Here is a 55715-nt window from a genome sequence, read left to right on the forward strand (position 1 = left end):
CACAAGTCGTCATCAATGGCTGGCTCAGACAATACAACCACACACGCCCGCACCAGGCGCTCAACATGCGACCGCCAATGCCCGAGACTCTACAAAGAAGTGGCCCAGTCCGTGGGGGCTAGACATCCGGGTGTTCGTTGCAGATCACGAAAAGCCGCGCGCCCGCCGCCTCGATTTCCGGCCATTCTTCCGCATGCAACAGCCCATCAACCGTCACATCGACGATCACTTCCGCCTCTTTGAGTGCCTCGATGACGGGGCGCATTCCGGCGATGGCATTGGAGGCTCCGGTCGATTTCACGGGCACGGGCGCTGTCTGGGGCGGGGTCGGCAGCAGGATCGTCGCGTGTTCCGCCTCAAGCTCGAAGAGGGCAAGGGAGGCGAGTTCCTGCAAGACCGGCCTGCTTTGCGTCTCGGCCACGATGAGGGCGCGGGTGCCGCTTGCAATGCCATTCAGTGCCAGGGCGCGGCGGAAACTGGCAACCCATTTCGGCTCAATCCGCTCTCGGAGCATTTTTGAAAACCCTTTACTGCTCAGTTTAGTATTTTCGCAAAAAATTCCGTGTCAAGTCGCTGATCAATCCAGGGAGCCATTTACTGATGCCAACCTCTCTTCCTTCCCAGACGAATGGGCTCCCAAAATGTCGGGAGCTGGACTAGGCTTCGATGCAAAAGTCTCACCCCAATACAGATCAAAGGTGTGCCATGACGGAATTTCTCGACAAGGTTCGTGCCGAACTCTCGGAAATCGAGGCATCGGGCCTTTGGAAGGCGGAAGAGACGATCCTTTCCCCGCAAGCCGCGCACATCCGGGTGGGAAAGACGGAGCTGCTGAACCTATGCGCCAACAACTACCTTGGTCTCGCCAATCACCCGGCCCTGATCAAGGCCGCGCAGGAGGCGATGGAGAGCCACGGATACGGCATGGCCTCGGTGCGCTTCATCTGTGGTACGCAGGATCTGCACCGGCAACTGGAGGCGCGTATCGCGTCTTATCTGGGACAAGAGGACTCGATCCTGTTTGCGGCCTGTTTTGATGCCAATGGCGCCTTGTTCGAACCGCTGCTCGGTCCCGAGGATGCGGTGGTATCTGATGCGCTCAACCATGCTTCGATCATCGATGGAATCCGGCTGTGCAAGGCGCGGCGGTATCGGTTCGCCAATTCCGATATGGGTGAATTGGAAGACCGGTTGAAAGAGGCACGGGACGGCGGTGCGCGCGACGTGATGATCGCCACCGACGGCGTGTTCTCCATGGACGGATATCTGGCGAAGCTGCCTGAGATCCGGGCCCTTGCGGACAAATACGATGCGCTCTTGATGGTGGATGATTGCCACGCGACCGGTTTCATGGGGCCGAAGGGGGCAGGAACACCGGCACATGCCGGGGTGCGCGCGAACATCATGACGGGGACGCTGGGCAAGGCGCTGGGCGGCGCGATCGGTGGCTATATCGCCGGGCCCCAGCCAGTGGTCGACCTGCTGAGGCAGAGGGCGCGCCCCTATCTTTTCTCCAATTCCATTCCACCTGCCATCGCCGCGGCCTCCATCGTGGCCATCGACATGGCAGAGACGGGCGATGACCTGCGCCAAGCACTCTTCGACAATGCCGCCTACTGGCGCGCGGGGCTCGAGAAGCTCGGCTTCGATCTCTTGCCGGGGGAACACCCGATCATCCCGGTTATGACCCACGACGCCCGAAAGGCGCAGGACATGGCGAGGAGACTGCTTGAACTTGGCGTCTACGTGAAGGGTTTCGTCTATCCGGTAGTGCCGAAGGGCCAGGCCCGTATCCGGACCCAGATGAACGCGGCGCTAACCCGGCAGGATCTTGATGCCGCGCTCGCCGCCTTTGAAACCGCCGGACGCGATACGGGAGTGCTGCAATGACCAACATGATGACCGCGCTAGAGAAATCTAAGCCCGAGGAAGGTCTGTGGAGGGTCGAGGCCCCCGTTCCGGAAATCGGTCCCGACGACGTGCTGATCCGGATCAACAAGACCGGTATCTGCGGCACGGATATTCACATCTGGAAATGGGACAACTGGGCCGCGCATACCGTGCCCATTCCGCTGATCACGGGTCACGAGTTCGCGGGTGAGATCGTCGAGATCGGCCGTGACGTGACGGGGCTGAGCATCGGTCAGCGCTGTTCGGGCGAGGGGCATCTTATCGGGCATGAAAGCCGCCAGAGCCGCGCGGGCAAATTCCACCTCGATCCCGGCACACGGGGGATCGGAGTGAACGAACAGGGGGCCTTTGCGCAGTACCTGCGTCTCCCGGCCTTCAACGTCGTTCCCCTGTCAGACGCGATTGACGATGAGATCGGCGCGATCCTCGATCCGTTGGGCAATGCCGTCCACACCGCGCTCAGCTTCGATCTGATCGGGGAGGACGTGCTGATTACCGGGGCGGGGCCCATCGGGATCATGGCCGCCGCCGTCGCGCGGCACGTGGGCGCGCGTCACGTGGTGATCACAGATGTGAACCCGCATCGGCTCGCCCTTGCCGGAGAGGTTGCGGACTGTCGCCCCGTGAACGTTGCGGAGGAAGACCTAAGAGATGTCGTAAGCAGCCTGAAGATGAAACAGGGTTTCGACGTGGGGCTTGAGATGTCGGGCAACCAGCAGGCCCTCGACCAGATGGTCGAACGCCTCGTGATGGGCGGGCGGATAGCGCTTCTTGGTATTCCACCGGGTAAGAGCCCGGTCGACTGGTCCCGGATTGTCTTCAAGGCGATCACGATCAAGGGGGTCTACGGCCGCGAAATTTTCGAGACCTGGTACAAGATGATCGCGATGCTGGAGAACGGGCTCGACGTGCGCAAGGTCATCACCCACCGATTCAAGGTGGCGGACTTCGAGGAAGGATTCCAGGCGATGCTCTCTGGGAAATCGGGCAAGGTCGTGCTGGATTGGACCGGTCTCTGACGTGGGCCAGTTCTAGCTGTCAGAGGCGTCTCCGGCCCGCTCAGTTTGCTTTCGCAACCGTCCCGTCGGCGATCCAGCTGTCAAGGATGGCCAGAACCCGATCGGCGAAGGCTGCGTCGTTGATATGGGCGTCGATGGCCTCGAAAAGGTCCGCCTGCATATCTGCCTCGAGCGTTGCGGCAAAAGCCGCCAGCCCCTCGGGATCGTGGAAAGGTCCGCCGGGACGGTCCCATTCGTCGATGCCTTGCAGGGGCATCAGAACCCGCGTGGGCCCTTTCGCGGCGTTCGCCTTGGCGGCGATTGCCGTCGCTGCCGCGCGTTTTTCCTCTAAGTTCATCAGGGCACAGGCGATGAGGCGATTGTGGGCATGGATTTCGCGGTCGCCGAGACCGGGTGGCGGCGCGTCCCAGGCCCGCATGTCAATCAGGCTGACGCCACCCGGGGCGATCATCTGGGGAATACCGGCGACACCGGCTGCAGTCATGCGATCCTTGCCCGCATTCACCACCGAGCCGTGCAACTCGTTCGACAATTCCACGAGCGAGAAATCCATCACACAGGCGAAGGCGTCGCGTTTTGCCAGGGTCTCAAAGGCCTGACCGCCCATGCCGGTCGTATGAAAAACGGCGAGTTCGAACCCCCGCGCTTCAAGTGCGGGCTTGAGGTGTTTCATGTACCTGAGCGAGGAGCTGCCCAGCGACGTCATCCCGATCATCGGACGGTCGACCGTTGCGTCGACCGCTGCGCGAGCCGCACCGAGCACGGCCCCGGCGGCCTGCGCGAGCGACATCCGGCACACCGTGTTGAGCCCGTAAAGCCCTCCGGCCCAGAGCACCATCGTCACGTCGGGGCTGATGCGGTCCGGCGGGAGCAGTGGCGAGAAGGCGACCGTCGTGAGGATGACCTTGGGAAAACCCAGGGGCAGGGCCGCGCAAACGTCGAGGGCGAGATCGGTTCCCATCGTGCCGCCAAGCATCAGCACGCCGTGCACCTTGCCTTCCGCGGCAAGTTCGCTTGCCAGCTTGCTTGCGCCCTCTGAGGTCTTGGCCATCGCCTTGTTCTCGTCCCCGAGCGCGATGATCCCGGCATTGTCCGTGCCCGCGGCGGCGGCAACATCGTGGCGCGAAATATCGACGTGACAACTCGGGTCCCCCATGACGCCGACGTCCATCACCAGAACCGATCCGCCCTGTCCGGTGATGCAATCCGCGAGGCATTGCATTTCGTCCGACTTCGTATCCCCGGTGCCGAGAAGGAGTATGGTCTTGTCCATGGTCAGGTTCTCCGCGTCTCAGGCCGTGGCGGATGCCGCGGCGAAACCCGAATCGAGCGCGGCAAGGATCGTGTCGCAGTCTTCCGCCGATATCACGAGGGGCGGCGAGAGAATGATGTTCGGGCCGGAGACGCGTATCATCACACCGGCCTCGTAGACCGTTTCTGCCACAACCGCCATCTTGTCAGCGGCTGCCGGTGCCTTGGTCGCGCGGTCGGCAACCGACTCGATCCCGATCATCAGCCCATGGCCGCCGCGCACGTCGCCGATCAGGTCATGCTTGGCCATCAACGCCTGCGCTCCCTCGAAAAGCTGGGTGCCGCGCGCCGCCGCGTTTTCGACCACGTTCAGCCGCTTGGTTTCGGCTAGCGTCGCAAGGGCCGCCGCCGCGCCGACGGGGTGCCCGGAGTAGGTATAGCCCGTGCCGATATTGGCGGCCTTGCTGTCGGACTTTTCGAAGGTGTCGACGAGGCGTTCGGAAATCATCACGCCGCCAAACGGGAAATAGGAATTCGTGATTGCCTTGGCGAAGCAGAGAAGGTCCGGCTGAACCCCCCAGAGCCGCGATCCGGTCCAGGCGCCGGTGCGTCCGAAGGCGGTGATGATCTCGTCAGCGATCAGCAGAATGCCGTTCCGTGTGCAGATCTCGCGGATCTTTCCCATCAGCGATGGATGCGGTGGGATGACCCCCCCGGCACCAAGGATCGGCTCCATGATGAAAGCGGCAATCGTATCGGCACCGTTGAAGGCGATCTCGTCCTCAAGGATGGCGGCGATCAGCTCGGCCAGCCGCTCGGGGTCTGTTTCGCCAAAAGGATTGCGATAGGGGTAGGGGGCCGGGATGTGTATGCACCCCGGCAGGAGCGGTTCGTAATTGTGCCTGAAGTTCTGGTTGCCGTTGATCGAGGCGCCGCCCCAGTGGGTGCCGTGATACCCCTTCTTGAAGGAGATGAATTTCGCGCGGCCATGCTCGCCGCGTATCTTGTGGTACTGGCGGGCGAATTTCAGAGCGGTGTCGATGCTGTCGGACCCGCCGGAGGTGAAAAAAGCGCGCGTCAGCCCGTCGGGCGCGAACCATTCGCGCAGCTCAGCGGCCAATTCGATGGCCGGTCCGGGCACGGAGCCGCGGAAGGTGGAGTAATAGGGCAGCACCTGAAGCTGTTCCGCGATCGCGTCTTTTATGGGCTGGCAGGAATAGCCCAGGTTTGCGTTCCACAGCCCGCCAACGGCGTCGATCACGGTTGCCCCGTGAACGTCGGTGATGCGCACACCTTCCGCCCCGGTGATGATCTTGGGCGGGTTCGCCATAGCCTCCGCCGGATGCGCCATCGGTTGCCACATGTGCTTGGTGTTGTTCTCGATCAGGAAGTTATGATCACGCATCGGTCGGTTCCTCTTTCGGATGAGTTCTGTATTTGCCCGCGTCGCCAGTGGCGCGCTCTGGCTGGCCGCCGCGGGCCGTGGTCAGTTTGTGCGCCGCGCGAAGGAGTGAAGCGATAATGGCGGCCTCACGCTCTTCGGCCGCCCGAACCTTCGGGAGGGCCACGGCGATGGTGCCGACGATGGTTCCATCCGGGCCGAAGTAAGGCGCGGCGAAGCCCACAACGTCGTCCTCGTAGGTCCCGGAGGAGCGGCTGTAGCCCACTTCGCGGATGGCGCCGAATTTCTCGCGGATTTCGGCCGCATCGGTGGGCGTTTGATCGGTGTAGCGGACGAGGTTCGCTTGAAGGAAATCATCGACGAAACGCGCATCGGCATGGGCGAGAAAGACAAGCCCCGACGCTGTCGCGTGCAGCGGCAGCGCTTCACCCGCTTCGAGGATCACACGGTTCGACCGGGGGCTCTCGACCTGTCCAATGGTGGCGAGCGCATGACCGGCGAGGATCGCGGCATGCGAGGTTTCCTCGGTTTCATCGACCAACTGGCGCAATGTTGCTTCGACCGCGAGGGCCCAGGGGAACGATGTCTCTCGCAGTTGCGCAAAGCGCAGGAACGCGGGCCCGATGTGATAGACTTTGCTCTCTGGGTCCTGTTCGACGAAGCCGCGGGATTCGAGCGCGGTGAGGAACCGCAAGGCTGTCGCCTTGTTGTGGCCGCTCATCCGGGCCAGCTCGCTCAATCCGATGGATGGACGGCGCGCGTTGAAAAAGTCTAGCAACCCCAGAGCCTTATCCACAGTTGCCGAGCTTTGCGACATTACTGAACCCCATTTCACTTCGGAACCGAGGCCAGTTGGCCCACAGGAGAATGTTGTCGAATTACGACTGGCGGTGCAATGCATATATAAACCAATAGCTCAAATAATGAACCAATTGCAGGGGGCACTCATGAGAGATTTGCTTCAAACCGTCCTTGTCGCTTCGGCCCTTGACGTCATGGGAGGGCCGCAAGGGCGGAGTATTCCGAAAAGCCGGTTTGATTTGTCGTGCCTTGGCCTCCGAGTGATCTCGAAGATGTGCCGAGCCGTGTGATCGCCGAAGATTTCCGGGCCGAATAGGGCATGCCGACAGCGGTCATCAACAAGCCCGGTGGCGTCGGCGGACCCTTCCCGGGGGCCATCGAGGTGGCGCAGGCGCCGTCGGACGGAACAATGATCGGGTCCTTCGTCTCATGCGTGCTGATTGCCGGGCCGAACCTCGGCGTTCCGGAATTGTCGCCGTTCCCCCTTGAATCGTAGGGTTCTTCCTCACCTATCTCTTCGTCATTGCCACCAGTGGCAACGCGCCCTTTGACGATATCGACGGGATGGCCGCACACCCGCAGGACAACAAGCTGGTACCTGGCCACTTCGGTACGCCGCTGATCCAACGCGCGTGACGATGGCGCTGGCGGGTGAAAAGAGCTTCAGCTGGGGCTCCGTTGCGGCGTTCGATGCGCTTGACTGCAATATGCTCGCCTCTTGCGACGCTGACGTCATCAACCCGACCTTGCAACTCATCCTGCACTGCCTCGGTAAGGTCAAGATCCTCGCCTCGGTGACCGGTAAGCGCATTTCTCTGATCCTGGACGTCCCGACCGTCGGCAAAATCGCTCCGATCGTGGGCTATCTGCCGGGGACGGTTCTCTCCTCACTCCTGTTGGCCCTCCGCGTGGGCTACCGGTCGATCGGGGCGCTCGCGCTCGCCGTGTCAGTGACCTTGGCAACGGTGCTTCTGTTCAAGAGGTTTCTCCAGGTGATGAGCCCCGGTGGAGCGGTCCCGGCGATCCTGATCAACACGCCGGGCACGGCGGTCAATGCGCTGACCACCTACGACGGCTACAAGAGCAAACGCGCGCCGACACATGCCGGTTGGCTGCATGCCAAAGAACTTGGCATGGTTTTGTTGAGCGGCATCCTGTGTTTGTCCGGGGGAAGCCGACCAATGAATGGCAAGTACACCCCACCAATCCCGCAGGGCGGTGTCACAACCCGTTCTGGTCCCAGCCTATCCCGTTCATCGACCAGTGCAGATATCTCTCCGTGCAATCCATCCCCCGGCGCTGTTCTTAGTGTGGTACGAGGGGGCAGGCTTCCCCTCGGCAGGAGATGACGTTGCCCAAGGGGAGCGCATTGGCAAAGGCTATTGATGGGGAACCGGACTGACATGAAGCTTTATACCTATTGGCGCTCGACGACGTCCTACCGCGTGCGGATTGCGCTGGCTCTCAAGGGCCTCACCTTCGAGGCCGTCTCCGTCAATCTCGTTACAGGAGAGCAAACCGCATCCGATTACGCGCAGCTGAACCCGGGGCAGGGTGTTCCGACTTTGGTGCTTGAGGACGGCACCGTGCTCACGCAGTCCATGGCCATCCTAGAATGGCTGGAAGAGACACATCCCGACCCGGCTATTCTCCCCCGGGACCCGATCGCTCGCGCCCACGTACGTGCAGCGGCGCTGACGATTGCCACGGACGTGCACCCGGTGAACAATCTTCGGGTGGTCGCGCGTCTGAAATCGGCGGGCTTCGATCAGGCAGCGGCGACAGCGTGGATGAACCACTGGATGACAGAGGGCTTCACGGCCTTTCAGGCCCTGATCGATGATGAGACAGCGTTTGCCTTCGGCGATGCCCCGGGGCTTGCCGATATCTGCCTCGTTCCGCAGCTTTACAACGCGCGGCGCTGGGGGTGCGATCTGGCACCGTTCGGACGCCTGACCGCAATCGAGGCGCGCTGCCTTGCGCTTCAGGCTTTCGACGTGGCGCGGCCCGAGAAACAGCCGGATGCGAACTGAATGACTATTCGATGATGAAACGATCCGGGAAGAAAGGTGCCAACGCCCCCGCGCCCAAATGCCTTGGACCGTTGCAGCATATGCCGCTTGCCGAACGGAACCCGTGCCGGGTACGACGAGCGGATCGCCTTTGCGTGACCTGCACCCTCTGCTCATCTTTGCACAGATGCCCGGACCGGCCCGTTACCTGTAAATCTGAGATGCCACGAAGGGCGAGCCGTTCGCGGTCAGCGAGCCGGAGCCTGACGCTGCCAGACGGACTGGACCGTAGGTGCGCGTGCCCGTCCGGTTGCGCGTGAAGACGGACTGGTTGAGCGGCTGGCCGGCGCTTTGTCGCTGGGACACGCGGTAGCGGATTTGCGCATCGCTGAGCGACAACACCGTAATGCACCAGATAGGCCGGTCGGAGAGGTTGCGGCCGTTCAGAACCTGACCGCCCTTCGAGCGGCAATAGGAGCGCCCGACGAACCCCGCAAGGTTGCCTGAAGAGGCGGCGGGCTTGGTCTCGACGCGGGGCGCGGGGGCTGGTTTGGCGGCCGTTTGGGCTTTGGGTTTCGGGGCCGCTGCCGGTGCGGGCGTACTGGGAGTGGCGGGCCGCTTGGCATCGCGGTAGGCTGCCAGCCGGGTGCTCGGAACCTCCGCCGCGATCCACGCCATCAGGGCAGCGTCGATCTGGTCCTCCAATGGCATGGCACGTGTGGATTTGTATTCAGCCACCGCGCGCATCGTGCGCCGTCCGACGATGCCGTCCTCGACACCGGCGCTGTAACCCAGGATGTTGAGCCGCGCCTGAAGGTCGCGCGCCTCGCTGCGCGACAGGCGAAGCGGCTCGGGCAGGGGGTCCGGTTTCGGTGTAGCGGCGGGAACGGCAGAGGCGGGCGGTGAGGCCTCGGGCTCCCTTACGGCGGAGCGGGCGGGCTCTTGCGGTGCCTTCAGTGCGGCCAGTCGCCGTTGGGCAAGTGGTAGAAACTGACCGTTCGGGAAACGGCTCAGATAGTCTTCGAAATCGGAAGGCTGATCGCTGTCCTTTATGCTCTGCCAGAAGGCAAGGTCGATGGCGAGCAGCGTGTCGGCCGAGGCGTCCGTGCCCCGCTGCGCTGGTGCGGCAGCCTGTGGGGCAGGGGTGACGGACGCAGCATCGGGCTTGAAGAATACCGGCTCGGCGCTGAGCGAGCCGTAGAGAAACGGCTCCTGCTGGCCGTTTGTCTGGCGAATGACCGCGTCGCGCACCTGCCGGAAGAACTGGCCGATCTCCAGCCCGGGCCGCTCCAGCGCCGAGAGGAACGCCATGGCATAGGGGCTGTTCTGGCCCGTGCCATCCAGCGCCACCGTCCCCTCGCGCGCCGAATAGGCGACCAGCGAATTGCCGTCGGGCTCATAGATCGCAAGGCCCCGTCCGATGGAGCGGGTCGAGAGCGTGCGGGTCATCTGCGCCAGAAACGGGTTGTCACGGCAGGCATCGAGCACGACCAGTTGCAGATCGCGCGCGCCCGAAGTGGCGGCCACCAGCAGATCGAGCGGAACGGCCTCGTATTCCACGTCGATATCCGCCTTCAGTTCGGCATCGACGGGAATGACAAAGTTCTGGCGGTCGATTTCGACACCGTGGCCGGCGTAGTAGATGATCGCATGTTCAGCACCGATGCTGCGGGCGCGGAAGCCGCGCAGCGCATCCAGAAGATCGGCGCGGGTCGCGTCCTCGACCAGTTCGACCTGGTAGCCGAGACGGGTGAAAGCGGTGGCCAGATCGCGCGCGTCATTGGCCGGATTGGGCAGCGTGGTCGCGTGGGTGTAGTCGGAATTGCCGATCACCAGCGCCACCCTGCGCGCGTCGGCCGCAGAGGCGATGCAAATGAAAACCATCGCGGCGATCAGGAAATATGAGGCGAATTTGACCATGTCCAAAGCCCGTCTTCTGCGCCTCCATTCTGGAGCGGAATGACGCTCTGGACAAGAAAAGACACCGGGGCCGGTATTCAGCCCCGGCGAAAAACTACCTTATGCACGTTCGATCGGCGTCAGCCCAAGACCGATTTCACCGCCTGCGCCGTCTTCTCGGCAACTTCTTCCGCCTCGGCGCGGGACAGGCACAGCGGCGGGGCAAAGCCCAGAATATCGCTCTGCGGCATCGCGCGGGAGATCACGCCGCGTTTCATCAGCGCCTCGTTGATGCGCGGCACGGTTTTCTCGGAAAGATCGAAGAACTGCCGGGTTTCGCGGTCCGCGACGAACTCCACCGCGCAGAGCATACCTTCACCCCGCACCTCGCCGACGTGCGGATGATCGCCCACCGCGTGTTGCATCGCCTGACGGAAATACGCACCGACCTCCCGCGCGTTCTCAACGAGGTTCAGCTCGTCAATCAGCTTCAGGTTCGCGACGCCCGCGGCCGCACCGATGGGATGGGCGGAATAGGTCCAGCCGTGTCCGAAGGGGCCAAATTCGTCCGTCCCTTTCTCCAGCACCTGCCAGACCTTGTCACTGACGATGGAACCCGACAGCGGCGCATAGGCCGATGTCAGGCCCTTGGCAATGGTCATGATATCGGGACGGATCCCGTAATGCTCCGAGCCGAACATGGTGCCTAGGCGCCCGAACCCGGTTACCACCTCGTCGGCGATCAGCAGGATGTCGTGACGGCTAAGCACCTCCTGAATGGCCTGCCAATAGCCTGCGGGGGGCGGGACGATCCCGCCCGTCGCGATGGCAGGCTCGCCGATGAAGGCGGCGATGGTATCCGCGCCTTCTCGTTCGATCAGCGCTTCCAGCTCGGCCACGCAGTGAGCAGTGAACTGTTCTTCGGTCTGGGCCAGATCGGCGCGGCGGAAATAGTAGGGTGCCTCGGTATGAATGACCTGCGCCAGCGGCAGATCGAATTTCTTGTGAAAGAGATCGAGGCCGGTCAGCGAGCCGCTGATCAGGCCCGAGCCGTGATAGCCGCGCCAGCGTGCGATGATCTTCTTCTTCTCCGGACGACCCAGAACGTTGTTGTAATACCAGACGATCTTGACGTTGGTCTCATTCGCGTCGGAACCGCCCAGACCGAAGTAGACCTTCGACATGTGTTCGGGCGCGCGGTCCAGCACCATCTTGGCCAGCGTGATCGAGGCTTCCGTCCCGTGACCCATGTAGGCGTGGTAGTAGGCGAGCTTGTGCGCCTGTTCGGCGATGGCCTCGGCGATTTCGGTCCGCCCGTAGCCCACGTTTACGCAGTAAAGCCCAGCAAAGGCGTCGAGCAGGCGATTGCCGTCGCGGTCCTCGACATGGCAGCCAGAGCCGCCGGTCATGATCCGGTTCGGCATGTTGCCGCGGGCGAATTCGGCTAGATGGGTGGAGGGATGGAAGAAATTCTCGCGGTCCCAGGCGTCGAGTTGGTCGTTCTTGAGCATGGCTCACCTCATGTCACGGGCGGCGCGCCGCCGGTTATCTTTGACTGGGAGCCGAAATCGCGCATTGACGGAAATGATGGTTCATTTCGGTCGAACGGTCAGCTCCGCTCGGCCCTGGCAGCAGCGCGCAATGCCTTTATTGCCGGGCTGGTGGAACGATAGCGGTTTGCCGGGCGCTGCGCCAGATGGAGAGTTGGTCGTGACTGCAGGATTTGCTCAGTCATGGAGAGGCGATGCCACGCGGATGCATGGATTGAGGCGTCAGAAGCCGACCGGGGTGGAGAGACGGGCTACAGATCGGCCTTCTTCCTGCGGATCGCGAGCCACGCCAATTCCTTCAGTCTCCGAAAGAGGGCGGCAATCACGTTGCGGAAGGTGAGCGGGACCACCACGACCAGTCCGTGTCCCCGGGTATAACCGGGATTGCGTGCCTTGAAGAAGGCCACATCGGCCCGGTCCTGCCCCCGGTTCAGCCGCTCTTCCTGCCTGCTCTCGATGGTCACCCAGCCGACATCGCGTATGAGCGGATCGTCGGGGGTGACAGCGGGGTCGGGAAAGCTGTCGGCAAGCTCCTGCGCCAGTTCGCTGGATGCGGGGGCAGCGCTTCCGCTGGCCGGTGGAAAGACGACAGGGAAGTATTTGCAGAAGAGGTGGTAGCTCGACGTGTGCACCAATGTCCCGAGGTAGTAGATCGGGGTGAAGGGATGGCGGAATTTCTCCGCCATGGCGCAGCGTATTCCGAATCCGTAAGTTGCACCACGGCCACGGTATTCGGGCAGCAGTCCCGCCTCGGCCCTGAGCACAAGCGCCTCCCGTCCTTGCACCGTTCTCTTGAAGAGGTGCACCGCGCAATACCCCACGGTTTCACCGCGTTCCGACAGGAACAGCTGGATTACTGTCGATCGTGCGGGCGGGTCGATGACATGATCGCAAAACTGGGTGTGCGTCACACCGGAGAAAATCCGCTCATGCACCGCATAAAGGCTCTGCGCAAGCGCTGCCCGATCCGTTTCCGAAAGCTTGGCCGGGACCTCAAGGCGCGCGCCCGCGATCTTCAGGGGCGCGCCATGTTCTTTGGAGCCGGGTGTCATGGATCAGGCTGTGCGTTTTGCGTGGGGCCGAGAGGCAGGCGCAGACAAGGATTGGCGCGTCGATCCACTTGAGGAACACAAAGCCGGGCTCTTCCCTTCTCTGGTCACGACGCGTCCAGTGTCGCGGCGGGAGGTTGGCTTTCGCCCCGTATCGCCGCCAATTCACGTTCGAACCAGCTACGCAGAGCGGCTTCGTCCGGCGCAAGCTCTTCCGCGAAATCCTCGGCGAAGTCGAAGAACGCCTGCTGGTTCAAATGGCTCAGGCCGACAATCACCGGAACACCCAATTCAAGCGCGGCCCCGATCAACGGACGAAAGCCATGGCCGTCCGCTTCCTGCTTTCCGAACTTGTTGATGATCAGGAGGTCCGCTTCCCGTGTCAGCCGCGCCGCCACCTCGCCGACGGACTCCTCCAGCGCGCTGGGCAACAGCCGGCACCCCGTGGACCCGGGGCCGAGTGCCTGCGAAATGCGGATGACAGGACCATCGGGCAGCACCTTGACGTCCATGTCGCATCGACCGGTCTGCTTGCACATCTCGTTCATCTGAACAGTCCCGACGGGACGATAACCATCCGCGCAGAGCGACATAGCAAAGCGATAGAGCAGCAGATCCGTGTCACCGCGCCCGGAGGCATATGTGTAGCCGATCTTCATGTCCTGTGCCGTCTTTTGCTTTGTTGCTTTGCGTGCGGCCAGTCGGTTCGGACCGCACCGCTGCAATGAGGGTATGCGCTTGCCTGTCTGGCGGCAAGGCTGGGGCCCGGCTGGATCAGCGGTCATTTTGGTTTTGCATCTGGACCCTCCGGTCGAAATGAACAATCTTGCGCCCCGGAATTGGGATCAAGCGACTGGTCGGCAGCCGATGGGCACTTTGGGGGAAGGGTTTGCAGAGGCCCTGTGGATGTTGGTCAGCTTCGACGCTGAGCTGATGGAGATCACCCTGCGTTCGCTTCAGGTCACGCTGACCGCGCTTGTCATCGCTTCGCTGATTTCCTGGCCCCTTGGAACCCTGCTGGCCATCCGACGCTTTCGCTATCGCCGCGCGACGATTTCGGTGCTGAACGCGCTGATGGGACTTCCGCCAGTTGTTGTCGGATTGTTCATCTACGTGATCCTGTCGCGCTCCGGGCCGCTGGGCGTGCTGGGGCTGCTCTACACGCCCACCGCGATGATCATCGCTCAGGTCATCATCATGGTGCCCCTGATCTCCTCCATCGCGCATCAGACCATCCGTGACCTCTGGAGCGATTACCACGATCTGCTGATATCGATGAACACGACGCCCCGGCAGAAGGTTCTGACGCTTCTTTGGGATGGCAGGCGGTCGCTTTTGACCGCGTCGCTCGCAGGATTTGGCCGGGCCATCGGGGAAGTGGGCGCGATCATGATCGTGGGCGGCAACATCGAGCATTCGACGCGGGTTCTGACCACGGCCATCGCGCTGGAGACGGGCAAGGGCGAGTTCGGCCTCGCGCTGGGGCTCGGGTTTGTTCTGATCTTGCTGTCGGTGGTTGTGAGCTTCGGCGTGCATTCGATTGCGCGCACGGAAAGGGCGGACCGGTGGTGAAATCCCTGTTTCCGGTGAAGGTGAAAGAGGTCGAGGTCCAGCGCCGTGGCAAACGCCTGCTGGGACCGGTCGATCTGACGCTTGAGAGCAACGGGCTGACCATCGTGATCGGTCCGAACGGCGCGGGCAAGACCACGCTGCTGCGCATGCTGCACGGTCTCGAAAGGGTGCGGAGGGGCAGCCTGCACTGGGCCTGCGACGAAGAAACCGCGCGCCGCGAACAGGCCTTCGTTTTCCAGACCCCGGTGCTTTTGCGGCGCACGGTCCTGCAGAACATCGCCTACCCGCTGACGATCCGGGGCGTGCCGCGGGCCGAGGCGCTGGCGCATGCGCGGGATTGGGCCACGCGGGTCGGCCTTGGCGAGGTAGCCGGCGTACAGGCCCCCCGAATTTCCGGTGGCGAGAAACAGAAGCTCGCGCTGGCCCGCGCCTTAATTGTTTCACCGGCGGTCCTCTTTCTCGATGAGCCTTGCTCCTCACTCGACGGCGCGGCGACGAAAGACATCGAAGCGGTGCTGCGCGATGCGCGCAGCGCCGGGACCCGGATCATCATGTCGACACATGACCTGGGCCAGGCACAGAGGCTTGCGGACGAAGTGATCTTCATGGTCAAAGGACGCATCCGGGAGCACCGCGAAGCCAAACAGTTTTTCTCGGCCCCCGAGACGGCCGAGGCCAGGGCTTTTCTGAGAGGAGATATCGTCGAATGACGCGGCTGATCGCAGCTTTTGTCGCAGTGATCCTGTGGACCGGCATGGCGGGCGCCGATACGATGCGCATGGCTGTGACCACATCGTTCCAGAACTCGGGGCTATCAGATGTCCTGCTGCCCGCGTTCGAAGGCGACACAGGGATCGAGGTGCAACTTATCGTGGTTGGAACGGGACAGGCCATCCGGCTTGGACAGGCGGGGGATGTCGATGCGATCCTTGTGCATTCGCGGGCGGCAGAGGACGCCTTTATGGCGGAAGGTTTCGGCACCCACAGACGCGAGATCATGTACAACGATTTCGTCCTGATTGGCCCCGCTGCTGACCCCGCCGGGATCGCGGATGTTGCGACGGTTTCGGAGGCGCTCCGCGCGATCCTGGAAAGCGAAAGCGTCTTCGTCAGCCGGGGCGACGACAGCGGCACCCACAAGAAAGAGCTGTCGCTTTGGACAAAGATCGAGGCGGATCCGCAGGCGTTCGGCCCCTGGTACCGGGCGGTTGGCGCAGGCATGGGGGCGGCGCTCAACGTGGCGGCGGGTGTCGATGGCTACATCCTGGCAGACCGGGCGAGCTGGCTGAATTTCGGCAATAAGGCAGGTCTGGCGCTGCTTTTTGCAGGCGATCCCGTCCTGTTCAACCAATATGCCTTTCTACCGGTGAACCCGGAGCGCCATCCGCACGTGAAAAGTACCGCGGCGAAGGCGCTGGAAGACTGGCTGGTTTCGGAAAAAGCCGAGGCTCTGATCAACGGCTACACCATCGGCGGCGAGACGCTGTTTACCTTCAATGCCGCTCGCTAGCTGTCGAGCGATCCATGAATGGCGAATTGCTCGATGCCCGCGTCCTGCGGCTGGATTGAGCGGAACACTTCCCTGACCCCGGCAGGCGTCAACTCGCGCGAGACGGTGAGCAGGGTATTGGGGTCATGGTCGTCGCAGATGCTGACCATGTGATCCAGTTCTTCGCGGGCAACCGGTCGGGCGGCCTCGATGTCGGGCGCGCCGTAGTAGTCGACAAAATGCCGGGCCAGCGTGTCGACGAGCCCGTCGAATTCGGCCTCTTCGATCTTGGTCACCGCGACAAATGTCACCCGGCCCGATGTCTCGAGCCCGAACCACCCATTCGCGAAGGCCTGGCGTGCCTTGCCGGTCAAATCGCCCTCGGTCCAGTTGGAGAACTCAAAGCCGCCCGAGATGCACCATTCGCCCGTGCGCGCCGAAACGTGAAAGACGCGCGTGTCGCTTTCGTCAAAGTGGATTGCCCGGGCAAGGTTCATGTCATGTCTCCAACAGCAGGGTCAGGGGCAGGGAGCGGGTGGAAGTTTCATCCCGCAAGAGCATGCCGAAATCCTCGTCGATGCCAAGGAAGACGCCGGAATGTCCCTGCACCTCGATCACCTCTCCGATCCCGTGGGCCAGCCCTCGCCATTCGGCGTGAAGTGGCTTGTTGCCTCCCTCTTCCCAGCGGGCAATCCAGTTTAGCGTGTGACGCGCCCAGCTTTCAAGCAGACGTACCGGGTCGACATCAGCGCAACCTTCCTCGAAGAGCGCGGTCTCGTCCGGGCGGTCACCGCCTTCGCCCAATATCAGAAGAGGCAGGAAAAACCCGACGACCAGCCAGCGCGGCTCCACTTCCGGCGTGTTGTCGCTTGCCGCCATGCGAAAGCTGCCACAGCGGCCCCCGTTGAGCCGGATGCCGCCTTCCCACTCGAGGTGTACGGCAACCTCCGGCGGGGCGAGCGCACCAAGGGCGTTCTGCAGGCCGATCGCACAAAGCGGGAGCATCGCGACGGCCTTGGCCAGCGGCACGTCTGGCGTCAGGACGAGGGCTGCACTCAGCCGGTCGGCGGCGGTGTTGTAGACGACAAGTCCTGCATCGCAACCGACAATGGCCCTGTTGCAGGCGGTCTCGAAAGGATCGGCAGATCCGGTGACGGCCAGTCCCGACATCAGCGGCGGGAATGTGGGCTCTGTCATACGCCGAGCTTCTCGCGCAGTTTTGAGGCGACTTCGTGGAAGGCTGCCGCCTGGGCGCTATCCGGTGCCGTCACCACGATGGGCGCGCCGCCGTCGGCGGCCAGCCGGATATCGAGGCTGAGCGGGATCTCGGCCAGCAGCGGCACGCCCAGCTTTGCGGCCTCGGCCGCCACACCGCCGTGGCCGAAGATATGTTCCTCGTGACCGCAGTTGGAGCAGATATGCGTCGACATGTTCTCGATCATCCCAAGGATCGGCACCTTGAGCTGATTGAACATGTCCACCCCCTTGCGGGCATCGAGAAGGGCGACGTCCTGGGGGGTCGAGACGATCACCGCCCCGTCCACGATGGTCTTCTGGGCCAGCGTCATCTGCACGTCACCGGTGCCGGGGGGCAGGTCGACCAGCAGCACGTCGAGCGCGCCCCACTGGACCTGCGTCAACATCTGCTGCAGGGCACCCATCAGCATCGGACCGCGCCAGACGACCGCCTGATCCTCGTTCGTCATCAGCCCGATGGACATCATCGTCACACCGTGGTTGCGCATCGGAAGGATGGTCTTGCCATCGGGGCTGGAAGGGCGGCCCGAGACACCAAGCATCCGGGGCTGCGAGGGACCGTAGACATCGGCATCCAAGAGACCCACCTTGCAGCCCTGCGCGGCAAGCGCGCAGGCAAGATTGGCCGAGACGGTGGATTTGCCGACACCGCCCTTGCCCGAGGCGATGGCGATGATCCGCTTGATACCCGGCACAGGTTCCGGCCCCGCCTGGGTGCGCGGGCCGGGGGCCTTGAGGTCCGGTGGTTGCTTGGCCTGGTGGGCGGTCATCACGATTGAGATCGTGCCGACCTCGTCGAGCGCGCCAAGTTGCTTCTCGGCCTCGGCCTTGACGGTATCATAGGCCGCAGATTTCGCGGCATCAATTTCCAGCACGAAGCGGATGTTGCCGCCATCCACATTGAGCGCGCGCACCACACCCGACGACATGAGGTCCGCCCCCGAAGCCGGGTCGGTGATGGATTTCAGAATGTTCTGAACGGTTTCCCGGGTGACAGACACGTTGGTTCAGTCCTCGCCCCGGATGGTGCCGGTGACGGTATGGGTCATCCCCAGTTCCTCGATGGTGATCACCGCCTTGACCTCGTAGTCCTTGTCGGTACCGCTTTCGCGCATCGCTTTCTCGATGGCCTGTTGCGACGTGACGCCGACCTGCTTGAGAAATTTGCGCATCGACATGTTCATATCGTCGCTCATGTGCTCTCCCTCCAATTAGCACTTGTTGACAGGACAGCGCCTATATTTCTAGCATTTGGCATGCGGGCAACCCTGTCCTCGATAATTTTTGCGCTTGCCGTGCTGGCCGGAGCGGCGGCAACCGCAGACGACCGGACGGTCAGGCTGGCCGCGCCGGATGTGCTGGTCGAGAACGGTTTCCTGAAATACCTTCTTCCGCGTTTCTCGCTCAAGACCCAGGTGCGGGTCGAGGTGCTGCCGCCGGGATCGAAGGCGGACGCGGCACTCGGTGCGGAGGGCCATCCGCTTTTTGAAGGTGAGGGTATGGTTTGGTCGCTCAATGTGCTGAACGCCGATCACCCGGGCACGGCGAGATTCGTGGATTGGATCACTTCGGACATCGGAATGCGTACGGTCACGGGCTTCGAGGTGGACGGCAAGGCAATCTATGCGCGGGCAACGGCCAAGAAGCAGGTTGTGCAATCCATCACCTTCGAAGGGGATGCGGCCCTGGGCAAGGTGCTGTCGGTCACGCACTGTGGACGCTGTCACGTCAGCGTTGACGACCAGCCGATGATCGGGATCGGTTCCACCCCTTCGTTCTTCGTGCTTCGGGCACTTGCGGACTGGGACTACCGTTTCCAGGCTTTCTTTGCGCTGAACCCGCATCCATCCTTCACGCAGATCGTCGATGTAACGGAGCCTTTCCCCGAAGACCGCCCGTCGCCCATCGTGCCGATTGAACTGACCCTCGACGAGTTCGACGCGATCCTCGCCTATGTCTCGGCACTGGTGCCGGCAGACCTGGGGGCGCCGCTGCAGCTTCAGTGATCGCGACGCTTGCTGAGATAAACTTCTGTCGTGCGTGGGCGTGGGCGCTCGCCCGCTGCGAAGGGGTTCTTTTCCGAGTGGTACTGCGCCTGAATGCGGCAGTCGTCGCACATCTTGATCAGATCCAGCGCAGCACCGCCCTGGTACATCGGATGCTGCGCGAGCTTCTCCGTGATCCGCTCGACCGTCGAGCGTGAGCCGAAGAGGGTTCCGCAGGAGATGCAGGCGAAGGGTTCTTCCTCGTATAGCACCACTTGGCGGAGCGCATCCTCGGTCAGGTTCAGACGCGGCACATAGGTGATCGCGTCCTCTGGACAGACGCTTGCGCAGAGTCCGCATTGCAGGCAGGCGTCCTCCTGGAAGCGCAGTTGCGGCAGGTCGGGGTTGTCCCCCAGCGCACCCGAAGGACAGAGCGACACGCAAGAGAGGCAAAGCGTGCATGCATCCTGATTGACGACGACCGCGCCATAGGGGGCAGTGTCGGGCAGGTCGATGACCTTGGTATCTGGCCGCAGCGCGCGGGCCGCCTGACGGGTGATCTGGCGACGCGATCCCATCGGACGGACGGTGGATGCGGGGGCAGGGGACGTGCCGTCCTGCAGCAGCGCCTCACCAAGCGCGTCGGGGTCGGTCAGCTCGAGCACTTCGATAACCGCTCCGCCGGCGATAGCCCGTGCCAGATCGGCTTCGCGCAGCAACGCGTCGCGCTCCGTGCCGGGCCCCATCAGGATCGAGACACGGGCGAAACCGGCAGCGAGGGCCGCCAGCGCCTCGGTATGTCCGAAAGTGTTCAACGCGGGCACCTCGATCGGGACAACATCCACCGGCAGACCGCGACCGAAGCGGGCAAGCAGGCGGATCATCTCGCTGCCGTGCGGGTCCACGGCAAGAAGGCGCGGCGCGCCTTCAGCCGCCCGCAGGTAGGTTTGCGCCATGGTCTGGATGCGCCGGATCAGGTGATCGGTCGCCGGGGCGTCGTAGGTGATGGCGCCCGAGGGACAGAGGGAGGCGCAGGAGCCGCAGCCCGCGCAGATCATCGGGTCGATGGCGACATGCTCCCCTGCGGAGGTGATCGCGGCTGTGGGGCAATTGTCGATGCAATTGCTGCAGGCGATCTGCTCGGCCCGCGAATGGGCGCAGAGGGTCGTTTCAAGCCGCACGTAAAGCGGTTTCTCGAAAGTGCCGATGAGTTGCGCGGCCTCAAAGATCGCATCCGCCACAGCGCGTTCACTTTTTGGATCGGCGCGCAGATAGCCTTCACGCTTTTCGGGCGCGGGGAAAAGCGGCGTGCCGCCGCTGAGGTCGAGAATGATGTCGCATTCGCTCTCGGCCTGCGAACGGGGCGCGGAAAAGCCAAAGCTTCCCCGGCCCGCCGGGTTGACCTGCTGAAATTCCTTGAAGGTCAGCTCAAAACCGCCAATCGCCCCGGTTGCTCGGTGCAGCTTGCCCCGGATCACGTCAAAATCGCGGGTGGGCGGTGCGTCTTCGCTCTCCAGCAGGACGGTGACGCCAAGGACGTCCTTCAGCCGCTCGGCGGCCCGAAGGGCGACATCTTCGGGCCCGAGGATCAGGCACAGACCTTCGGAACTGACGTCCATCGTCTTGACGGGTGGCGCGGCAAGCGCCGCATCGGCAATGAGAGCGGCCATCTTCGCGGTCGCGGGGGCATCGCCCGCGTGCCAGCCGGCGCGGTCACGGATATCGACGAAACCTGGCGCATCGACGCCCAGCTCCGCCGCGACTTCTTCAAATGTAGCGGCCTCCTGTGCGCAGCAGATGACGGCATTGCCCGCTGCGATTGCTTCTGCCGCCTTCTCGATCTTGGGACCGCAGAGGTGGTTGAAAACACGGGAACACTTCAGTCCCGTCGCCTGTGCAAGCCCATCGGCGTCGATGGATTGTGTTGCGGTGCAGTCGCACAGGATCAGGGTCGCAGATGCGCCGTTCTTCTCTGACATTGCTGGCTCTCTCCTCCCGGTTCGCAGAAAGTTAGACACGGAAATGCGGTAGGGTAAAGACGCCCGTAGCAACGGGCTTGCCTCCCTTCGATTTCCTGCGCTAGCCTGATTTCAGGGAGGACGAGCGGTTGTATTACAACCCGGACAAATATGCTGAAATGCCGTTGGGCGTGATCGTGCGCCGCGCACCGGGCGTGACCCGCTGGGCCCCTTGGGTGTGGCGCGCGGTGGCCGTTGTGCCAGGGGCCGCGGAGGCGCATTGGAAGGTTTTGCGCGAAGAGAACGACATCACCGAATATCACGCCGCCACGGTGCCGCTGAAGCTCCACGGCTCGGATGCCGAGGCCTATCTGAACGGGCTAGCCGCACGGGTGCCATCGGTCTACGTGGTGATGCGTGCCTCTGGCAAGGCGGAGCGACCCTACGAGGTTTTGCTGGTAACCGCGTCGCCCCACGAATCGCAGGACTATGGCGATTCCGGTGAGGAAATCGTCGAAAAAATTCCAATGCCAGAGGGTCTTTTGGCTTGGGTCCGCACCTTTGCGCTGGAGCACTTCGAGGAGGAGGAGTTCAAGAAGCGTCGGCGCGACAAGAAGCGCATCGACAGGGTCGAGGACGGCAAAGGCGACGCTCGCATCCCCCAGATGAGCGATGTCTACCGTTCCCCGGGGGCCAAGCGGAAGGAGAGGTTGCAGTGAGGGGCAACGATTTCTGGTCACGCCGCAGGGCCGGGGTTGAGGCTGAGACCCGTGCGGAACAGCGGCAGGCCGAGGCAACGACTCGCGAGATCCAGGAGCGATCGCTCGAGGAAATGTCCGACGAGGAATTGCTCGTGAAGTTCGATTTGCCAGACCCCGAGACCCTCGGGCAGGGCGACGATTTTTCGGTCTTCCTCAAGGCGGGAGTGCCGCAGCGCCTGAAGAAGATTGCGCTACGCAGGCTGTGGGGAACGAACCCGGTGCTCGCCAATCTCGACGGTCTTGTCGATTACGGTGAGGACTACACCGACGCGGCCACCGTTGCTGCCCAGCTTGCGACCTCATACCAGGTGGGCAAAGGGATGACGGCGCACATCGAAAAGATGATGCAGGAGGTGCATGCCGAGGGACCGGAAAACACCGTCGCAGATGAGGCTGCAAAGGCCGACGAAAGCGTGGCGGAGGAAAAATCCGTGGCATCCGGCGAAGAGGACGTGAAGATCGTTTCAGAGGATTGCCCCGAAGACGCGCCACAGGCTCTTGCACAGGCGGAGGGCGAGGACAGGCATGGGGGAGCAGATTTTTATCCCCGGCGGAAAAAAATGCGGTATAAAATTTATGACGATAAGGGAGGTGCAGCGTAAACGCTGCAACGTCGAATGACCGAGGCTTTGGCTTTGAACGTGGAAAACAAGGGGCATGTCAGCGCCGAGGATCGGTTGCGTGCGGACCTATACAATTTCCTCGGGCTGATTCTTGCCGCGCCCCCCGATCAACTGTTGATTGACCAGACGGCGGGTCTCACAGGGGATGAGAGCGAATTCGGCAACGCGATTAACACGCTTGCCCGTATCGCCAATCGCACCAAGCCGCAGTCGGTCGCATCGGAGTTCAACAAGCTCTTCATCGGGCTCGGGCGGGGGGAGCTTGTGCCCTACGCCAGTTACTACCTGACCGGTTTCCTGAATGAGAAGCCGCTCGCGCTCCTGCGTCAGGATATGGCGCGTCTCGGGCTGGCCCGCAGCGAGACGGTGTTCGAGCCCGAGGACAACATCGCGTCCCTCATGGAGATGATGGGGGCAATCATCGTCGGGCGCTTTGGCCCCCCTGCCAGCCTTGAGCGGCAGAAGGAATTCTTCAACAAGTTCATCGGCCCCTGGGCCAGACATTTTTTCAAGGATCTGGAGGGTGCCAAGAACTCCGTTTTCTATGTCGGTGTGGCCACGGTCGGCCGGATGTTCATGGAAATCGAGGCCGAGGCATTCAGAATGAGCACGGCCTGATGGCCGTTAACCGGCGGGAGACCGTCACGCAGAAGAGGGGAGGACTCTCATGAGCAGGAAAACCGAGGAGGCCACGAGCCGCCGCGATTTTCTCAAACTGACGGGCACTGCTGTCCCGTTGGCCGCAGCCGCGGTCGTGACAGGTTCGGGGGCCGAGGCGTCCGAGCCCGACCTGCAATCCGAGAAGATGCAGGATACCGCGCATACGCGCGCCTACTTCGACAGCGCCCGGTTCTGAGAACCGGACACCGTCATCGCCTACGGCAACCGGTTGCGTGACAGCCGAGAGCCAAGGGTCAATGAAAGCTTTCCCCGGGAATACCCGCGGTTAAGGGAGGGAAACACATGTTGAGGAAAAAGACCAACGGGGTTGCGCGACGCCCCCAGCGGACAAGTATCCTGTCCAAGGCAGCGGAGACACGTGTCGATCGCCGGACATTTCTGAGGGGTTCCGGCCTCGCTGTCGGTGGCCTCGCGGCCATCAGCGCAACGGGTGGTATGGTCACCCAGGCCTCGGCGCAGACAGCCGGGGGAGCCGTCGAGCTCAAGAAATCCGTCTGCACGCACTGCTCCGTCGGTTGTACCGTCGTGGCCGAGGTGCAGAACGGCGTCTGGACCGGGCAGGAGCCTGGCTGGGACAGCCCGTTCAACCTGGGTGCGCACTGCGCCAAGGGTGCTGCGGTGCGCGAGCACGCACATGGCGAGCGCCGTTTGAAATATCCGACCAAGCTGGTGAACGGCGAATGGGTTCGCGTCAGCTGGGAAGAGGCGATCAACGAGATCGGCGACGGCATGATGAAGATCCGCGAGGAAAGCGGCCCGGACAGCGTCTACTGGCTGGGCTCGGCCAAGCACAACAACGAACAGGCCTACCTCTTCCGCAAGTTCGCGGCCTACTGGGGCACGAACAACGTGGACCACCAGGCGCGTATCTGTCACTCCACCACGGTTGCGGGTGTTGCGAACACATGGGGCTACGGCGCCATGACCAACTCCTACAACGACATTCATAACTCCAAGGCGATCTTCATCATCGGCGGCAACCCCGCCGAGGCGCATCCGGTCTCTCTGCTGCACGTCCTGAGGGCGAAGGAGCAGAACAACGCGCCGCTCATCGTCTGCGACCCCCGCTTCACGCGGACCGCGGCTCATGCGGATGAATACGTCCGCTTCCGTCCGGGCACCGACGTGGCGCTGGTATGGGGTATCCTGTGGCACATCTTCGAGAACGGTTGGGAGGACAAGGAGTTCATCCGCACCCGTGTCTGGGGCATGGACCAAATCCGTGAAGAGGTCGCCCGCTGGACCCCCGAAGAAGTTGAGCGCGTGACCGGCACACCCGGTTCCCAGCTCAAGCGCGTTGCGCGCACCATGGCCAACAACCGTCCCGGCACGGTGATCTGGTGCATGGGCGGTACGCAGCACACCAACGGCAACAACAACACCCGTGCCTACTGCATTCTGCAGCTTGCGCTGGGCAACATGGGTACCTCCGGCGGCGGCACCAATATCTTCCGCGGCCACGACAACGTTCAGGGAGCGACGGACCTCGGCGTTCTGGCCGATACGCTGCCGGGCTACTACGGGCTGTCCGCAGGGAGCTGGGCGCACTGGGCGCGCGTATGGGAGGAAGACCTCGACTGGCTCAAGGGCCGGTTCTCGGATGCCAAGTTCGGCGACACTTCGATGATGAACCTCAACGGCATCCCCGTCAGCCGCTGGATTGACGGTGTGCTTGAGGACAAGGACAATATCGATCAGCCGGACAACACCCGGGCCATGGTGCTTTGGGGACATGCCCCCAACTCCCAGACCCGGATGAAGGAAATGAAGACGGCGATGGAGAAACTCGACCTGCTGGTCGTTGTGGACCCCTATCCGACGGTTTCGGCAATCCTTCACGACCGGACTGACGGCGTGTACCTTCTGCCTGCCTGCACACAGTTCGAGACGCGCGGCTCCGTTACCGCGTCGAACCGGTCGCTTCAGTGGCGCGAAAAGGTGGTCGATCCGCTGTTCGAGTCTCTGCCTGACCACATCATCATGGCAAAGTTCGCCGAGAAGTTTGGTTTCCATGACCGCATCTTCCGCAACATCGCCATCGACGAGGGCGGCGAGCCGAACATCGAGGACATCACCCGCGAGTTCAACCGCGGCATGTGGACCATCGGCTATACCGGCCAGTCGCCGGAGCGCCTCAAGTTGCACATGGCGAACCAGCATACCTTTGACCGCACCACACTGCGGGCGAAGGGAGGACCGGCAGACGGGGATTACTACGGTCTGCCCTGGCCAAGCTGGGGAACACCCGAGATGAACCATCCGGGCACGGCGAACCTTTACGACATGTCGCTGCCCGTCGCCGAAGGAGGCCTGACTTTCCGCGCGCGTTTCGGTGTTGAGCGGGACGGGGACAACCTGCTGGCTGAAGGCGTCTACAGCGTGGGCTCGGAAATCCAGGATGGATATCCCGAATTCACGATGCAGATGCTGATGGATCTCGGCTGGGACGGCGATCTTACCGCCGAAGAACGCGCGACGATCGAAAAGATCGGTGGCGACAATCCCGGCAGCGTGAACTGGAAGACCGACCTTTCCGGCGGTATCCAGCGCGTCGCGATCAAGCATGGCTGCGCACCTTTCGGCAATGCCAAGGCGCGGGCGGTCGTCTGGACCTTCCCGGACCCGGTACCGATCCACCGCGAACCGCTCTACACCAACCGCCGCGATCTTGTGGCCGACTACGGTACATACGAGGACCGCAAGTTCTGGCGTGTGCCGACCCTCTACAAGACGATCCAGGAAAAGGATTTCTCGGAGGATTATCCGATCATCCTGACCTCGGGCCGCCTTGTCGAATATGAAGGCGGTGGGGATGAGACCCGCTCGAACCCCTGGCTGGCCGAGCTTCAGCAGGACATGTTCGTCGAGATCAACACCCGCGACGCCAACAACCTTGGCGTACGTGATGGGTCTAAGGTCTGGGTCGAAGGCCCGGAAGGCGGCAAGGTCAAGGTCATGGCGATGGTCACCGAAAGGGTGGGTGAGGGCGTTGCCTTCATGCCGTTCCACTTCGGCGGTCATCTGGAGGGCGAGGACAGGCGTCACAAGTACCCCGACGGTGCCGACCCCTACGTCCTGGGCGAAAGCACCAACACCGCGCAGACCTATGGCTACGACTCAGTGACCCAGATGCAGGAGACCAAAGCGACTCTCTGCAAGATCTGGGCAGCTTAAGGAGGAAAGAAAATGGCTAGAGCAAAATTCCTCTGTGATGCTGAACGCTGCATCGAATGCAACGCCTGCGTGACAGCCTGCAAGAACGAGCATGAAGTGCCATGGGGCATCAACCGGCGCAGGGTCGTCACGATCAACGACGGTAACCCCGGCGAGCGGTCCATCTCGGTCGCCTGCATGCATTGTTCGGACGCGCCCTGTATGGCGGTCTGCCCGGTCGACTGCTTCTATCAGAACGAAGAAGGGGTCGTCCTGCACTCCAAGGACCTCTGCATTGGCTGCGGCTACTGCTTCTACGCATGCCCCTTCGGTGCGCCGCAGTTCCCCCAGGCGGGCAACTTCGGGTCGCGCGGCAAGATGGACAAATGCACCTTCTGCGCCGGTGGCCCGGAAGAGACGCATTCCACCGCCGAATTCGCCAAGTACGGTCGTAACCGGATCGCGGAAGGCAAGCTGCCCATCTGCGCCGAGATGTGCTCGACCAAGGCGCTTCTGGCGGGTGACGGCGATGTCGTCTCGGCAATCTACCGCGAGCGTGTCGTGGCGCGCGGCTTCGGTTCCGGTGCATGGGGCTGGGGCACGGCCTATGATCAGAAGGGCGGCTAAGCCCTTCCGACACGCGTGATATGATATGAGATCGGAAAGGGCGGCCATCGCGGTCCGCCCTTTCCCAAATCATCCAATTCGAAATTCTGGGGTGGAGGGACACCATGGTCCGAGCGCTATTGGCAGCAGCACTTACGCTATTGGTCTGGATCACGCCGATCGAGGCGCAGCAGGCACCAGAGCCTGACAGGAGCGCAACAGGCGGAGCGCAGACGCTCGAAGACATCCTTGCGCGCCAGCGGGGCGAGAAGATCGACAATACCTTCCGCAGTTCGAACACCGGTGATCCGTCGAGTGCCGCAGGAATTGCGGACCAGCTCGGTACACTTGGCGGAGCCTCGGATTCGGAGACCTGGCGGGCGCTCCGCTTTGGATCGGCCGATGTGACCGTCTCCAGCGGCGGCGAAGTGGCAACCGTTCTGATGCAGGATGGCGGAATGGCCTGGCTCAGCTTCCGCGATGGCCCGCTGCGAACCTATGGCGGCTACGGGTTGCTGGCGATGATCGGCCTGCTTGCGGTGTTCTTCCTGCTGCGCGGGCGCATCCGTGTGGACGGTGAACTGACGGGCCGCACGGTCACCCGGTTCAAGGCGGTGGAACGCTTTGCGCACTGGCTCCTGGCGGGTTCCTTCATCCTTCTCGGGATCACCGGGCTGTTGACGCTCTTCGGGCGGGTCTTCATCCTGCCGACCTTCGGACCGGAGGCGAATTCCTTCATACTGATTTGGGGCAAATGGGTGCACAACAACGTCGCCTGGGCCTTCATGATCGCGCTGGTGATGGTGTTCTTCATGTGGGTCTGGCACAACATCCCCGACCGGACTGACCTCACCTGGGTCGCGCAGGCCGGCGGCATCGTCGGCAAAAAGCACCCACCGGCCAAGAAATTCAATGCGGGCCAAAAGGTCATCTTCTGGTCCGTGATCGTGCTGGGCGGCTCGATCTCCGTCTCCGGCCTGTCTCTGCTCTTCCCCTTTGAACTGCCCCTGTTCGCCAAGACCTTCGTGATTCTCAACGATATCGGCGCGCCCGGCTGGATCGGGATGCAACCACTGCCGACGCAGCTCTCTCCGCAGGAAGAGATGCAACTGGCGCAGGCCTGGCACGCCATCGTGTCCTTCGTGCTGATGGCGATCATCATCGCGCATATCTACATCGGCACGCTGGGTATGGAAGGTGCCTACGACGCGATGGGATCGGGCGAAGTGGACGAAGCCTGGGCGCACCAGCACCATTCCATCTGGCTGGAAGAGGTCAAGAAGGCCGAAGCGCCCAGATCAGGCGCGACCACGCCCGCCGAATAGCGCCGCATGCGCGTGCTGCCCCTCATCCTTTCCGCTGCTCTTTGCGCCCTGACGCAGGGGGCGGCGGCAAACGGGTTCACGACCTTGAAGGGCCACGGCGGACCTGTGATGGGGCTTGCGGCCAACACCGTCGGAGACATCGCAAGCGCGAGTTTCGACAATTCCGTAGGCTTCTGGCGCAAAGAACGGCCGCTCTGGCTCGAAGGGCACGATGCTGCGGTCGTAGATGTGGTGTTCGCGGGGGATACCGAGATCATCTCGGGCGGTGACGACTTCTCTGTGCGGCTGTGGCGCGATGGCGAAAGCGAACTGCTTGGCAGGCACCGGGGCAAGGTCACGGACCTCGAGGTCTCACCGGACCGCAGCCGCGTTGCATCCGCAAGCTGGGACGGCACCGTCGGCATCTGGTCCCTGCGTGGGGAAGCGCATTTCCGCTTCGACCAGCACGATGCGGGCTTCAGCGACGTTGCCTTCTCTTCGGATGGCAAGAGGCTCTTCGCGGCGACCTCGGCGGGCGAGATTGTGATCTATGACCTCGCCACCCGCGACAGACCGCGGGTATTGGTCAGGAACGGCTTCGGCATCAACGAGATGATCCTTGGCCCCGGCGATGCCTGGCTGGCCTACGGAGCTGTTGATGGCGTCACCCGCGTCGTCGATCCGCTGACGGGGGATCAGTTGAGCGACTTCACCCTCGACCGCCGCCCGATCCTCGCCATGGCATTTGATCCCGTAAACCAGCAGATCGCCGTGGGTGACGGGCATGGCTACATCATGATCATCGACACCGGGCGCTGGATCATCGTTCGGGACTTTCGCGCCATGCGCGAGGGCCCGGTCTGGGCACTGGCTTTCGATCCGGAGGGCGAGACCATCTACGCAGGGGGCCTCGACAACGTCATCTTCCGCTGGCCTGTCGCCCTTCTCGATGCCTTCGCACCGGCCGAAAATGTCGAACGCAGCTTCCTGCGCGATGCCGATGAGATGTCGAATGGAGAGCGACAGTTCATGCGCAAATGCTCGATCTGCCATTCGCTTGAGCGGGACGGCGGCAGGAAGGCGGGTCCGACGCTGCATGGTGTGTTCGGACGGCCCGCGGGGAGCCTGCCGGGGTACAGGTACTCGCAGACGCTTCTGACGTCTCAGATTGTTTGGTCGGAAAACACCATTGATGCCCTGTTCGACGAGGGGCCGGACCACTACATACCGAATTCGAAGATGCCCATGCAGCGGATCACCGCGGCGCAGGACCGCGACGATCTGATCGCCTATCTGAAACGCGAAACGTCAGCTGAGGGGGAGTGAGCCATGAAAGCAATGTTGACCGGATTTGCCGCCGTCATTCTGATCGCGATTGGTGCGGATCTGGCGCTCGACCAGATTGGGTTTTCCTCGGTCGAGCGGTTCTCGGGCGAGGCTACGCGGGTGAGCCGTTCGGACTGAGCGTAGAGACCTGGTCAGCCTTCGCCGCCCAAACCTCAACCTCAACCTTGAATTCGGGCCGGGTAAAGCCCGTCACGACGACAAGCGTCGAGCTTGGCAGCCGCGCTGGCTGTCCGATGAAAGCATAACGCGCCCGCATGTAGTCGGTCATGTATTCGCGTGCCGTCACATAGGCCGAAATATGTGCGACATCGGCGGGGCCCATTCCCCCTTCCGCAAGGATCGCGCGGATATTTTCAAAGCAAAGCCGGGCCTGTTCGAAAGTGCTTTCCGGTATCGAATCATCCGGTCCGATGCCCAGCTGTCCGGAAGTTCGGATCAGCCGCATCCCCGCCGGAATCTCGGTCCCATGTGAATAGGCGCCGAAGGGAGGACGCAAAGCGTCTGGGTTTAAGGCCCTCATATCGCTCATCTTTCCGGGTTCGCGGAAAACCCTTGCCAGTTCTGCCAGTTTCTGGGACCTTTTTCGCATATCTCTGGCACAGATCAATCTCAGGGCCACGCAGCAGCTTTCCTTGAAAGGGGGAGACATGTTTTGGCGTGGAATTTTGACGTGCGCCCATCGCCTCGCTGGCAGGGGCCGGAGATGAGGGTTCAGGGATACTGGGCTGATCTGCCCTCACCATCCTTTGCCGATCTGCCAGCGCAGACCGTTGCCGTTCTGCCGCTTGGCGCAACCGAACAGCATGGGCCACACTTGCCTCTCTCGGTCGACAGCGACCTCATCGACGCCGTTGCGGCGCGCATGCTGGCCGCGCTTTCCCCGGATCAGTCGGTGCTCGTGCTTCCAACGCTCACCATCACGAAAAGTGATGAGCATCTCGATTACCCCGGCACGCTGACGCTTTCCCCGGAAACCTTTTTGGCGGTGGTGCGGGAAACCGGTGCCTGCGTCGCCCGCGCGGGCGTGGAACGCCTCGTTCTGTTCAACGGCCACGGCGGCAACGCTGCGCTCTTACAGGTTGCGGCCCGCGAGTTGCGGCGCGCGCACGTGATGATCGTCGCGGTCTGCTCGTGGGGTGCCTTTGCGGGGTGGCAAGACCACTTTGAGCCGGAAGCCTACGCGCATGACATCCATGCGGGCGATAGCGAGACTTCGGCCATGCTGGCCCTGCGCCCTGACCGTGTCGAAATGAACAAGGCGCAGAATTTCACGGCGCCGATGAAGGGATGGGGCCAGTCTGTGCCGGGCCTCGGGCTTGGGGGCAGCCCCGTCAACCCCGGTTGGCTGGCGCAGGATCTGCATCCCTCGGGGGCTTGCGGCAATGCGTCTGCCGCTACCGCTGAGAAAGGGGCGGCATTGCTTGACAGCGCGGGACGCAACTTTGCCCTGTTCCTCGCCGAATTTGCGCGCTTTGACCACCGGGGGCAGCAGCCATGAGCGATGGTGCCTTGATCCCGAACGTTTTGGTTCCGCGAAGCGTCATCGCGGACAGCGAAACCTTTGGCGGGAGTGTTGTGAAAGACGGTGTCACAGGTGATCTGCTGCTGCGGAATGGCCGCGCCATCGCGCTCAGACCCAGCGAAGCGGCGCCCGAGCGGATCTTACTGCCACGGCTCACGGACCCGCATGTGCACCTCGACAAGTGCCACAGCGTTGACCGGATGGATAATGTCGGCGGCGATCTGGCTGCCGCGCTGGCCGCGCAGCGGGCGGACAAGGCGCACTGGACGGTGGATGACCTGCGCGCGCGGGCGGGCCGGGGCCTGTCGGAGCTGATGGCGGCGGGCTGCGGCTTGGTTCGAAGCCACGTCGATTGGGGCGATGATTCGATCCCTGACGAGGTGCCGCTGGCGTGGGAGGTGCTGGGTGACCTCGCCACCGACGCAGGTTCAGAATTGACGCTCCAGCGCGCGGCGCTGGTCAATGTCCATTTGCTGGCCGATCCCGATTACGCCCGTCGCTGCGCCGCGCGGATCGCACGGGACGGCGGCGTTCTGGGCACTTTCGTGCTGGATCAGCCGCAGCGTCGCGCGGGCGTGCAGAACGCCTTTCGCGAGGCATCGCGCCTTGGCATTGCGCTTGATTTCCACGTGGACGAAGGACTGCAGGCGGGCCTTCACGGTGTCGAGATGATTGCCGATATCGCGTTGGAAACGGGCTTTGACGGCCCGATCCTCTGCGGTCACGCCTGCGCGCTATCGACCCTGCCCGAGGATGACGTAGCCCGCATCGCGGACAAGCTGGCGCGCGCGGGCATCGCCGTGGCGGCGTTGCCGCAAACGAACCTCTACCTTCAGGGCAGGCGCGGGGGCACGCCCGATCTGCGCGGGCTCACCCGCGTTCACGAACTTCGCGCGGCGGGCGTAAACGTGGTTCTGGGCGCCGACAACGTCCGCGATGCCTTTTGCCCCATCGGGCAGCATGTACCCTTGGTCACGCTTGGCCTAGGCGTGCTGTCGGCGCATCTCGATCCGCCCTTCGCCGATCATCTGCCGATGATTTCAACCGATGCGGCCCGCGCGCTCGGGCAGGCTCCCCTCTATGTCGATCAGGCTCGGATCGGAGCACTGATCGTCTTCGAAGCAAGGTCCATATCGGACCTTGTTGCCAATGCCCCTGCGCCGCGCCCGCTTGCTGAACTGACAGGAGAAGAGGAATGAGTGACACGCTTGGGAACAGGACCGTCGACTGGACCGCCATCGCGGTGGCATTGGCCCCCGTGAAAGTCATCGACGAGCCGGTCCTGGTCAAGAAACGGTCACGCGATTTCTTCTGGTATTCGCCCATCCTGAATGCCCAGCTCAAGGAATGCTTTGGCGACCTGGTGGCATGCCCTGCCACGCGTGAGGAGATGGCGCATTGCCTTGCGGTTGCCTACGCCAACGATCTGCCGGTCGTGTTACGCGGGGGCGGGACGGGGAACTATGGCCAGGCCGTTCCACTGCATGGTGGTCTGATCATCGAGACGACGGGCATGAAGCGTATCCTCGAGATCGGAGAGGGGTTTGTCCGGGTCGAGGCAGGCGCGTTGATGGCTGACATCAATGCCGCGTTGAAGCCCGAAGGATGGGAGATGGCGATGTTCCCCTCGACACAGGACATAGCGACGATTGGCGGCTTTGTCGCCGGTGGCAGTGCCGGGATCGGTTCCATCGCGAACGGGGCCTTGCGGGAGCCGGGGAATATCATCGGGCTCAAAGCACTCTCGGTCGAAGCGGTGCCGCAGGAGCATTTGTTCGAGGGCGAGGATGCCTTGCAGATTCATCACGCCTGGGGGCTGAACGGCGCCATCACCGAGGTGACCCTCCGGACGGTGCCAACACGCGACTGGATCGGCTGTATGGCTACATTCAACACTTATCGCGATGCCTACGCGGCGGGTTATGCGCTTGCCAGCAGCAAGACGATCGGGCGCAAGCTTTGCTCTACCGTCGATGCACGGATTGTCGATTTTTTCCCGCGGCTTGACGGGCATTTGCGCAAGGGCAAGGACCTCTTGGTGGCACTTGTGCCGCGCGAAGACATGGATGCCTACCGCGCGCTCATCGCCGCGCAGGGCGGGACGGTCGACCTAGCGCTGACGGATGCCGAACGCGAAGAGAAGGGCATCCCCCATGTCTTTGAATTCGCCTACAATCACACGACGCTGCAGGTTCTCAAGGCCGACCGCTCTGCCACTTACCAGCAGATCGGCGTGCCCGATGCCTCGGACGTCGATGCCATCGCTACTATGGCGGCACGGCAAGGCGACGATGTCTGGCAACACCACGAATTCGCCCGGCTGAACGGAGAGGTCGTGGCATTCGATCTGCCCATCATTTGGTTCAATGACGAGGCCCGCCTGTGCGAGATCGATGCGACCTACGAGGCGGCCGGCTTTCCGGTCTATGACGCGCATACCTATCACGTGGAAGGCGGAGGGCTGAAGAACGCGGATTACCGTCACCTTGCCTGGAAAAAACGCATGGACCCGAAAGGGCTGCTGAACCCGGGGAAGTCGCGCGCCTGGGACCTTGTACGCGAGCTGTCTCCTGAAGATATCGAAGCCAAGGCCGGGGAGGGCCAAACATGACATTGAAAACAAGCCCCCTCAATCCGTATTTCGGGGTCGAGGTGACGGGGATCGACCTCAACAAGGTGACGGCGGATCACCATTTTTCCGAAATACGCGCGCTCTTCGAAGAACACTCCGCGCTTCTCTTTCGCGGACAGCAGATCGGGGACGAAAAGCATATGGAGATCGCGCGGCTTTTCGGTCCCATCGAGGACCGGAACGCGGACGAGCGCAAACCGGGAGAGACCTTTGAAGTGCCGAAGGTGTCTAACGTGCAGGCGGATGGGACGACCATGGCAGAGATGGACCTGCACACGCTCCATCTGAAGGCCAACTTCCTGTGGCACTCCGACAGCACGTTCCTGCCGGTTCCGGCACTGGTCAACATCCTGATCGGGCGCGTCGTGACCTCGCGTGGCGGGGCCACGGAGCTGGCCTCGACCCGTGCTGCATTGGCCGCCATGCCAGAGTCCCTGAAAGCGCGGATCAGGGGGCGCGGCATCTGGCATCGCTACAGCCATTCGAGGGCCAAGATATCGCCCGAGCTTGCGGCTTTGCCGATGTTTCACAAATGGCCGGACCAGCATTGGAATGCCATCTGGCGCAATCCCGTGAACGGGCGTGAGGCCCTCTATATCGCCTCCCATGCATTTCTGATTGACGGTTACGATACGACCGGGAGCGAGGCGCTTCTGGCGGAGCTGACGGCCTTCTGCACCCAGCCACAATTCGTTTATGCTCACGATTGGCGCGCAGGCGACGTTCTGCTTTGGGACCAGCGTGCGGTGATGCACCGCGGCACGCCCTGGCCCTACGAGGAGCCGCGAACGCTGTCGAGCATCTGCTGCTCGGTGACCGAGGCGGATGGGCTTGGCGAAATGCGGCTGGCACAGACTGGCGCCGGATGATGGGATATCCGTCAACCTGTCAGCAGGCGAAACCATGCTAGAAACCGCTATCCTTGGCCTTTGTGCTCTCAATCTCGTGCTCATGGCCGCCTGGCTGACCACTGGCGTGCTTGATAATCTTCTACACCCGTTCCTGAATGAGACCTACACCGCGCAGGTGTTGGACATGGAGAGGCTTCGCGGCGATTACCCCGAGGCCTACGCGTTCGTTGCATATCGCCGGATCTCAAGTTCCAAGCTGCGCGGACGGTTGTTCAGGGCAATTGTCGTCTGGGAGATCGTTGCCACGCTGGCGCTCTGGGCCTCGGCGATCATCTTTGGCCTGGCATTTCTCGGCGGCGCTTCCGAGGCCACGGCCATCGCCTGCGGGCTGTTCGCGACGGGGCTTTTCATCTCGGTCTGGGCGGGTTTCCTGATTGCAGGCAATTACTTCTGCTACTGGTTCGGCCACGAGGGTGGCCAGAACACACATTTCCAGATGCTGCATTGGGGCATGGCGTGCGCGGTGCTGCTGGTGGTGGCCGCTGTCGCGGTGGCGTGAGGCCCGGGTTCTAGAGCTGACCTGCTTCCTCGAGCACCTTCCGCGCCACGCGAAAGCACTCAAGCGCCTGCGGCACGCCGCAGTAGATGCCGATAACATGGATGATCGCGCGGATCTCTTCCCGGCTGACGCCGTTCTTCAACGCTCCCCGGCAGTGAATCTCCCACTCGGTCATCTTGCCAAGCGCACCGATCATCGACAGGTTCATCATCGAACGTGTCTTGGCGTCGATCACCTCGTCACCCCAGCCGAAGCCCCAGCACCACGCGGTCATCGCTTCCTGAAAGGGGCGGTTGAAATCATCTGCGGTGGCGAGGTTCTTCTCGACATACTCCGCCCCAAGCGTTGCCTTGCGCTGCTCAAGCCCCTTGCGAAAGAGGTCTTCGTCGAAAGTGCTCATGGGGTGTCCTTCTGCATTGGTTCTTCAAGGTAGTTCTCAATACCTCGCCAGCGGCGAGGACTCTGGTTATCGCCTAAGCCGCGCAGGCGTGCTCGGCAAGAGTGACGTCCCCTCTCGTGCTGGTCCGCCGTCGAGGTGGGTTCTCGCAGTATGCTCAAAAAGCGGGCAGGCCGCCCTCATGCGGGCAAATGCTGATCCCGAAGCGTGATTTGGGCCGGCTGACGCCGTCCGCCGCTCCCCTCGGTTTCAAAGCTGTGTTGCAACGTCAGGGCCTTAACGGCCCGGAGGAGACTAACATTACCACGCCCGGTCCCATAGACCAGCGCGATGCGGCGCTCGTGCAACCCCGCGCGATCGGGACCGCGCGCGTCGGTGTTCGGGTCGATGCCGGTGGGATGACACGGCTTGCCGATTTGCGGCAATCGGGGTCGATGAAGCTGGCGTTTCCCCGCGCGCCGCACCCAGACGCCGAAGCGATCCTGATCAACACGGCGGGCGGCATCACCGGGGGAGACCGCTTCGAGGTCGATGCGGAAGTCGGCGCCGGTGCCGCACTCACGATCACCACACAGGCCGCCGAGCGCGCCTACCGCGCGCAGCGCGGAGAAGTCGCCCGGGTTCAAACGAAACTGAATATTGAGGCCGGGGGGCATTTGCACTGGCTGCCCCAGGAGTTGATCCTGTTCGACCGCTCTGCGCTGCACCGAAGGCTTGAGATCGCGCTCGAAGAAGGTTCCCGGCTTCTTATGGTCGAACCTGTCGTCTTTGGCCGTGCCGCGATGCGGGAAGATTTGCGGGAAATCCAATTTCGCGATCGAATCCGCATCACCCGAGCAGGCCAGCCGCTCTATTTCGATGGCACGGACCTGCGCGGCGACGTGACGTCCCATCTTGAACATCCGACCATCGGGAACGGCGCGGGGGCCATGGCAAGCCTTGTCCACGTCAACCCGAATGCGGCATCCATGCTCGCCCTCGTGCGGCGCCTGCTGCCACCAAGTGCCGGGACGAGCCTGCTGGCCGAGGATGTGCTGGTCCTCCGCCAGCTGGCCCCCGACAGTTTCGAACTGCGCCGCGCGCTGGTGCCGGTCATCGAACTGCTCTCGAATTATTCCCTTCCCACGTCATGGAGGCTTTGAGCCATGCAACTCACCCCGCGTGAAAAAGACAAACTGCTGATCGCCATGGCCGCCGAGGTCGCGCGCAAGCGTCTCGCGCGCGGGGTCAAGCTGAACCACCCCGAGGCCATCGCCCTGATCACCGACTTCGTCGTCGAAGGCGCCCGCGACGGCCGCTCGGTCGCCGACATGATGGAGGCAGGCGGGCGCGTCATCACACGCGATCAATGCATGGAAGGCATCGCCGAGATGATCCACGAGGTCCAGGTCGAGGCCACCTTTCCCGACGGCACCAAGCTGGTGACCGTCCACAACCCCATTCGATAGGAGCCGCCCATGATCCCCGGAGAAATCTTCTGTGCCAAGGGTGACCTGATCCTGAACGAAGGGTCAGATGCCGTTACCCTGATGGTGGCCAATACAGGCGATCGCCCCGTGCAGGTCGGTAGCCACTACCATTTCGCCGAAACCAATCCCGCACTCGATTTCGACCGCGACGCGGCGCGCGGCACGCGCCTCGACATCGCCGCCGGGACCGCCGTGCGGTTCGAGCCCGGCCAGCGCCGCGAGGTACAACTCATCCCGATCCGCGGTGCGCGCCGCATCTTCGGCTTCAACGCCCAAGTGATGGGAGAGCTCTGATGGCCCGCAGCATTTCCCGTCCCCAGTACGCCGCCATGTACGGCCCAACCAACGGCGACAAGGTGCGGCTGGCCGACACAGATCTGATCATCGAGGTGGAACGCGACCTTACAACCTACGGCGAAGAGGTGAAGTTCGGCGGCGGCAAGGTCATCCGCGACGGCATGGGCCAGTCTCAGGTGACGCGCGCCGAAGGTGCCGTCGATACCGTCATCACCAATGCGCTGATCGTGGATCATACCGGCATCTACAAGGCTGACGTCGCCATCAAGGACGGCCTGATCCATGCCATCGGCAAGGCAGGGAACCCCGACACCCAGCCCGGCGTCGATATCGTCATCGGACCGGGAACCGAGGCCATCGCGGGCGAAGGGCGCATCCTGACCGCCGGGGGCATGGACAGCCACATCCACTTCATCTGTCCCCAGCAGATGGAAGATTCCCTGCATTCCGGCGTGACCACCTGCTTCGGTGGCGGCACCGGCCCCGCGCACGGCACGCTTGCCACCACCTGCACGCCGGGTCCCTGGCACATCGGGCGGATGTTGCAGGCCTTCGATGGCATTCCGATGAACATCGGCCTGTCGGGCAAGGGCAACGCCAGCCAGCCCGCAGCGCTGGTCGAGATGATCAAGGGCGGTGCCTGTGCGCTCAAACTCCACGAGGACTGGGGCACGACCCCCGCCGCCATCGACTGCTGCCTCTCGGTAGCCGACGACATGGACGTGCAGGTGATGATCCACACCGACACGCTCAACGAATCCGGCTTCGTCGAACACACCGTCGCGGCCATGAAAGGCCGCACCATCCACGCCTTCCACACCGAAGGGGCAGGGGGCGGCCACGCCCCTGACATCATCAAGATCTGCGGCGACGCCAACGTGCTGCCCAGTTCCACCAACCCCACACGCCCCTTCACCGTGAACACGCTCGAGGAACACCTCGACATGCTCATGGTCTGCCACCACCTCGACAAATCCATCCCCGAGGACATCGCCTTTGCCGAAAGCCGTATCCGTCGCGAGACCATCGCGGCCGAGGATATCCTGCACGACATGGGCGCGTTTTCGATCATCGCGTCCGACAGCCAGGCCATGGGCCGGGTGGGCGAGGTGATCATCCGCACCTGGCAGACCGCCGACAAGATGAAGAAACAGCGCGGCAGGTTGGCGGAGGAGACGGGCGACAACGACAACCTCCGCGTCCGCCGCTACGTTGCGAAATACACGATCAATCCCGCCATCGCCCAAGGGGTTTCCCACGCGATCGGCGATATCACCGTAGGCAAGCGCGCCGACCTCTGCCTCTGGTCGCCTGCCTTCTTCGGCGTGAAGCCCGAAATGGTGCTGATGGGCGGCTCCATCGTAGTGGCGCAGATGGGCGATCCGAACGCCTCCATTCCGACACCGCAGCCCGTCTACACAAGGCCGATGTTTGCAGCCTACAGCAAATCGCTCCAACACTCATCGATCACCTTCATTTCGAGCGCTGCTCAGGAGGCAGGACTGCGCGATACCCTGGGTCTGTCCAAGGAAACCGTCGCCGTCAAAAATGTCCGCAAGGTCGGCAAGGCGGACATGGTTCTCAACGACGCCACGCCCAATATCGACGTGCACCCCGAAACCTACGAAGTGCGCGCTGACGGCGAATTGCTCACCTGCCAGCCCGCCGAGGTGCTGCCCATGGCGCAGCGCTATTTCCTGTTCTGAAAGGCCAAGCAAATGCACACCGCCCAAACCCTGCACCGCAATGGCCATTGGTCAGGCCCCGCCGAGATCTGCAAACTCGACTACACGGAACGTTTCCTGCGCCGCAAGAAACTGACGACCGAAGGGGGCGTCGCCTTCCTCGTCGATCTGCCGCAAACCACATCGCTCGACCATGGCGATGCGTTGGAACTCGACACCGGCACGCTGGTCCAGATCATCGCCGCCGAGGAAACCCTCGCCCGGATCACTGGCCCGGAACTCACGCGACTGGCCTGGCACATCGGGAACCGCCACACCCCCTGCCAGATCGAAGCCGATCATCTGCTGATACAGCATGATCCGGTGATCGAACACATGCTCGAACACCTTGGCGCGACAGTGGAAAAGATCACCGCGCCCTTTACCCCCGAGGGCGGAGCCTACGGGCACGGCCGTACCCACAGCCACGAACACGGTGCAACGGCGCACAGCCACAGCCATTCGCACAGCCACACCCATTCCCATGGTCATTGAACGCCACGTTCTGACCCTCGCCCAATGGCTTTCACCCGCCTTTCCAGTGGGGGCCTTCGCCTATTCCCACGGGCTGGAAAGCGCGATTGCGTCGGGGCAAATCGCAACGGCTGCCCACCTCCAAGACTGGCTGGAATCCGTCCTGCTCCATGGCTCGGGCCGCACTGATTGCATCCTGCTACGCGCCGCCCATGCCGCTGTTGACCCGACAGCGCTCGCACACATCGACGCCACAGCGCGGGCCTTCGCAGCATCGAGCGAAAGGCTAGTTGAAACCGATCTTCAGGGCGACGCCTTCTGCAAGACCGTCTCGGATGTCTGGGGCACCGACATGCAGGGCTACACCTATCCTGTGGCCGTCGGTGCCGCTGCAGCGCGCACCGAAATACACGCGGACCTCACCGCATCGATGTACCTCCAGGCTTTCGCCTCTAACCTTGTCTCCGCCGCCGTCCGCGCCGTCCCGCTGGGCCAGACCGAAGGACAAGCAGTGCTCGCCGCACTCACCCCGACCTGCGAGCGTATCGCCAGCGAAACGGCGCACACGACGCTCGACGATCTCTCCAGCACCGCCTTCCTGTCGGACATCGCCGCCATGCAACACGAAACCCTCCAGCCAAGGATTTTCCGCACATGACCAAGCTGAACGGCCCCCTCCGCGTCGGTATCGGCGGCCCCGTGGGCGCCGGCAAAACCACCCTTACCGCCGCCATTGCCAAGGCCCTGCACCCCCATGTCTCCATCGGCGTGATCACCAACGACATCTACACGCAAGAGGATGCCGAGGCGCTGATGCGCATGCAGATCCTGCCGCAGGACCGCATCATCGGTGTCGAAACCGGCGGTTGCCCCCATACGGCCATCCGCGAAGACGCCTCAATCAACCTCGCCGCCGTGGCCGAGATGGAGAAGCGGCACCCTGACGTCGAAATCGTGCTCATCGAAAGCGGGGGCGACAACCTCTCGGCCACCTTCAGCCCGGAACTCGCGGACCTCACGATCTACGTCATCGACGTGGCAGCGGGTGAGGAAATCCCCCGCAAGGGCGGCCCCGCGATCACCAAGTCCGACTTGCTCGTGATCAACAAGACAGACCTCGCCCCCCATGTCGGCGCATCGCTTGACGTGATGGAGCGGGACGCAACGCGCGTGCGGGCGGGGCGCCCCTTCGTTTTCTGCGCACTCCGGCACGGGAAGGGTGTCGATGCAGTGCTCGACGTGATCTCCGACGTGGGCGGTCTGGTGATCGCTGCGGAATAGCCGCCCTGCTCAGGCAGCGGGCTGTGCCAGCCTGTCACCCAGCCGCTCCAGCATCGTCAGGCACTGGCCCAGTTGATCGACAGAAACGTATTCATCCGCCTTATGCGCCTGCTCAATCGAGCCGGGCCCGCAGACCACCACATCCGTGCCCATCGCCTGGAATATCCCGGCTTCCGTCCCGAATGACACCAGATCGGCCCCATTCGGCCCGGTCAGTTCGCTGACGATCCGCCGCGCCTCGTTCTCGCGCGTCGGGATCAGGCCCGCGACCTCACCGATCACTTCCAGCTCGATCTTCGCCTCCGGGTAGACCGCCTGCATCCGGGGCAGCAGCACGTCGTCGCAATAGCTGCGCAGCGCCTCCTTCACGAAATCCGCATCCGCCGTCTGGACGGGCCGCATCTCCCAATCGACCTGCGCCTTGGAGGCAATCACATTATGCGCCGTCCCACCGTGCAGCGCGCCGACGTTCACAGTGGTCCAAGGCGGATCGAAGGGGCTGTCCTCCGGTGCCCAGCCCTTCAGCTTCTCCTTCAGATCAAGCAGCACGTTCACATAGCGCACCGCCGCCTCAACCGCATTCACCCCGAGGTCCGGTGCCGATCCGTGCCCCGCAAGCCCATGAAAATGCGTCGAATACTCATAGCAACCCTTATGCCCCTCGATGATCCGCATCTCAGTCGGTTCGCCGATGATCGCAACGCCGGGGGTCACCCCGCGCTCTTTCAGAACCTGCGCCAGATGCTGCGCACCGAAACAGCCGATCTCCTCGTCGTAGGTGAAGGCGAAATGCAGCGGACGATCCCCGACCCGTTCCGCAAAGCGCGGGGCCATCGCCAGTGTCGCCGCGATAAAGCCCTTCATGTCACAGGTGCCGCGCCCGTAGAGCCGCCCGTCACGTTCGGCCAGTGCAAAAGGGTCTGTTGTCCAGTCCTGATCGGCCACCGGCACGACGTCGGAATGACCGGATAGTAGAATTCCGCCATCGCCCTCCGGCCCTAAAGTGGCAAAGAGATTGGCCTTCTCGCCGAAGGGCGCGCGCACCACCTCGACCCGTGCACCGCATTCGCCCAGCAGGTTCGCGGCAAAGTCGATCAGCGCAAGGTTGCTGTCCGCCGAGACCGTCGGAAAGGCGATAAGTTCGCCCAGTATCGCCTTCGTCTGATCCAGAAGCTCCGTCACGGCCTAGCCCTTCACGAACAGCTTGCGCTCGACGTTGCACAGCGGCTCTGCCGGGCCATCCTCCGTGATGAGAATGGTCTCCGTGGTCTCCAGCCCCCAGGTATCCATCCAGAGCGCGGGCATGAAGTGGAAGGTCATCCCCGGTTGCAGAACGGTCTGGTCCTCGGCCCGGATCGAGGCCGTCCGCTCGCCCCAGTCGGGTGGATAGCTGAGCCCGATAGGATACCCGCAGCGCCCTTCGCGCTTGATCCCGTGCTTTTCCAGCGTCCCGATGAAGGCATTCGCAATATCGCAGGTCCGATTCCCCGCCCGCGCGGCCTCAAGCCCCGCCGCGATCCCCTCAAGCTGCGCCTGCTCCGCGTCCAGCATCTCCTGCGGCGGTGTGCCGAGGAAAACAGTCCGGCAAAGCGGCGCGTGATAGCGGCGGTAGCAGCCCGAAAGCTCAAAGAACGTCGCTTCGCCCGCGCGCATGGGGTCCCCGTTCCACGTCAGATGCGCTGCTGTGGCGTCGAGCCCGGAAGGCGTCAGCGGCACAATGGCGGGGTAATCCCCCCAATCATCGCCGACCCCAGTGATCCCCGCATGAAAGATCTCCGCCACCAACTCGTTCTTCCGCAACCCCGGCTCCGCCTTCTCAATCGCCGTGCGCACCACTTTCTCGGATATCCGCGCCGCCTTGCGGATAAACCCGATCTCTTCCTCCGACTTCACGATCCGCTGCCAGTTCACCAGCGCCGTCGCGTCCATGAATGTCGCGCCGGGAAGCTCCTCGGTCAAAACCGCATGGGCCTTGGCGGAATAATAATAGTTCTCCATCTCCACCCCGATGCGCTTGCCCTCGCACTCCAGCGCGCGAACGTGTTTCGCGAGGTCCTGCATCGGATGGCGCTCGGTCGATTGCACGTAATTGTCCGCGTAGCCATGGATGCGATCATGCCTCATCCAGCAGGTCCGCTGCGCGCCGATGCTGTCCATGTAGCGACCCCACCAGATCGGGTCCCCTTCAAGCGGCAGCAGCACACCCTGATGCACATAAAAGGACCAGCCATCGTAGCCCGTCAGCCACGCCTGGTTCGAGGGGTCCGTGACGAAGAGCAGATCAAGCCCCGCCTTTTCCATCGCCGCACGCGTCAGTGACAAACGCCGCTCGTATTCGGCGCGGCTGAAAGGTGCATTGGTCTCGGCCATGGATCGTCCCCCTCATCTGGTCTTGTCCTGAGTGATACCTCAAATCCCTGCCGGACGGGGTCTGTTTTCGACCATCTGCAGGCGCTTTCGCGCGGCACAAGAAAAAACCGCGCCGGAAAGGCGCGGTTTGGAAAAGCACTTTCAAAAGAGTCAGTCGTGCGGTTCGAGCAGGAAGCTCTCGACCATCTCCGCCGTTTCCTGCGGTCGCGTCACAACAAACAGATGCCCGTTGTCGATCAGCTCCAGCCGCGCCTTGGGGATCAGCCGGTGCAGAAGCTTCGCGTTCGCGACAGGGATCAGCGGATCGTCAAGGCCCGACATGATCAGCGTCGGCTGTTTCAGCCGCCACAGGAACGGCACGCTGGTCCAGCCGGTCATCGCCAGCAGTTGCAGCATGTAGCCCGCGTTCGACGAAGGCCGCATGCCCGCCGCATGGGCGCCGATCAGCGTGTCGTCGCTGCGGAAATCGCCCCCGTAAATCTCAGCCGCAATCGACCGCATGTAGCCCTTGTCGGTGTAGCGCTTGATGCTCGCCATCTTCGACAACACGTTCGGTTTGCCTGGCACCATCGTCCAGCCGGAGGAGGTCGCGACCAGCACCAGCTTACGGCAGATTCGCGGATACTGATGCGCGAACTGCTGTGCCAAACCACCGCCCCAGGACACGCCCGACACGTCGACCTGATCGTGACCGAGGATTTCCAGCAGGTTCTTCGCCATCCGCGCGAGGCTCGCCGGACGGTAGGGCAGGGCGGGCAGGGGTGATCCGCCCACGCCCGGTACGTCGAAAAGGATCGTCGGCGTGTCCCCCAGCGCCTCCAGAAACGGAAAGCCCAGCTCGAGGTTCGCACCGATCCCGTTGAACATCAGAAGCGGCGTTCGCCCCGGTGCCCCCGGCTTGGTCGCCACGTGCAGCTTCTGGCCCTTCACGTCGATCATCTGGGTCGTGATGTCGCCGTATCGCGCTGCCGCCCGCGCTTCCGCCTCGCGGACCTTCTTCGTCGTGCTGCTCATCCCCGCCTCCTGGCTGGTTGTTGCTTATTCTTCAAAGACGTAAGTCCCCGGCGCAGCCCCCAGCGAGGGGTGCTTCTTGGAACCCGGCGTCTTGGGCGCCTTGATCTCATTGCCCGACTGCGCCTTGAGCATATCCGCCCAGTCAAGCCACCAGCTGCCTTCATGCTTCTCGGCCTTTTCCGCCCAGGCATCCGGGTCCTTGGCCGAGGCGGTCGCCTTCATGAACCACGCCTTCGGGTTGCCCGGAGGGTTCAGTAGGCTCTGCAAATGGCCGGAGTTCGACAGGATGAAGGTCGCGTCCTTGCCGTAAAGACGTGCGGTCTCGTAAACCGCCTTCCACGGCGTGATATGGTCGGTCGTCCCCGCGATGACGTAGGTGGGATAGTTCACCTTGGTCATGTCGATCTCAACGTCCCCGATGTTCGACGGACCGTCCGCAAGGAACGGGTTTGTAAAGATCATGTCGAGGAAATCGCCGTGCAGTCCGGCAGGCAGACGCGTGGTGTCGGCGTTCCAGTAAAGCACGTCAAAGGCAGGCGGGGCGTTGCCCAGCAGGTAGTTATTGACCCAGTAGTTCCAGATCAGATCGTTGGGCCGCATCCAGGCGAACATCTTGGCCATGTCCTGCCCGTCAAGCACACCGCGCGACTGGCTGGCCAGCTTCGCCGCCTTTACCGTCTCGGGCGTGACAAGCGCCGCCATATCGTTGTCCGTGGACGCCATGGTATCCAGCACGCAAACCGCCAGGATCACCTGGTTGATCTTGTCCGCCTTGCCGTTCTTGGCGAGCCACCCCGCGTAGGTCGACAGCGTAATCCCGCCCGAGCAGGAGCCCATGATGTTCACACTATCCGCGCCCGAGATTTCCAGCGTCGCGTCGCAGGCCTCGTCCAGCGCTTCGATATACTTGGCCATGCCCCAGTCGCGGTGCTCTGCCGTCGGATTGCGCCAGGAAATGCAATAAGGCTGAATGCCGTTGGCCAGCAGGAACTCGATCATGCTTTTGCCGGGGCTCATGTCGATCGAGTAGTACTTGTTGATCTGCGGCGGCACGACAAAAAGCGGTCGGCGATAGACCTTGTCGGTCGTCGGCTTGTAGGTGATCAGCTCCAGCACCTCGTTGCGAAAGACCACGTCGCCGGGGGTCGTGGCGATGTTCTTGCCCACCTCGAACTTCGACGTATCGACCGACGACGGCAGGCCTTCGTTCTCGACCAAATCCTTGATCAGGTTCTGCACACCACTCACAGCGCTCTTCCCGCCAGTCTCAAAGAAGGTTTTCATCGCGGTGGGGTTGATGAAGAAGTTGTTCGAGGGCGCCATGGCATCCACGAAAATTGAGGTGACCAACCGTGCACGCGCGGCATCCTTGTCGGGCAGGTCCAGTTCCTCAACGGTCTTGTTCACCTTGTCCGCCCAGCTAAGGTAGGCCTGCATCATTCCCTTGGAAAAGGGATTGTTCGCCCAGCCCGTATCGGCGAAGCGGCGGTCCTTGGGATCAGGTGCAATGTTGGACTGCTGCGTCAGAATGCTTTGCGTGTCCTTTGCAAAGCTCATCCATTGCTCCATGATCGCCTGTGGCTGGGCCGCCATGGCGCGCATCATGTTGGTACCCGCGCTGAACATGTCCTCGGCGCGCAACGTCACCAGGGGGTTCAGCGCCAGCGTGTTCTCTGCCGCGTTCTGGGCGATGTCCTTGTGGTTCTTCGACATCTTCTTTTCGTCAGTCATAGCAAACCTCTCAAATCAGGTTTTGGCGCCGGGCCCCGGTACCAGTATGGCCAGGGTCTCGGCCAGCAGCACGGGCTTGTCGGCGCCTTCCATTTCCATCGTGTTCTCGGCCTTCATCAGGTACTGGCCGTTATCCTTGCGCTCGAACGACACCAGCTTGGCATGCAGCCGCACCTTCGCGCCCACCGGCACGGGTGCCAGAAACCGCACCTTGTCCAGACCATAGTTCAAAGCCGCCGCCGTGCCAGCGGGCACCGCCCCGATTTCCATCGACATCGAGGCCACCAGCGACAGCGTCAGGTAGCCGTGCGCCACCGGGCCGCCAAAGGGGCTTTCCTTTTTCGCGCGTTCGACGTCGACGTGAATCCACTGGTTGTCGCTGGTGCAATGGGCAAACTCGTTCACCATGTCCTGTGTCACCTCGACCCAGGAAGAACTGCCCAGCATCTCGCCGGTCTTGTCGCCCATATTGGCAAATGTGATGTCGCTCATGCGTGTCTCCTGGTTCTGACTGGCGGCCGCGGCGGCCGCGCCCTGAGGGCGCAGTTCCTCTGCAACGGCGCGCGTGGCAATACAATTGGGGATCTGCGGGAACGCTGCGTCATACTTGACCGTATGGGCCGCTTCAGCGGTAAGGGGCGGATGAATTCCGACCACGACCATCGCATGCGAGTCCTCCCGTTTCACGCCCCGAGCGCTCTTCGGGCGATCTTGGAGCGAAGGCCGCGCGTTTCGCGCAAGCTTGACCAAAGGTATAGGACTTGCATATCTGATCAAGTGCCCACGTAACGTAAGTTCCCGTATAAGGATATGTCATGAAGCAGCTCAGCGGTATCGACGCGACGTTTCTCTACCTCGAGACGGAGCAGACCCCCATGCATGTCGCGGGGCTCACGCTTTACGATCTGCCGAAGGGCTTCAAGGGGTCGTTCCACAAGCATTTCACCGAGTTCTTCAAGGGCCGTGTCCACCTTGTCCCGATCTTCGGCATGAAACTGGCCAAGGCCGCCTTCGAACTCGATCACCCCGGCTGGGTCGATGCCGGCGAGCTTGATTTCGAGTATCACATCCAGTCGGCCAAATTGCCCAAGCCCGGCAACCGCAAACAACTGGAAGACAAGGTCGCCGAACTGCATTCGGAACGGCTCGACCGCTCGAAACCGCTGTGGCAGTTCACGATCATCGAGGGGCTCGAGAACAATCAGGCCGCGCTTTATTCCAAGGTGCATCATGCCGCCGTCGACGGCGGCGCGGGCATGGTGATCACTCAGGCGCTCTACGATCTCTCGGAAACCCCGCGCAAGGTGAAACCGGCCGAGCCGAAGGAACCCGTGCGCGTGCCCTCCGCCCCCGAGCGCGCGATCCTGACGGCGAACGACATCGTGTCCAACCTGCTCCGTCAGCAGCTGACCTTCATGGAAAGCCTGCCCAAGATGATGAGCCAGCTCACGGACATGATCGCGCCCGTGCTCTCGGGCAAAGTGGGCATCCCGCAGATATTCGCGCCCCGTACCCCCTTCAACGTCACCGTCGAGGCCAAGCGCAGCTATGCCGCGCGGTCGATCTCGCTCCCCGATGTCAAGATGATCGCCAAGGCGCGCGGGGCCAAGCTGAACGACGTGGTCATGGCCATCACCAGCGGTGCTGTGCGCAAGTACCTGATGCGCAAGCAGCAATTGCCGGATGCCGCGCTTGTCGCCTTCGTGCCGATCTCCATGCGCGAGGTCGGCAATACGGACATCAACAACCAGGTTTTCGGCATGAACGTGCCGCTGGCCACGAACTACGGCGACCCGCTCAAGCGGCTCGACAAGATCAAGCAGGAATCCGGTGCCTCCAAGACCATGGCGGCGGGCGTCAAGGACGGCGCGCCGTCGGATTTCACCATCATCGGTGCGCCTACGCTGCTCCCTGGGCTGATGCAGCTTTATGGATCGACCAAGCTGGCGGACGTCGTCCCACAGGTCGTCAACATGTGCATCTCCAATAATGCCGGCCCCCCGTTCCCGCTCTATTGTGCAGGCGCAAAGGTGACGGCGCTCTACCCTGTGTCCATCGCCACCCACGGCGTTGCGTTGAACGTGACCGTGCAAAGTTACCTCGACCACCTCGATTTCGGCATCACCTGCGATTACAAGGCGGTCCCCGACGTGGACGAACTGGCCGGTATGATGATCGACTCCTTCGAGGAACTGCGCGCGGCGGTGGAAAAGGCCCAGGCGGCCGCGGAATAGCGCTTTCAGATCGCGCTGCAGTGCAGAAAAATCCCCTATTGTCAAGAGGTTGACGCAAGGCAAGCGTTGACATGGAAATATAATGCTTATCTTATGCTCTGAAAGCGCAATTTTCTTGCGCGTTTGAGGAGCAGAGATATGGCCCAATCCGCCGCAGCGCCGCCCAGCCGATTGCTACTGATGCTTGAGGGCCGCGCGATACCGGAGTTATTCGGCTTCGCCGCATCCCTTCCAACGCTGACCGCTCTGGCCCCCCGGGGAGAAGGACAGCCCGTCCTGGTTCTGCCCGGCCTCACAACTTCCGATCGTTCGACCGTCGCCCTGCGGCGGTTTTTGCGTTCTAAGGGGTTCCGTGCCTACGGCTGGGAGCTGGGATTGAACTTCGGCCCGCTACCCGGAATCGAGGACGGCCTGATCGCCCGTGTTGAGGAACTGCACGAGAAATACGAGCAAAAGGTGAGCCTTGTGGGCTGGAGCCTTGGCGGCATCTATGCCCGCCAGCTGGCCAAGATGATGCCCGACCATGTCCGACAGGTCATCTCCATGGGCAGCCCCTTCCGGGGCGATCCCCGCGCCACCAACGCCTGGCGCGTCTACCAGATGGCCAGTGGCCAAAGCGTGGATGACGGCCACAAGCACATGGGCGGGGCGATCCATCTGCCGCCGCCGGTGCCGACGACGGCAATCTACTCGAAGACCGACGGCATCTGCGCCTGGCAGAATTGCATCGAAGCGGAAAGCGAGATCACCGAGAATATCGAGGTGAAGGCAAGCCACTGCGGCCTCGGCCACCACCCGGCCGCTGTCTATGCTATCGCCGATCGCCTTGCGCAGCCCGAAGGGAAATGGACAAAATTCCATCGCAACGGGATCCGGGCCGCCGTCTACGGTAAGCCGACTTACGCGCTCTAGGAACTTCCCCGCTCAAACAGAAAGGCCGGGCACGATGCCCGGCCTTTGGCGTTTCAAAAGGCGTGTCTCAGCCCTTCTTGTTGCCCGTGATCTCCGAAATGCTCTCCATCACCCGGTTCTTCATGATCTCGAAGGCATCCGTGCTGCCCTGCTGAACCAGCTGCGACATCTCGGTCGCATTCTTGACCGTCGTGTCGAAGGATCGCTTCGCCATCTCCATCTGCGACGTCATCATGGCCTGCGGATCGGCCCCGCTCGCCTGTGCCTCCTGCACCGCGTCCGCGATGTCAGCCAAAGCCGTCTCCAGCGCCGCGCGCTGCTTGGCCATCAGCTCCTGCGAAGTTTGCGAGCCCACGTGCGCCGCCGCCTGCAGCGCCTCGAGGTTCTTGCGGTGCTCGTCCATCAGCTTGCTGAGGTCCGGGCTGGGGATATTGAGGTTCGAGCCGAAGCTTTCGAACATGTCCATGAAAGGGTTACTGCTTTTCTTGTCTGCCATGAGGGCCTCCGCCGCATCGGTTGAAGTTTGGACAAGCTTAGGGAGCAAGCCGGGTCACGGCAACAGCAGATGTTCCACAAGGTAGAGCACGACCCCAACAAACCCGCCGATGATCATCCCGTTGAACCGGATGTATTGCAGGTCGCGACCCACGTTCACCTCGATCAGCGTAAGAAGCTGCTTGATATCCCAGCTCTTCACCTGCTCCGCGACGTAAAGGGAAATGTTGCCCCGCTGTTCCTCGACAAGGTTGGACAGCACCGTCACCATGCCCTCGTTGATGTCCCGGCGCAGGTCAGGTTCGCTTTCCAATGTGGTGCCGATGTCGACAAAAAGGTCCGTCATGCGTGCCAGCAGCACCGAATCCTCTTTCTCAACGTCCTCCAGCACATAGCGCCGGAGGTTCTCCCAGATGCTTTCTGCTGCCTGCGCCAGCTCCTTTCGCGCCAGCAATTGCTGTTTCAGCGTTTCAACTCTTTTGGCAAAGGTCTTGGTGCGCTTGGTCCGGCGGATGTAATCCTTGAGGAAGGTTTCGAACTCCGTCCGCAGCGGATGATCCTTATCGTCCTTGATCTCGTCCAGCAGCTCTGTCGCCGCATGCACCAGCCGGTTCAGCACCAGCCGGTCCCCCTGGAAAAGGTTGAACAACAGCGGCAATTCGTTTTGAACCTTCTCCCGGATCACGTCGAGCGTGTCCTGATTGTTCAGGAACCGATGCATCGCGGTAATCACCTCGTCCAGCAGCTTCTGATGCCGCCCTTCTTTGGTGAACGACGTCATCACATCACCCACCAGCGGCGCGATATCGGTATTGGCCAACTGACCGGAGACCCGCTCGGAAGCAAAGCGCACCAGCCCCCTTTCGTCGATCGAAGACAGAAGCTGCGGGATCAGGCGCACGATGAACCGGGCCAGCGATTGCGCCCGCTGCGGAGAAGACAGCCAGTGCGACATCTCGCCGGCAAAATCGATCTCGCGCAGCTTCGCCTGTACCGGTTCACGCGCAAGGAAGTTGTTCTCGATAAACCCGCCAAGATTGTCCGCGATCCGGTGCTGGTTGTTCGGAATGATCGCGGTGTGCGGGAAGGGCAGGTTCAAAGGCCGTTTGAAAATAGCGACCACCGCGTACCAGTCAGCGATCCCACCGATGGTGGCGGCCTCGGCAAAGGCCGCGACAATGGCCAGAGAGGGAAACTGCGCCTCCAGCACCTTTGTCAGCACCAGCACCAGGAAGCAGGCCAGCAAGACCAGCGTCGCCAGCATCTTGATCCGCTTCAGCGCCGCCAGCCTGACGATTTCCTGTGCTTCAAGATCGCGCATCCGCCTCCTCGCCTTTTCCTGCCCAAGTGCTTCTACACCTAGCATCACCACGGGCGCAATCAACATGCTGCCCCGCAGCATCGGGAGGGAGTCCGTCGTCAAATCAGTGCATTATGCCGCATTGCAGCATGGCGGAATCGTTAGTGGGTGCCTCTTCGAAAAAAAGGAGAAAATGACATAAATTACTGATAATGAATAAAAAATATGAAGTTGACGTTTCGCGACGCCACGTCACTTCCGGAAAATGTTGCAGTGCAGCATTGGCTGTCCTATATACAGGTCATCCCGGGTTGATGAGCAATCGGGACCCAGACATGGCTTAGAAAAGAATGGATGAACAAATGACCGCGAAGACCGAAACCAAAGCAACCAAAGTTGCAAAAGAAACCACCAACGAAGTGACCAGCAAAGTCACCGAAGGTGCACGTGAATTCGTCAAGCGCTCCGCCGAGACCGCGCAAGAGCGTGCCGAGAGCGTCTACAACACGACGAAGAATTACAACTCGCAGCTGGAAAACACCCTCAAGCGCGCCGCAACCGGCTACGCAAACATCCTGGGTGGCATCGCCGAAGCAGCTTTCGCCAACGTGAACCACACGCTGGCCGCCGTTGAGAAACTGGCCGAAGCAAAGTCGCTGAACGAAGCAGCCAAGATCCAGTCCGAGTACGTCCGCGAGCACACCGCCCAGAACATGGAGCACGTGCGCGCAGCCTATGACTACGTCCGTGACGTCGCCTCCGAGAACATGACCTCGGTCCGCGAAGGTTACGCCAAGATGTGGCCCTCCTCCGACAAGAAAGCTGCCTAAGCTTTCCCTTCCTCCCCCGTCGGGGTGAAGAGCCCATAAAGAGAAAGCCCGCGTCCTCCCCGCGGGTTTTCTTCTTTTTTGATCACACCCATGGTTTCGGCCTGCGGCTGCGTACCGCGATCAAAAGGCCAACAGTCAGCATCCCAAGCGCGACAAGGCTGACACCACTCAAAGCCTCGCCAAGGATCATCCACCCCAGCAGCCCGCCCATCCCGGGCACTGCCGCCAGAATCGAAGATGTGCTTACGGTGCCAATCCGTCTCGAGGCGTGGGCGATGAACAGAAGGCCCATCAGGTTGGGCACGAAACCCTGATAAATGGCCTGCAAAAGAAGCGGCCCCGCCGGTGCCTCCGCCAGACCAGAGGGCAGAAACAGCGCCCAGATTGGCAGGTAGATCACCGCATTCACCACCGTCCCGCAAAAGATGATCTGGATCGCATTGATCTGCCAGCGCTCCGAGAGCACGACGTAGAACGAAAAGAAGACCGCGCCCACCATGAACAGCAGGTCGCCGACCCATGCGTTTTCGGTCCCCGCGCCACTTCGGTCCAATCCCAAAGCCAGTGCTGAGACGAAGATCAGAACGCCTCCCCAAGTCTGGCGCTGGCTTGGCCGGTTGCCGAACAGGGCAAATCCGATGACGATACCGACCAGCGGCAGCACCCCATTCATAAAGATGCCGCCATGGGCCGCAGGCGCAAAAAGAAAGCCCGCGAAAACGCAAAGGATGTAAATCGGCCCCAGGATAAAGGACAGCCCCGCGATCTGCTTCAGGCTCAGCTTCTGCCAATCCCTATAGAAATAGCACAGCGGCACCCCCACCAAAGCGGCCAAGCCATAGCGCAGCGCGGCAAGGTCATAAATCGTGAGCCCGCTGTTCTCGGCCACCCGGCTCACGATCAGCCAGCCAGACCAGACGAACACGATGATCCACGCAGCGGCATAGCCCGTGAAAAGGGAAGGGGAGGTGGGGGTCATCTGCGCCGGGTCGTTGTTTCAGACCTTCAGCAGTATGGCCCGCCACCGCCAATGACAAGCGATGCCTTGGTCTTAGGTCGACACCCAGACGTCCAGCACATACCGGTTGTCGGTCATCATCTGGTCCATCCAGGCATCCGCCGCCTCGGCACCCACGTCCATTTCTTCCGAATAGATCAGGCTCAGCGCCCGGCGCACGTCAGGCTCCATCCGGCTGCCATCGCCACAGACGAAGATTTTTGCACCCTTCTGGATTAACTCCCAGACGCGGTCCCGCTCGGCCCGGATCAAATCCTGTACATAGACCTTGGACTTTTCCTGCCGCGAGAAGGCGACCTTCAGATCGCATAGCCCGTCCTTGGCAAAGCCCTCCAACTCGTCGCGATAGATGTAATCCTGATCCGGATGACGGCAGCCAAAGAACAGCATCGCCTCGCCCAGGTCCTTGCCATCTGCCTTCAGCGCCGCCCGCTCCTGCAGGAAGCCGCGGAAAGGCGCGATGCCCGTGCCGGGGCCGACCATGATCACCGGAACGCTGGCATCCTCCGGCAGGCGGAAGCCGTCTGATGTGCCGCGCAGGCTGGCCTGAATGGTCGTGCCCGCCGGGTTGTCCTTGAGGTAATTCGAACAAACCCCCTTGAACTGCCCATTGCCCGAAATCGCGGCCTCATCCACCACGCCAACGGTGATCGAGCAGCGCTCGGGGCTCTGCACGGCCGAAGAAGAAATCGAGTAATAGCGCGGGTTCATCAGCGGCATCAGCTCAAGGAAGACACCGAAAGGCACCTCGCAGGCGGGGAACTTCTTCAGCAGGTCCAGGACGCTCACCCTCTTGGCCTGCACCTCCGCCTTGTAACCGTCCTCGGCCAGCGCTTCCAAAGCAGGCTTTGATTTCGGGCACTCGGTATAGCGCGCCAGCGTCGCCACGTCCTTGCGTGACGCGGGCTGCTGCAACTCCACCGTATCGGTCAGCAGCTTGGCCACGCTCACCGCGTGGCCGGTGGGCAGCTGGCTGTGCTCCTCCGATGTCGTGTGCAGCCGCACCTGCGTATCCGCCCCATAGCCAAAGCGGCGCAGCACACGGGCCACCAAGGCATCCGAGTTACGTGGCACAACGCTCAGGTGATCCCCCGTGCGGTAGGTCATGCCCGGTGCCAGATCGACCTCGATATGGCGGGTCGACCGGTGCGAGGCCTCGAAATTCTGCAACTCGCGGTTTTCGCGGATCGTCACCGGCTTGGCGCCAGCCGCAGCCGCCACCGGATTGGCATCCGCCCCCGACAACACCTCTACCTGATAGAGCGGCTCCGAAGCCCCCGTGTCGCTCAGATCGATCTCAAGCCCCAGCGCATCCGCCACCTGCGGCCAAAGCCCACCGGCCCAGGCCTCGAACTGTTCGTCAATATCGTCGCGCGCATCGCCTTCTGCACGCGCCGCGATCCGCTTACCGCCCAGCATCTCCAGCCGCTCGTCAATCGTGCGCGGTGTCGCCTGAAAGGTCGCGGCCCAGTCGGAATGCCCGCAGCCGAACACAGCGAAATTCACACCCTCTGCCGCACCATCGGGCGCGTTTTCCAGCCACTGCACGAATTTCTGCGCATTATCCGGCGGTGTGCCGTTGTAGGACGCCGTGGCAATGATCACTGCGCCATTCTTCGGCAGCTTGTCGGTATACTCATCAAGCGGCGCCAGCGTCACATCAAAGCCCGCCATATCCGCAGACCGCGCCAGATCGCGCGCATAATCCTCGGTCGTCCCCAAGTTCGAGCCGTAAAGAATGAGCGCGGGCGTGCCGTGGTTGGGCCGCTTGGCGCTGTCCGAGAGACCGCCCGCATGGCTTTCGCCCTCGGGCACGGCGCCGGGCACCAGCGTCGAACGCTGGATATCCTTGCGCAACCGCACCTTCATCTTGAAGCCGTCAGGCTTGATCGACATCGATTCCTTGATCTTCAGCTTGTAATCGGTGTGGTCGATCAACTCGAACCGCTGCAGGATCATGCCCATCACCAGCACCGCTTCCTGCATGGCAAACTGCCGGCCGATACAGGCGCGCTGGCCGTTGCCGAAGGGCTTGTAGGCGTTCACGGGTCGCGCCGCGACCGCCTCCTTCGAGAAGTTGTCAGGGTTGAACTCTTCCGCCTTCTCGCCCCAGACGGACTTGTCCCGGTGCAGCATGAGCGTCAGCACCGTGGTAAACGTCCGCTCCTTCAGCTTGTACTTCCCGCCGATCACCTCGTCCTTGTAAGGGTAGAGCGAAAACGCCGGTGCAGTGGGCCAAAGCCGCAAGCTCTCCAGCAGGATCTGGCTCACGTACTGCAACTGGTTCACCTGCTTCAGCGTCGGCATGACCGAGATATCGCGCCCCAGCACCCGGTCAACCTCCTCGTAGGCCTTGGCCAGCACATCGGGATGATTGAGCAGATAGTAAAGCGTAAACGACATCAACCCCGAGGTCGTCTCATGCCCCGCAATCAGGAAGGTGTTGATCTGATAGCGAATATTCTCATCCGACAGCTTCTCGCCCGTGACCTTGTCCACGCCTTCCAGCATGTAATTCAGCAGGTCGTTCTCACCCGACCCGCCGGTCTTGCGCCGCTCGGCGATGATATCATCGACGAGGTTGTTCATGTAGGCGACGTCTTTTTCCATCTGGTCGATGCGCCGCTTGAGCAAAGTCTGCTCGAACGGCAGGCCGCGCTGCATCATGCAGGTCTCAAGCGTGCGGGTGAGCGCGTTGATGAAGGGGTGGTAATCCTCGCGGTAGAAGGAATTGAAACGGTAGTTGAAGCCGCAGATGCCGATGGTATCGAGCGCGACCGCCGTCATATCATGCACAACGTCGATCTCGTCATCGGCGTTCAGGCGCTCCCACTTCATGCAAAGCTGGCCCGCAACATCCAGCATCATCGGCATGTAGTTCGACATCGCCTGGCGCGAGAAGGTGGGCAGCAGGATGTTATGCGCTTTTGACCAGTTTGGCTCCTGCGTGTCACCTGTGAACAGGCCATCGCCCC

The 55715-nt window shown here is 62.3% G+C and carries 58 protein-coding genes (1 of these 58 running past the window's edge); 34 read left to right on the forward strand and 24 right to left on the reverse strand.

The window, feature by feature from the left end; genetic code table 11:
- Positions 1–11: 11 nt before the first annotated feature.
- Positions 12–122, forward strand: a complete 111-nt coding sequence (locus tag AB2B41_RS06165) for an integrase core domain-containing protein (protein WP_367877201.1) — start codon at positions 12–14, stop codon at positions 120–122.
- Here the strand turns inward: AB2B41_RS06165 and AB2B41_RS06170 are convergent.
- Positions 119–514: a 2,5-dihydroxypyridine 5,6-dioxygenase NicX family protein gene (locus AB2B41_RS06170; RefSeq protein ID WP_367876888.1), complete on the reverse strand. Its 396-nt coding sequence runs from the start codon at positions 512–514 to the stop codon at positions 119–121. The genes AB2B41_RS06165 and AB2B41_RS06170 overlap by 4 nt on opposite strands.
- Positions 515–705: 191 nt before the next feature.
- On the opposite strand from AB2B41_RS06170, the gene AB2B41_RS06175 reads away from it, so the two are divergent.
- Complete coding sequence (locus tag AB2B41_RS06175; protein ID WP_367876889.1) at positions 706–1890, forward strand: glycine C-acetyltransferase; 1185 nt, start codon at positions 706–708, stop codon at positions 1888–1890.
- Complete coding sequence (gene tdh, locus AB2B41_RS06180; protein WP_367876890.1) at positions 1887–2930, forward strand: L-threonine 3-dehydrogenase; 1044 nt, start codon at positions 1887–1889, stop codon at positions 2928–2930. The genes AB2B41_RS06175 and tdh overlap by 4 nt, the downstream gene beginning before the upstream one ends.
- A gap of 40 nt (positions 2931–2970) precedes the next feature.
- Here tdh and AB2B41_RS06185 read toward each other — a convergent pair whose 3' ends face one another.
- From AB2B41_RS06185 to AB2B41_RS06195, 3 genes are read right to left on the reverse strand one after another with little or no spacing between them, the layout of a single operon-like run.
- A complete protein-coding gene (locus AB2B41_RS06185; RefSeq protein WP_367876891.1) occupies positions 2971–4203 on the reverse strand; it encodes a Tm-1-like ATP-binding domain-containing protein in 1233 nt (410 codons plus the stop codon).
- Between the two features lie 18 nt (positions 4204–4221).
- Positions 4222–5586, reverse strand: a complete 1365-nt coding sequence (locus AB2B41_RS06190; protein WP_367876892.1) for an aminotransferase class III-fold pyridoxal phosphate-dependent enzyme — start codon at positions 5584–5586, stop codon at positions 4222–4224.
- Complete coding sequence (locus AB2B41_RS06195) at positions 5579–6484, reverse strand: IclR family transcriptional regulator (protein WP_367876893.1); 906 nt, start codon at positions 6482–6484, stop codon at positions 5579–5581. The genes AB2B41_RS06190 and AB2B41_RS06195 overlap by 8 nt, the downstream gene beginning before the upstream one ends.
- 219 nt (positions 6485–6703) lie before the next feature.
- Between AB2B41_RS06195 and AB2B41_RS06200 the strand changes: the two genes are divergently transcribed.
- From AB2B41_RS06200 to maiA, 3 genes are all read left to right on the forward strand, one after another.
- Complete coding sequence (locus AB2B41_RS06200) at positions 6704–6880, forward strand: hypothetical protein (protein WP_367876894.1); 177 nt, start codon at positions 6704–6706, stop codon at positions 6878–6880.
- Between the two features lie 136 nt (positions 6881–7016).
- Positions 7017–7733, forward strand: a complete 717-nt coding sequence (locus tag AB2B41_RS06205; RefSeq protein ID WP_367876895.1) for a hypothetical protein — start codon at positions 7017–7019, stop codon at positions 7731–7733.
- Positions 7734–7787: 54 nt separating this feature from the next.
- The gene (gene maiA / locus AB2B41_RS06210; RefSeq protein ID WP_367876896.1) at positions 7788–8417 is read left to right on the forward strand and encodes a maleylacetoacetate isomerase; all 630 of its coding nucleotides are present in this window, start codon (positions 7788–7790) and stop codon (positions 8415–8417) included.
- A 183-nt stretch (positions 8418–8600) separates the two neighbouring features.
- Here the strand turns inward: maiA and AB2B41_RS06215 are convergent, their stop codons facing one another.
- The 4 genes from AB2B41_RS06215 to AB2B41_RS06230 all read right to left on the reverse strand — a co-directional run bounded on the left by AB2B41_RS06215 (position 8601) and on the right by AB2B41_RS06230 (position 13553).
- Positions 8601–10316, reverse strand: a complete 1716-nt coding sequence (locus AB2B41_RS06215; RefSeq protein WP_367876897.1) for a caspase family protein — start codon at positions 10314–10316, stop codon at positions 8601–8603.
- A 119-nt stretch (positions 10317–10435) separates the two neighbouring features.
- Positions 10436–11806, reverse strand: coding sequence for an aspartate aminotransferase family protein (locus AB2B41_RS06220; protein WP_367876898.1), 1371 nt, complete (start codon positions 11804–11806; stop codon positions 10436–10438).
- Between the two features lie 290 nt (positions 11807–12096).
- On the reverse strand, positions 12097–12897 hold the full coding sequence (locus AB2B41_RS06225; RefSeq protein WP_367876899.1) for a hypothetical protein: 801 nt from the start codon (positions 12895–12897) through the stop codon (positions 12097–12099).
- Positions 12898–13001: 104 nt separating this feature from the next.
- The gene (locus tag AB2B41_RS06230; protein ID WP_367876900.1) at positions 13002–13553 is read right to left on the reverse strand and encodes a DUF2478 domain-containing protein; all 552 of its coding nucleotides are present in this window, start codon (positions 13551–13553) and stop codon (positions 13002–13004) included.
- A 208-nt stretch (positions 13554–13761) separates the two neighbouring features.
- On the opposite strand from AB2B41_RS06230, the gene AB2B41_RS06235 reads away from it, so the two are divergent.
- The 3 genes from AB2B41_RS06235 to AB2B41_RS06245 are packed head-to-tail and all read left to right on the forward strand — an operon-like array spanning position 13762 to position 15976.
- Complete coding sequence (locus AB2B41_RS06235) at positions 13762–14466, forward strand: ABC transporter permease (RefSeq protein WP_367876901.1); 705 nt, start codon at positions 13762–13764, stop codon at positions 14464–14466.
- Entirely contained in the window at positions 14463–15176 is a 714-nt protein-coding gene (locus tag AB2B41_RS06240) for an ATP-binding cassette domain-containing protein (RefSeq protein ID WP_367877202.1), read from the forward strand. Before AB2B41_RS06235 ends, AB2B41_RS06240 begins: the two co-directional genes overlap by 4 nt.
- Complete coding sequence (locus AB2B41_RS06245; RefSeq protein WP_367876902.1) at positions 15173–15976, forward strand: ABC transporter substrate-binding protein; 804 nt, start codon at positions 15173–15175, stop codon at positions 15974–15976. Before AB2B41_RS06240 ends, AB2B41_RS06245 begins: the two co-directional genes overlap by 4 nt.
- Here AB2B41_RS06245 and AB2B41_RS06250 read toward each other — a convergent pair.
- The 4 genes from AB2B41_RS06250 to AB2B41_RS06265 are packed head-to-tail and all read right to left on the reverse strand — an operon-like array spanning position 15973 to position 18408.
- Positions 15973–16452, reverse strand: a complete 480-nt coding sequence (locus AB2B41_RS06250) for a DUF6505 family protein (RefSeq protein WP_367876903.1) — start codon at positions 16450–16452, stop codon at positions 15973–15975. The genes AB2B41_RS06245 and AB2B41_RS06250 overlap by 4 nt on opposite strands.
- Before the next feature lies 1 nt (position 16453).
- A complete protein-coding gene (locus AB2B41_RS06255) occupies positions 16454–17152 on the reverse strand; it encodes a biotin/lipoate--protein ligase family protein (RefSeq protein ID WP_367876904.1) in 699 nt (232 codons plus the stop codon).
- The gene (gene apbC / locus AB2B41_RS06260) at positions 17149–18213 is read right to left on the reverse strand and encodes an iron-sulfur cluster carrier protein ApbC (protein WP_367876905.1); all 1065 of its coding nucleotides are present in this window, start codon (positions 18211–18213) and stop codon (positions 17149–17151) included. The genes AB2B41_RS06255 and apbC overlap by 4 nt, the downstream gene beginning before the upstream one ends.
- Before the next feature lie 6 nt (positions 18214–18219).
- Positions 18220–18408 carry a DUF6494 family protein gene (locus AB2B41_RS06265; protein WP_367876906.1) on the reverse strand — a complete coding sequence of 63 codons (189 nt, stop codon included), beginning with the start codon at positions 18406–18408 and terminating at the stop codon, positions 18220–18222.
- A gap of 60 nt (positions 18409–18468) precedes the next feature.
- Here AB2B41_RS06265 and AB2B41_RS06270 point away from each other — a divergent pair, with 60 nt between their 5' ends.
- A complete protein-coding gene (locus AB2B41_RS06270) occupies positions 18469–19218 on the forward strand; it encodes a hypothetical protein (protein ID WP_367876907.1) in 750 nt (249 codons plus the stop codon).
- On the opposite strand, the gene AB2B41_RS06275 is transcribed toward AB2B41_RS06270, so the two are convergent.
- Entirely contained in the window at positions 19212–21176 is a 1965-nt protein-coding gene (locus AB2B41_RS06275; RefSeq protein ID WP_367876908.1) for a 4Fe-4S binding protein, read from the reverse strand. The two genes, AB2B41_RS06270 and AB2B41_RS06275, sit on opposite strands and share 7 nt — an antisense overlap.
- A gap of 158 nt (positions 21177–21334) precedes the next feature.
- On the opposite strand from AB2B41_RS06275, the gene AB2B41_RS06280 reads away from it, so the two are divergent.
- The 9 genes from AB2B41_RS06280 (at position 21335) to AB2B41_RS06320 (ending at position 29747) form a co-directional block, all read left to right on the forward strand.
- On the forward strand, positions 21335–21874 hold the full coding sequence (locus AB2B41_RS06280; protein ID WP_367877203.1) for a DUF3305 domain-containing protein: 540 nt from the start codon (positions 21335–21337) through the stop codon (positions 21872–21874).
- Positions 21871–22518, forward strand: a complete 648-nt coding sequence (locus AB2B41_RS06285) for a DUF3306 domain-containing protein (protein WP_367876909.1) — start codon at positions 21871–21873, stop codon at positions 22516–22518. The genes AB2B41_RS06280 and AB2B41_RS06285 overlap by 4 nt, the downstream gene beginning before the upstream one ends.
- Before the next feature lie 15 nt (positions 22519–22533).
- Positions 22534–23157 carry a TorD/DmsD family molecular chaperone gene (locus AB2B41_RS06290; RefSeq protein ID WP_367876910.1) on the forward strand — a complete coding sequence of 208 codons (624 nt, stop codon included), beginning with the start codon at positions 22534–22536 and terminating at the stop codon, positions 23155–23157.
- Positions 23158–23206: 49 nt separating this feature from the next.
- Positions 23207–23395: a twin-arginine translocation signal domain-containing protein gene (locus AB2B41_RS06295; RefSeq protein WP_367876911.1), complete on the forward strand. Its 189-nt coding sequence runs from the start codon at positions 23207–23209 to the stop codon at positions 23393–23395.
- A gap of 107 nt (positions 23396–23502) precedes the next feature.
- Positions 23503–26394 carry a formate dehydrogenase subunit alpha gene (locus AB2B41_RS06300; protein WP_367876912.1) on the forward strand — a complete coding sequence of 964 codons (2892 nt, stop codon included), beginning with the start codon at positions 23503–23505 and terminating at the stop codon, positions 26392–26394.
- A gap of 12 nt (positions 26395–26406) precedes the next feature.
- Positions 26407–27000 (forward strand): formate dehydrogenase FDH3 subunit beta, encoded by a 594-nt coding sequence (gene fdh3B, locus AB2B41_RS06305; protein ID WP_367876913.1) that lies wholly within the window; start codon positions 26407–26409, stop codon positions 26998–27000.
- Between the two features lie 104 nt (positions 27001–27104).
- The gene (locus tag AB2B41_RS06310) at positions 27105–28304 is read left to right on the forward strand and encodes a formate dehydrogenase subunit gamma (RefSeq protein WP_367876914.1); all 1200 of its coding nucleotides are present in this window, start codon (positions 27105–27107) and stop codon (positions 28302–28304) included.
- Between the two features lie 6 nt (positions 28305–28310).
- Positions 28311–29609, forward strand: coding sequence for a c-type cytochrome (locus AB2B41_RS06315; protein WP_367876915.1), 1299 nt, complete (start codon positions 28311–28313; stop codon positions 29607–29609).
- A gap of 3 nt (positions 29610–29612) precedes the next feature.
- Positions 29613–29747 carry a hypothetical protein gene (locus tag AB2B41_RS06320; RefSeq protein ID WP_367876916.1) on the forward strand — a complete coding sequence of 45 codons (135 nt, stop codon included), beginning with the start codon at positions 29613–29615 and terminating at the stop codon, positions 29745–29747.
- Here the strand turns inward: AB2B41_RS06320 and AB2B41_RS06325 are convergent.
- The gene (locus AB2B41_RS06325; protein WP_367876917.1) at positions 29722–30159 is read right to left on the reverse strand and encodes a RidA family protein; all 438 of its coding nucleotides are present in this window, start codon (positions 30157–30159) and stop codon (positions 29722–29724) included. The two genes, AB2B41_RS06320 and AB2B41_RS06325, sit on opposite strands and share 26 nt — an antisense overlap.
- A gap of 174 nt (positions 30160–30333) precedes the next feature.
- Here AB2B41_RS06325 and AB2B41_RS06330 point away from each other — a divergent pair, with 174 nt between their 5' ends.
- Genes AB2B41_RS06330 through AB2B41_RS06350 form a run of 5 tightly spaced genes read left to right on the forward strand, consistent with a single transcriptional unit; the run spans position 30334 to position 35194 of the window.
- Positions 30334–31128 (forward strand): creatininase family protein, encoded by a 795-nt coding sequence (locus AB2B41_RS06330; RefSeq protein WP_367876918.1) that lies wholly within the window; start codon positions 30334–30336, stop codon positions 31126–31128.
- On the forward strand, positions 31125–32351 hold the full coding sequence (locus tag AB2B41_RS06335; RefSeq protein ID WP_367876919.1) for an amidohydrolase family protein: 1227 nt from the start codon (positions 31125–31127) through the stop codon (positions 32349–32351). Before AB2B41_RS06330 ends, AB2B41_RS06335 begins: the two co-directional genes overlap by 4 nt.
- Positions 32348–33763 carry an FAD-binding oxidoreductase gene (locus tag AB2B41_RS06340; RefSeq protein ID WP_367876920.1) on the forward strand — a complete coding sequence of 472 codons (1416 nt, stop codon included), beginning with the start codon at positions 32348–32350 and terminating at the stop codon, positions 33761–33763. The genes AB2B41_RS06335 and AB2B41_RS06340 overlap by 4 nt, the downstream gene beginning before the upstream one ends.
- On the forward strand, positions 33760–34653 hold the full coding sequence (locus AB2B41_RS06345) for a TauD/TfdA dioxygenase family protein (RefSeq protein WP_367876921.1): 894 nt from the start codon (positions 33760–33762) through the stop codon (positions 34651–34653). The genes AB2B41_RS06340 and AB2B41_RS06345 overlap by 4 nt, the downstream gene beginning before the upstream one ends.
- Positions 34654–34687: 34 nt before the next feature.
- Positions 34688–35194, forward strand: coding sequence for a DUF2165 family protein (locus AB2B41_RS06350; RefSeq protein WP_367876922.1), 507 nt, complete (start codon positions 34688–34690; stop codon positions 35192–35194).
- A 10-nt stretch (positions 35195–35204) separates the two neighbouring features.
- Here the strand turns inward: AB2B41_RS06350 and AB2B41_RS06355 are convergent, their stop codons facing one another.
- Entirely contained in the window at positions 35205–35594 is a 390-nt protein-coding gene (locus tag AB2B41_RS06355; protein WP_367876923.1) for a carboxymuconolactone decarboxylase family protein, read from the reverse strand.
- A 254-nt stretch (positions 35595–35848) separates the two neighbouring features.
- Here AB2B41_RS06355 and AB2B41_RS06360 point away from each other — a divergent pair, with 254 nt between their 5' ends.
- Genes AB2B41_RS06360 through ureG form a run of 7 tightly spaced genes read left to right on the forward strand, consistent with a single transcriptional unit; the run spans position 35849 to position 40836 of the window.
- Positions 35849–36733: an urease accessory protein UreD gene (locus tag AB2B41_RS06360; RefSeq protein ID WP_367876924.1), complete on the forward strand. Its 885-nt coding sequence runs from the start codon at positions 35849–35851 to the stop codon at positions 36731–36733.
- A gap of 3 nt (positions 36734–36736) precedes the next feature.
- Positions 36737–37039: an urease subunit gamma gene (locus AB2B41_RS06365; protein WP_367876925.1), complete on the forward strand. Its 303-nt coding sequence runs from the start codon at positions 36737–36739 to the stop codon at positions 37037–37039.
- Positions 37040–37048: 9 nt separating this feature from the next.
- Complete coding sequence (locus tag AB2B41_RS06370) at positions 37049–37354, forward strand: urease subunit beta (RefSeq protein ID WP_367876926.1); 306 nt, start codon at positions 37049–37051, stop codon at positions 37352–37354.
- Entirely contained in the window at positions 37354–39063 is a 1710-nt protein-coding gene (ureC, locus tag AB2B41_RS06375; RefSeq protein WP_367876927.1) for an urease subunit alpha, read from the forward strand. Before AB2B41_RS06370 ends, ureC begins: the two co-directional genes overlap by 1 nt.
- 12 nt (positions 39064–39075) lie before the next feature.
- The gene (ureE, locus tag AB2B41_RS06380; protein ID WP_367876928.1) at positions 39076–39576 is read left to right on the forward strand and encodes an urease accessory protein UreE; all 501 of its coding nucleotides are present in this window, start codon (positions 39076–39078) and stop codon (positions 39574–39576) included.
- Entirely contained in the window at positions 39566–40213 is a 648-nt protein-coding gene (locus AB2B41_RS06385) for an urease accessory protein UreF (protein WP_367876929.1), read from the forward strand. The genes ureE and AB2B41_RS06385 overlap by 11 nt, the downstream gene beginning before the upstream one ends.
- On the forward strand, positions 40210–40836 hold the full coding sequence (ureG, locus tag AB2B41_RS06390; RefSeq protein ID WP_367876930.1) for an urease accessory protein UreG: 627 nt from the start codon (positions 40210–40212) through the stop codon (positions 40834–40836). Before AB2B41_RS06385 ends, ureG begins: the two co-directional genes overlap by 4 nt.
- Before the next feature lie 9 nt (positions 40837–40845).
- Here the strand turns inward: ureG and argE are convergent, their stop codons facing one another.
- The 5 genes from argE to AB2B41_RS06415 all read right to left on the reverse strand — a co-directional run bounded on the left by argE (position 40846) and on the right by AB2B41_RS06415 (position 46443).
- Entirely contained in the window at positions 40846–42018 is a 1173-nt protein-coding gene (argE, locus tag AB2B41_RS06395; protein WP_367876931.1) for an acetylornithine deacetylase, read from the reverse strand.
- 3 nt (positions 42019–42021) lie between these two features.
- The gene (locus AB2B41_RS06400; protein ID WP_367876932.1) at positions 42022–43206 is read right to left on the reverse strand and encodes a M24 family metallopeptidase; all 1185 of its coding nucleotides are present in this window, start codon (positions 43204–43206) and stop codon (positions 42022–42024) included.
- 150 nt (positions 43207–43356) lie between these two features.
- Positions 43357–44220, reverse strand: a complete 864-nt coding sequence (gene phaZ / locus AB2B41_RS06405; RefSeq protein WP_367876933.1) for a poly(3-hydroxyalkanoate) depolymerase — start codon at positions 44218–44220, stop codon at positions 43357–43359.
- 24 nt (positions 44221–44244) lie between these two features.
- The gene (locus tag AB2B41_RS06410; protein WP_367876934.1) at positions 44245–45951 is read right to left on the reverse strand and encodes an alpha/beta fold hydrolase; all 1707 of its coding nucleotides are present in this window, start codon (positions 45949–45951) and stop codon (positions 44245–44247) included.
- A 15-nt stretch (positions 45952–45966) separates the two neighbouring features.
- A complete protein-coding gene (locus AB2B41_RS06415; RefSeq protein WP_367876935.1) occupies positions 45967–46443 on the reverse strand; it encodes a MaoC family dehydratase in 477 nt (158 codons plus the stop codon).
- A 323-nt stretch (positions 46444–46766) separates the two neighbouring features.
- On the opposite strand from AB2B41_RS06415, the gene AB2B41_RS06420 reads away from it, so the two are divergent.
- Entirely contained in the window at positions 46767–48185 is a 1419-nt protein-coding gene (locus AB2B41_RS06420) for a WS/DGAT/MGAT family O-acyltransferase (protein WP_367876936.1), read from the forward strand.
- A gap of 138 nt (positions 48186–48323) precedes the next feature.
- Complete coding sequence (locus tag AB2B41_RS06425; RefSeq protein ID WP_367876937.1) at positions 48324–49097, forward strand: esterase/lipase family protein; 774 nt, start codon at positions 48324–48326, stop codon at positions 49095–49097.
- A gap of 67 nt (positions 49098–49164) precedes the next feature.
- On the opposite strand, the gene AB2B41_RS06430 is transcribed toward AB2B41_RS06425, so the two are convergent.
- Entirely contained in the window at positions 49165–49593 is a 429-nt protein-coding gene (locus AB2B41_RS06430; RefSeq protein WP_367876938.1) for a phasin family protein, read from the reverse strand.
- A 54-nt stretch (positions 49594–49647) separates the two neighbouring features.
- The gene (locus AB2B41_RS06435) at positions 49648–50979 is read right to left on the reverse strand and encodes a DUF445 domain-containing protein (RefSeq protein ID WP_367876939.1); all 1332 of its coding nucleotides are present in this window, start codon (positions 50977–50979) and stop codon (positions 49648–49650) included.
- Between the two features lie 275 nt (positions 50980–51254).
- Here AB2B41_RS06435 and AB2B41_RS06440 point away from each other — a divergent pair, with 275 nt between their 5' ends.
- Positions 51255–51722, forward strand: coding sequence for a phasin family protein (locus AB2B41_RS06440; RefSeq protein ID WP_367876940.1), 468 nt, complete (start codon positions 51255–51257; stop codon positions 51720–51722).
- A gap of 82 nt (positions 51723–51804) precedes the next feature.
- On the opposite strand, the gene AB2B41_RS06445 is transcribed toward AB2B41_RS06440, so the two are convergent.
- Both AB2B41_RS06445 and AB2B41_RS06450 read right to left on the reverse strand, forming a co-directional pair.
- Positions 51805–52701 carry a DMT family transporter gene (locus AB2B41_RS06445; protein WP_367876941.1) on the reverse strand — a complete coding sequence of 299 codons (897 nt, stop codon included), beginning with the start codon at positions 52699–52701 and terminating at the stop codon, positions 51805–51807.
- A gap of 72 nt (positions 52702–52773) precedes the next feature.
- A protein-coding gene (locus AB2B41_RS06450) for a bifunctional cytochrome P450/NADPH--P450 reductase (protein WP_367876942.1) crosses the window boundary here: on the reverse strand, positions 52774–55715 show its 3' portion. The gene runs 226 nt beyond the window's last position; the window shows 2942 of its 3168 coding nt (coding positions 227–3168); its start codon lies beyond the right edge, outside the window; its stop codon occupies positions 52774–52776.

It is taken from the genome of Sulfitobacter sediminis (assembly GCF_040811725.1).
GTDB classification, from domain to species: Bacteria; Pseudomonadota; Alphaproteobacteria; order Rhodobacterales; family Rhodobacteraceae; genus Sulfitobacter; species Sulfitobacter sediminis.

Bases quoted from the DNA above. Each gene is read 5' to 3' on its own strand.
- AB2B41_RS06425 (WP_367876937.1), top strand. From the start codon at position 48,324: ATGGCCCAATCCGCCGCAGCGCCGCCCAGCCGATTGCTACTGATGCTT.
- AB2B41_RS06400 (WP_367876932.1), bottom strand. From the start codon at position 43,206: ATGGCCGAGACCAATGCACCTTTCAGCCGCGCCGAATACGAGCGGCGT.
- phaZ (WP_367876933.1), bottom strand. From the start codon at position 44,220: ATGAGCAGCACGACGAAGAAGGTCCGCGAGGCGGAAGCGCGGGCGGCA.
- AB2B41_RS06175 (WP_367876889.1), top strand. From the start codon at position 706: ATGACGGAATTTCTCGACAAGGTTCGTGCCGAACTCTCGGAAATCGAG.
- AB2B41_RS06190 (WP_367876892.1), bottom strand. From the start codon at position 5,586: ATGCGTGATCATAACTTCCTGATCGAGAACAACACCAAGCACATGTGG.
- AB2B41_RS06295 (WP_367876911.1), top strand. From the start codon at position 23,207: ATGAGCAGGAAAACCGAGGAGGCCACGAGCCGCCGCGATTTTCTCAAA.
- AB2B41_RS06200 (WP_367876894.1), top strand. From the start codon at position 6,704: ATGCCGACAGCGGTCATCAACAAGCCCGGTGGCGTCGGCGGACCCTTC.
- AB2B41_RS06275 (WP_367876908.1), bottom strand. From the start codon at position 21,176: ATGTCAGAGAAGAACGGCGCATCTGCGACCCTGATCCTGTGCGACTGC.
- AB2B41_RS06220 (WP_367876898.1), bottom strand. From the start codon at position 11,806: ATGCTCAAGAACGACCAACTCGACGCCTGGGACCGCGAGAATTTCTTC.
- AB2B41_RS06365 (WP_367876925.1), top strand. From the start codon at position 36,737: ATGCAACTCACCCCGCGTGAAAAAGACAAACTGCTGATCGCCATGGCC.
- AB2B41_RS06420 (WP_367876936.1), top strand. From the start codon at position 46,767: ATGAAGCAGCTCAGCGGTATCGACGCGACGTTTCTCTACCTCGAGACG.
- AB2B41_RS06300 (WP_367876912.1), top strand. From the start codon at position 23,503: ATGTTGAGGAAAAAGACCAACGGGGTTGCGCGACGCCCCCAGCGGACA.
- AB2B41_RS06215 (WP_367876897.1), bottom strand. From the start codon at position 10,316: ATGGTCAAATTCGCCTCATATTTCCTGATCGCCGCGATGGTTTTCATT.
- AB2B41_RS06415 (WP_367876935.1), bottom strand. From the start codon at position 46,443: ATGAGCGACATCACATTTGCCAATATGGGCGACAAGACCGGCGAGATG.
- AB2B41_RS06320 (WP_367876916.1), top strand. From the start codon at position 29,613: ATGAAAGCAATGTTGACCGGATTTGCCGCCGTCATTCTGATCGCGATT.
- AB2B41_RS06185 (WP_367876891.1), bottom strand. From the start codon at position 4,203: ATGGACAAGACCATACTCCTTCTCGGCACCGGGGATACGAAGTCGGAC.
- ureE (WP_367876928.1), top strand. From the start codon at position 39,076: ATGCACACCGCCCAAACCCTGCACCGCAATGGCCATTGGTCAGGCCCC.
- AB2B41_RS06410 (WP_367876934.1), bottom strand. From the start codon at position 45,951: ATGACTGACGAAAAGAAGATGTCGAAGAACCACAAGGACATCGCCCAG.
- AB2B41_RS06355 (WP_367876923.1), bottom strand. From the start codon at position 35,594: ATGAGCACTTTCGACGAAGACCTCTTTCGCAAGGGGCTTGAGCAGCGC.
- AB2B41_RS06335 (WP_367876919.1), top strand. From the start codon at position 31,125: ATGAGCGATGGTGCCTTGATCCCGAACGTTTTGGTTCCGCGAAGCGTC.
- AB2B41_RS06435 (WP_367876939.1), bottom strand. From the start codon at position 50,979: ATGTTGATTGCGCCCGTGGTGATGCTAGGTGTAGAAGCACTTGGGCAG.
- AB2B41_RS06170 (WP_367876888.1), bottom strand. From the start codon at position 514: ATGCTCCGAGAGCGGATTGAGCCGAAATGGGTTGCCAGTTTCCGCCGC.
- ureG (WP_367876930.1), top strand. From the start codon at position 40,210: ATGACCAAGCTGAACGGCCCCCTCCGCGTCGGTATCGGCGGCCCCGTG.
- maiA (WP_367876896.1), top strand. From the start codon at position 7,788: ATGAAGCTTTATACCTATTGGCGCTCGACGACGTCCTACCGCGTGCGG.
- AB2B41_RS06370 (WP_367876926.1), top strand. From the start codon at position 37,049: ATGATCCCCGGAGAAATCTTCTGTGCCAAGGGTGACCTGATCCTGAAC.
- AB2B41_RS06265 (WP_367876906.1), bottom strand. From the start codon at position 18,408: ATGAGCGACGATATGAACATGTCGATGCGCAAATTTCTCAAGCAGGTC.
- AB2B41_RS06385 (WP_367876929.1), top strand. From the start codon at position 39,566: ATGGTCATTGAACGCCACGTTCTGACCCTCGCCCAATGGCTTTCACCC.
- ureC (WP_367876927.1), top strand. From the start codon at position 37,354: ATGGCCCGCAGCATTTCCCGTCCCCAGTACGCCGCCATGTACGGCCCA.
- AB2B41_RS06440 (WP_367876940.1), top strand. From the start codon at position 51,255: ATGACCGCGAAGACCGAAACCAAAGCAACCAAAGTTGCAAAAGAAACC.
- tdh (WP_367876890.1), top strand. From the start codon at position 1,887: ATGACCAACATGATGACCGCGCTAGAGAAATCTAAGCCCGAGGAAGGT.
- AB2B41_RS06245 (WP_367876902.1), top strand. From the start codon at position 15,173: ATGACGCGGCTGATCGCAGCTTTTGTCGCAGTGATCCTGTGGACCGGC.
- AB2B41_RS06345 (WP_367876921.1), top strand. From the start codon at position 33,760: ATGACATTGAAAACAAGCCCCCTCAATCCGTATTTCGGGGTCGAGGTG.
- AB2B41_RS06290 (WP_367876910.1), top strand. From the start codon at position 22,534: ATGACCGAGGCTTTGGCTTTGAACGTGGAAAACAAGGGGCATGTCAGC.
- AB2B41_RS06270 (WP_367876907.1), top strand. From the start codon at position 18,469: ATGCGGGCAACCCTGTCCTCGATAATTTTTGCGCTTGCCGTGCTGGCC.
- AB2B41_RS06235 (WP_367876901.1), top strand. From the start codon at position 13,762: ATGGGCACTTTGGGGGAAGGGTTTGCAGAGGCCCTGTGGATGTTGGTC.
- AB2B41_RS06250 (WP_367876903.1), bottom strand. From the start codon at position 16,452: ATGAACCTTGCCCGGGCAATCCACTTTGACGAAAGCGACACGCGCGTC.
- AB2B41_RS06225 (WP_367876899.1), bottom strand. From the start codon at position 12,897: ATGACACCCGGCTCCAAAGAACATGGCGCGCCCCTGAAGATCGCGGGC.
- AB2B41_RS06445 (WP_367876941.1), bottom strand. From the start codon at position 52,701: ATGACCCCCACCTCCCCTTCCCTTTTCACGGGCTATGCCGCTGCGTGG.
- fdh3B (WP_367876913.1), top strand. From the start codon at position 26,407: ATGGCTAGAGCAAAATTCCTCTGTGATGCTGAACGCTGCATCGAATGC.
- AB2B41_RS06310 (WP_367876914.1), top strand. From the start codon at position 27,105: ATGGTCCGAGCGCTATTGGCAGCAGCACTTACGCTATTGGTCTGGATC.
- AB2B41_RS06255 (WP_367876904.1), bottom strand. From the start codon at position 17,152: ATGACAGAGCCCACATTCCCGCCGCTGATGTCGGGACTGGCCGTCACC.
- AB2B41_RS06280 (WP_367877203.1), top strand. From the start codon at position 21,335: ATGCCGTTGGGCGTGATCGTGCGCCGCGCACCGGGCGTGACCCGCTGG.
- AB2B41_RS06340 (WP_367876920.1), top strand. From the start codon at position 32,348: ATGAGTGACACGCTTGGGAACAGGACCGTCGACTGGACCGCCATCGCG.
- AB2B41_RS06230 (WP_367876900.1), bottom strand. From the start codon at position 13,553: ATGAAGATCGGCTACACATATGCCTCCGGGCGCGGTGACACGGATCTG.
- AB2B41_RS06430 (WP_367876938.1), bottom strand. From the start codon at position 49,593: ATGGCAGACAAGAAAAGCAGTAACCCTTTCATGGACATGTTCGAAAGC.
- AB2B41_RS06330 (WP_367876918.1), top strand. From the start codon at position 30,334: ATGAGGGTTCAGGGATACTGGGCTGATCTGCCCTCACCATCCTTTGCC.
- AB2B41_RS06315 (WP_367876915.1), top strand. From the start codon at position 28,311: ATGCGCGTGCTGCCCCTCATCCTTTCCGCTGCTCTTTGCGCCCTGACG.
- AB2B41_RS06350 (WP_367876922.1), top strand. From the start codon at position 34,688: ATGCTAGAAACCGCTATCCTTGGCCTTTGTGCTCTCAATCTCGTGCTC.
- AB2B41_RS06195 (WP_367876893.1), bottom strand. From the start codon at position 6,484: ATGCATTGCACCGCCAGTCGTAATTCGACAACATTCTCCTGTGGGCCA.
- AB2B41_RS06325 (WP_367876917.1), bottom strand. From the start codon at position 30,159: ATGAGCGATATGAGGGCCTTAAACCCAGACGCTTTGCGTCCTCCCTTC.